The following is a 57,671-nucleotide window of genomic DNA, read 5'->3' on the forward strand; positions in this document are numbered from 1 at the left end:
CCAGCAGCAGAAGTCACACAGCAACTAACGATCAACTACTGGCGCAGGACACTAGCCCTGCGCGGCCCAGGCGTCCGGTCGGCGGAGCCGGCAGCGCGCCGGGCCGGTGGTGCGCAGGGTGATCCCGGCGGTGACCGGGACCTCGGTGTCCACGGCCTCGAACTCGTAGGCCCGCAGGATCATCGCCAGCGCGATCACCGACTCCAGCATCGAGAAGTGCTGCCCGATGCAGGCGCGCGGACCCCCGCCGAAGGGGAACCAGGCGTAGCGCGGCCGGGCCGCTTCCGCCTCCGGGGTGAATCGGTCGGGGTCGAAGCGCTCCGGGTCCGGCCAGTACCGGGGGTGGCGGTGCGTCACCCAGGGGGCGAGGATCACGTCCGCCCCCGCCGGGACGGCGTGCCCGTCGATCTCGCAGGCCGCGACCGCGCGCCGCCCGATGGCCGGGGCCGCCGGGTACAGCCGCATCGCCTCCTTGAGCACCTGCGTGAGGTACGGGAGCCGGTCGAGGTCGGCGGCTCCCGGCGTACGGTCGCCCAGGACGCGGGAGACCTCCTCGCGGGCCCGGCTCTGCGACTCGGGGTGGCGGGCCAGCAGGTGCAGGGAGAAGGCGAGCGAGGTGGCGGTCGTCTCGTGCCCGGCGAGCAGGAAGATCAGCACCTGCTCGCGCAGCTCGGTGGCGTCGAACTCCCCGTCGTCCGTGCTCGTGGCGGCGGCGAGCAGGCTCAGCAGGTCCTCGCCCTCTTCGGCCGGGCCGCGGCCGCGCCGCGCGGCGATGATCTTGTCGCAGGCGGCGTACAGCTCGTCCATCGCGGCGGCCGCCCGCCGGTTGGCCGGGGTGGGCCAGCTGCGCGGGATGTTGACGGGGGAGTAGCCCCGGCGCAGCGCGTACTGCGTGATGACCGGAAAACACCGGTCCACGACGTCGACGGTGGTGTCCACGTCCGTGCCGAACAGGATCCGGGCGACCGCGCGCAGGGCGAGGTGCATCATCTCGTCGGAGACGTCGACGACCCCGTCCGGCGCCTGTGTCCAGGCGGCGATGGTCGACCGGGTCTCGGCGGCGACCGCGTCCGCGTACCCGTCCACCCGGCGCTTGGTGAACAGCGGCTGGACCAGCCGCCGCTGGCGCAGGTAGTCCTCGTCCTGGCTGGTCAGCAGGCCGTTGCCGAAGGCGTCCCGGATCTCCTGGTAGAAGGGGTTGTCCTTGCGGAAGTTGGCCGCCTGGGCCGCCAGGACCTGCTGGACGCCCTCGGCGGAGAAGACGCAGTGGAGCTCGGCGCGCAGTCCGGGCGGCCCCGCGGTGATCCGGACGACGTCACCGTGCTCGTGCAGGGCGCGCAGATAGGTGCCGATCGAGTCCGATCTCAGGTCGAAGAGCGACCCGAGCACCGGCACCCCCGCAAGCCCGGGGACCGCCGCACCGGTGCCCGTGTCCGAATCCACTGCCATGGCCGCCCCCTTGACGCCGTACGAACTCCCGATTGTGCCGGGTCGCCGGTGCGGGGGCGGCCTGCCGTACCGGATCCGGCCGGTTCCGGCCGGTTCCGGATCACCTTCCGGCCACTAGATGTCGCGGAAGATCTCGATCTGGGCGCCGACCGAGTTGAGGCGTTCCGCCAGTTCCTCGTAGCCGCGGTTGATGACGTAGACGTTGCGCAGGACCGAGGTGCCCTCGGCCGCCATCATCGCGAGGAGGACCACCACCGCCGGGCGCAGGGCCGGCGGGCACATCATTTCCGCCGCGCGCCAGCGGGTGGGGCCCTCGACCAGGACGCGGTGGGGGTCCAGGAGCTGGAGGCGGCCGCCGAGGCGGTTGAGGTCGGTCAGGTAGATCGCCCGGTTGTCGTACACCCAGTCGTGGATCAGGGTCTGGCCCTGGGCCACCGCGGCGATGGCCGCGAAGAACGGGACGTTGTCGATGTTCAGCCCGGGGAACGGCATCGGGTGGATCTTGTCGATCGGCGCCTCGAGCTTCGACGGGCGGACCGTCAGGTCCACCAGGCGGGTGCGGCCGTTGTCGGCGCAGTACTCCGCCGAGCGGTCGTGGTCGAGGCCCATCTCCTCCAGGACCGCGAGCTCGATCTCCATGAACTCGATCGGCACCCGGCGGATGGTCAGCTCGGACTCCGTGACCACCGCGGCGGCGAGCAGGCTCATCGCCTCGACCGGGTCCTCGGAGGGGGAGTAGTCCACGTCCACGTCGATGTTCGGTACGCCGTGCACCGTCAGCGTGGTGGTGCCGATGCCCTCGAGCTTTACGCCCAGCGCCTCCAGGAAGAAGCACAGGTCCTGGACCATGTAGTTGGAGGAGGCGTTGCGGATGACGGTGACGCCGTCGTGCCGGGCGGCGGCCAGCAGCGCGTTCTCGGTGACCGTGTCCCCGCGCTCGGTCAGCACGATCGGGCGGCCGGGGGAGACCCCCGCCTCGACCTGCGCGTGGTAGATGCCCTCCGTCGCGGTGATGTCCAGGCCGAAGCGGCGCAGGGCGATCATGTGCGGCTCGATGGTGCGGGTACCGAGGTCGCAGCCGCCCGCGTACGGCAGCCGGAAGCGGTCCATCCGGTGCAGCAGGGGGCCGAGGAACATGATGATGCTGCGGGTGCGGCGGGCCGCGTCCGCGTCCATGGCGTCCATGTCGAGGCGGGCCGGCGGGACGATCTCCAGGTCCACGCCGTCGTTGATCCAGCGGGTGCGGACGCCGATGGAGTTCAGGACCTCCAGGAGGCGGTAGACCTCTTCGATGCGGGCCACGCGCCGGAGCACCGTGCGGCCCTTGTTGAGGAGGGAGGCGCACAGCAGCGCGACACACGCGTTCTTGCTCGTCTTGACGTCGATCGCACCGGACAGCCGGCGCCCGCCGACGACGCGCAGGTGCATCGGGCCGGCGTAGCCGAGGGAGACGATCTCGCTGTCGAGCGCTTCGCCGATCCGGGCGATCATCTCAAGGCTGATGTTTTGGTTGCCGCGCTCGATCCGGTTCACCGCGCTCTGGCTGGTTCCGAGCGCATCGGCGAGCTGACTCTGTGTCCAGCCCCGGTGCTGCCGGGCGTCACGGATGAGCTTGCCGATGCGTACGAGGTAGTCGTCTGCCATGGCTGCACCGTATCTCAGATATGAGATTCCGCTCGCGCGGGGTACGCCGTACGGGTGTTACCCGCCGTCAGCTCCCATGGTGGCGTCGGCGTGCGCGTGGTGTTCGACGAGGCGGCCGAGGAGCCGGGTGAGCTGCTCGCGCTCGGTGGCGGACAAAGGGGACAGAAGCTCCTCCTGGGCCGCGGTGAGGAGTTGCTCCAGCTTGCACAGTCTGCGCAGGCCGAGCGGTGTGAGGGTGATGACGTTGCGCCGGCGGTCGGCGGGGTCGGGGGTCCGCTCGACCAGCTCGCGCTCGGCGAGTTCGTTGATGACGGCGACCAGGTCGCTGCGGTGGATGCCGGTGCGGCCGCTCAGCGCGGCCTGGCTCGCGGGCCCGAACTCCTCCAGGGCGACCAGCGCCGCGTAATGCCATTTGCGGGCATCTGCCCCGTTCAGTCCCTCGGCCACCAGCCGTTGGGCGTGCGCCGAGGCCTGGCCCAGCAGTCGGCTCGGCAGCTCCCGCAGTCGCGCCGGAACGGCGGCCCGTCCCTCATCCGTGGTCATGCCGCGAGTCTATCCATTGCGTTGGTGGCACTAACGGTATAACTTCGTTCGTGGCACTAACGTTAGTGTCACGAACGATAAACGGAGAGGGGCCCGCCATGGCCACGATCGACGTACTCGACTCGACCATGTACTACGAGGAGCTCGGCGCGGGCGGCGGCGAAGGCGGCCGGGGCGCCGGCTCCGTCCCCTTCGTGTTCCTGCACGGAAACCCCACCTCCTCCCACCTCTGGCGCGGCGTACTGCCCCGCATCGAGGGTGCGGAGCAGGGCCGGGTGCGCGTCCTCGCCCCGGACCTCATCGGCATGGGCCGCTCCGGCAAGCCCGGCGGCGCGTACCGCTTCGAGGACCACGCGCGCTACCTGGACGCCTGGTTCGACGCGCTCGGTCTGGACCGGGTCGTCCTCGTCGGCCAGGACTGGGGCGGGGCGCTCGCCTTCGACTGGGCGGCCCGGCACCCGGGGCGGGTCCGCGGCGTCGCCTTCATGGAAACGATCCTGCGGCCGATGACCTGGGAGGAGTACCCCGCCGCCGCCCGCGCCCGGTTCGAGGCGATGCGTATGCCGGGGGTGGGGGAGGAGATGGTCCTGGACCGGAACCTCTTCATCGAGGACAGCATCCGCCGAACGGTCCTGAACCCGATGAGCGAAGCCGACCGGGCCGTCTATGCCGCCCCCTACCCCACCCGCGAGAGCCGGCTGCCGATGCTCCAGTGGGCCCGGTCGATGCCGCTCGGGGGCGAACCCGCCGATGTGGTCGCGCGCGTCGAGGAGTACGGCGCCTGGCTGTCGGTCAGCCCCGAAGTGCCCAAACTGCTGCTCACCTTCGACGGCTCGCCCGCGCTGATGGTCGGCCCCGAACAGGCCGCCTGGTGCGAGGAGAACATCTCGGCACTGGAGAGCGAGTACTGCGGCGCCGCCGCCCACCTGTGCCCGGAAGACCGGCCGCAGGAGATCGCCGCCGCCGTCAACTCCTGGGCGGCCCGCCACGGCCTCGCCGACTGAACCCCGGGACCGCGCCGGCCGCGCTCTGCCCCCGCGCCGCTACCGCTCCCCGGCCGACTTGTGCAGGTGCTCGGCGAGCGTCTGGAAGACGAAGAAGTTCGGGATCTCGCTCACCTTCGCGCGCGCCATGGCCCGGCGCCGCCCCTTGAGCGTGATCCTGACCCACCCGCCCGCGACGTGGACCGCCTCGACCCGGTCCCACGCGGCCGGCCTCTCACGCGCCGTCACCGCCTCCCGGCTCAGGGAGAACGCGCCGAAGGCCACCGCCCGGCCCTCGTGGACCGCAGCCAGTGCCCCGGGCAGCCGGGCCGCCGTCACGGCCTCCTGGAGCGCGGGGCCCCACCGGTCCGCGTCCGGCGCGATCCGGCCGGGCAGCAGGACCGAGCCGTCGGGACGGGTCAGCCGGTACGCGTGGGTCGTGTGGGTGTACGCCCCGTTGTAGAAGTGCCGTACGACGTTCTGGCACACCGAGAGCGCGTCCCAGCGGCACGCTTCGGCCTCGCCGTCGGGCCCCGCGACGACCAGCCCCCGCTCGAAGAAGTGCAGCCGCGTGCGCCCCCGGCCCGAGATGCGTGCGGCCAGCGAGCGCATCCCCAGCGCCGCGGCGATCGCGCCCCCGGCCATCGAGCCCCCGGCGACGGAGGTGTCGTACGACGCCGTGTGGACACCGAGGCCCGCCTGCTCCGCCGCCGCCCGGACCTGCGCCGTGCCGGCGCCCTGCCCGTCCTGCGGATCCACCGCGACCAGCTCGGCGCCGCCCCCCGACGGCGCCGGGCCGGTCGCGGCCATCCGCGCCCTGGGCCCCGTACCGGGGTACTGGGCCCAGACGTTCATCAGTCCGCTGCCGTCGATCTCGAAGGTGACCTCGACGCGCGGGGCGCCCCGACGTCCGCCGGGCGGCGGTCCGGCCAGCTCGATCGTGCCCAGCAGCTCGTTGTCCGCGGCCTCGGCCTGCTCGCCCTGGTAGACGCGGAAGGCCAGGGGCCCGCTCCCGGTGCGGGCGAAGAGCATGGAGCACTTGGCCGGAAGGGTGGTGTTGCGCTCGACGACCCGCGTCATGGCGCCGCCCGCGGTCTCCACGCCCAGCGACTTGCAGGTGGCGTCGAGCAGCAGGGCGTCCCGGCGCGCCTGCGTGAGGACCGCGGCCTGGATCGCGGCCCCGCTCACGGCGCCTTCGTCCCCGTACGCCCCCCGGACCGGCTCCAGCCCGCCGGTCAGCTCGCGTACGAGGTTCACGAAGGCGGGCATCCGGGTCGCGCCGCCGGCCAGCACGACGTGGTCGATCTCACCCAGCGCGATGCCCGCGTCCCTGACGACCTGGTAGAACACGGGCGCGCAGCGCTCCAGGAGCCCGCTCGTCAGCCGTTCGAACTCGACGCGGGTCAGCCGCTCCTCCAGGTGCAGCGGGCCGTCGGCCGAGGCGGCGATGAACGGCAGGCTGACGGTGGTCTCCGAGGCCGAGGAGAGGTCGGTCTTCGCCTGCTCGGCCGCCTCGCGCAGCCGCCGCGCCGCCGCCTCGTCCCCGTACAGGTCCACCCCGTGCAAGGCGCGGAACCGCGCGGCGAGCCGGTCGGCCACGGCCAGGTCCCAGTCGCCCCCGCCCAGGCCGCAGTCTCCGGCGCCGGCCTTGACCTCGGCGACGACCTCGCCGCCGCCGGCCCGGCCGGCCTCCATCAGGCACACGTCGAAGCTGCCGGCGCCCAGCCGGACCACGAGCACGGTCTCGTCCGCACCGGCCCTGCCCGCCCCGTACGCCAGGCCCACCGCGGCGGGCTCGCTGACGACGCGCAGCACCGTGAGGCCCGCGAGCGCCCCGGCCTCCCGGGTGGCTTGTCGCTGCGCCTCGCCGAAGTCGGCCGGAACGGTGATCACCGCCTCGGTCACCGGCTCGCCGAGGCGGGCCTCGGCGTCGCTCTTCAGCCGGCCGAGCAGGAGCGCGGCGATCCGCTGCGCGGTGTACGTCTCCCCGTCGACCCGCACGGTCCAGTCGGTGCCCAGGCGCCGCCTGACCGCGTGGACGGTGCGCCCGGGATTGGTGACGGCCTGGCGCCGGGCGGCCTCGCCGACCAGGACCTCGCCGTCGGTGGCGAAGGCGACCACGGAGGGGATGGCCAGGGAGCCCCCGCGGCCCCCGCTCCCGTCGGGGACGAACACGGCGCAGCGGTCCGTACCCAGGTCGATCCCCACCGCACGTGCCACAGCAGCCCCCTGACGCGGAACTCCGACCCCCCGGGGCTCCTCGGAGCAGGATAGGGAGCGCGGCGGTGTGCACGAAGGGGCGTACGGGTGCTCGGGGCCCGGCGTGTTCGCGCCGTGTGCGCCGGTCGCCGAGGTGCGAACGGGTCCGCGCGCGTACCCGCGGGGTCCCGCCCGGGCGCCCGTGACGGATGGCCCGACGGGTCCGCGCCTCGTCCGCGGCGCGGACATGTACTAGAGTTATCTCGACATCGAGATATCTGCCCAAGACGTACCGCAGCCGTCCCGCTGGTAAGGGTGACCTAACTTAGCCTCACCTTAGCGGATAGGCCAGAGTGCCTCGCGGCAGGATTGCGGTAAAAGCGCGAATTCATGCATGAAGGAGACTGTCGTGTCGGCGAACAGCTTCGACGCCCGCAGCACGCTGCAGGTGGGCGACGAGTCGTACGAGATCTTCAAGCTGGACAAGGTCGAGGGCTCCGCCCGCCTTCCCTACAGCCTGAAGGTGCTGCTGGAGAACCTGCTCCGTACCGAGGACGGCGCGAACATCACCGCCGACCACATCCGGTCGCTCGGCAACTGGGACTCGCAGGCCCAGCCCAGCGAGGAGATCCAGTTCACGCCGGCTCGCGTGATCATGCAGGACTTCACCGGCGTGCCCTGCGTCGTGGACCTCGCCACCATGCGTGAGGCCGTGAAGGCGCTCGGCGGCGACCCGGCGAAGATCAACCCGCTCTCGCCCGCCGAGATGGTGATCGACCACTCGGTCATCGCCGACAAGTTCGGCACGAAGGACGCCTTCGCGCAGAACGTCGAGCTGGAGTACGGCCGCAACAAGGAGCGCTACCAGTTCCTGCGCTGGGGCCAGACCGCCTTCGACGACTTCAAGGTCGTCCCGCCGGGCACCGGCATCGTCCACCAGGTCAACATCGAGCACCTGGCCCGCACGGTCATGGTCCGTAATGGCCAGGCGTACCCCGACACCCTCGTCGGCACCGACTCGCACACCACCATGGTCAACGGCCTGGGCGTGCTGGGCTGGGGCGTCGGCGGCATCGAGGCCGAGGCCGCGATGCTCGGCCAGCCGGTCTCCATGCTGATCCCGCGCGTCGTGGGCTTCAAGCTGACCGGCGAGCTGCCGGCCGGCACCACCGCCACCGACCTCGTGCTGACGATCACCGAGATGCTCCGCAAGCACGGCGTCGTCGGCAAGTTCGTCGAGTTCTACGGTGAGGGCGTCGCCGCCACCTCCCTCGCGAACCGCGCCACCATCGGCAACATGTCGCCGGAGTTCGGCTCCACCGCCGCGATCTTCCCGATCGACGACGAGACCCTGAAGTACCTGCGCCTGACCGGCCGCGACGCCCAGCAGGTCGCGCTCGTCGAGGCGTACGCCAAGGCCCAGGGCCTGTGGCTGGACCCGGCCGCCGAGCCGGACTTCTCCGAGAAGCTGGAGCTCGACCTCTCCACGGTCGTCCCCTCCATCGCCGGCCCGAAGCGTCCGCAGGACCGCATCGTCCTCGCGAACGCCGCGCAGCAGTTCGCCCAGGACGTGCGCAACTACGTCGACGACGCCGACGAGGCGGGCAAGGAGTCCTTCCCGGCCTCCGACGCCCCGGCGAACCACCCGAACGGTGGCCCGTCGAAGCCCACCCTGGTCACCCTGGCCGACGGCTCCTCCTTCGAGATCGACCACGGCGCCGTCACCGTCGCCGCGATCACCTCGTGCACCAACACCTCGAACCCCTACGTCATGGTGGCCGCGGCCCTCGTGGCCAAGAAGGCGGTCGAGAAGGGTCTGACCCGCAAGCCCTGGGTCAAGACCACCCTGGCCCCGGGCTCGAAGGTCGTCACCGACTACTTCGACAAGGCCGGCCTCACCCCGTACCTCGACAAGATGGGCTTCAACCTCGTCGGGTACGGCTGCACCACCTGCATCGGCAACTCCGGTCCGCTGGACGAGGAGATCTCGAAGGCGATCAACGAGCACGACCTCGCGGTCACCTCGGTTCTCTCCGGCAACCGCAACTTCGAGGGCCGGATCAACCCCGACGTCAAGATGAACTACCTGGCCTCCCCGCCGCTGGTCGTCGCGTACGCCATCGCGGGGTCCATGAAGGTGGACATCACCACGGACGCCATCGGTACCGACACCGACGGCAAGCCGGTCTTCCTCAAGGACATCTGGCCCTCCGAGGCCGAGGTCAACGACGTCGTGGCGAACGCCATCGGCGAGGACATGTTCAACAAGTCCTACCAGGACGTCTTCGCGGGCGATGCCCAGTGGCAGGCGCTGTCGATCCCGACCGGCAACACGTTCGAGTGGGACCCGCAGTCCACCTACGTCCGCAAGCCCCCTTACTTCGAGGGCATGACGATGGAGACCACCCCGGTCTCCGACATCGCCGGCGCGCGCGTGCTGGCGAAGCTGGGCGACTCGGTCACCACCGACCACATCTCCCCGGCCGGTGCGATCAAGGCCGACACCCCGGCCGGCAAGTACCTCACGGAGCACGGCGTCGAGCGCCGCGACTTCAACTCGTACGGTTCCCGCCGCGGCAACCACGAGGTCATGATCCGCGGTACGTTCGCCAACATCCGCCTGCGCAACCAGATCGCGCCGGGCACCGAGGGCGGCTTCACCCGCGACTTCACCGCCGACGGCGCGCCGGTCGCGTTCATTTACGACGCCTCGCAGAACTACCAGGCCGCCGGCATCCCGCTGGTCATCCTGGCGGGCAAGGAGTACGGCTCGGGCTCGTCCCGCGACTGGGCGGCCAAGGGCACCGCGCTGCTCGGCGTCAAGGCCGTCATCGCCGAGTCCTACGAGCGCATCCACCGCTCCAACCTGATCGGCATGGGCGTCCTGCCCCTGCAGTTCCCCGAGGGCGCCACGGCGGCCTCCCTGGGCCTCACCGGCGAGGAGACCTTCGCCTTCACCGGTGTGGAGGAGCTGAACAACGGCACCACCCCGCGCACCGTCAAGGTCACCACCGACACCGGTGTGGAGTTCGACGCGGTCGTCCGCATCGACACGCCGGGTGAGGCGGACTACTACCGCAACGGCGGCATCATGCAGTACGTGCTCCGCAACCTCATCCGCGGCTAAGGGCGCGCCAAGCGGAGTCCGTCTCCGCTTCTCGGCACCATAGGGCCGTATCCCCGTCAAGGGGATACGGCCCTTCCGCTTTTCTCGATGGCGGTGCCAGGTGACGGACAGGTCTCAACTCGGAAAAGCTGGCGGTCATCCTTGTGCGCGATCTTGCTCAGGTAAGCGGAAGTGGACTATACCTGTGCCCGTCCAGGTCGCCTCGGTATGAGCGGCCCCGGACCGGGAGGACGGCGGGGAGCTGCGGCGTTGTCCGCGTGCACGGCAACTGCCGTGTTTTCCCGTCTCCTTCACACTTCTGACGAAGGCGAGGACATGAGCATGGCATCAACCGGTGAGGGCCTCGGCCGCCGTGATCTGATCAAGCGCTCCGCGGCACTCGGACTGATCACCGTGCCGACGATGAGCTTCCTGTCCGCCTGTGCCTCCGGGGGCGAGGAGTCCTCCACGAAGGGCCCCGACAAGGGGGTCGTGACCAAGGAGAACCCCTTCGGCGTCGCGAAGGGCGGCAAGCTGGACGTCGTCGTCTTCAAGGGCGGCTTCGGCGACGACTACGCGAAGGCCTGGGAGGCCGCCTTCGACAAGAAGTGGGGCACCACCAGCGCGCACCTGGGCACCCAGGAGATCACCGCGAAGCTCCAGCCCCGCTTCAACGGCGGCAACCCGCCGGACGTCGTCGACGACGCCGGCGCCCAGCAGATCAAGCTCGACGTGCTCGTCAAGGGCGGTCAGCTCGCCGACCTCGCCGCGGTGCTCGACGCCCCCTCGCTCGACGATCCGGCCAAGAAGGTGCGCGACACCCTCATCGCCGGGACCGTGGAACAGGGCACCCAGGGCGGCAAGTTCGTCGCCCTGAACTACGTCTACACCGTCTTCGGTTTCTGGTACTCCGGCAAGCTGTTCAAGGACAAGGGCTGGACGGCGCCGAAGACCTGGGACGAGTTCCTCGCGGTCTGCACCAAGGCCAAGGAAGCGGGCATCGGCGGCCTCGCCCACCAGGGCAAGTACCCGTACTACATCAACGTCGTCATCATGGACCTGATCGCCAAGAAGGGCGGTCTGGACGCGATGAAGGCGATCGACAACCTGGAGCCCAACGCCTTCGCGGACAACCCGGCGGCCCTCGCAGCCGTCGAGGCGGTCTACGAGGTGGTCGAGAAGGGCCTGCTGATGCCGGGCACCAACGGCCTCACCCACACGGAGTCCCAGACCGCCTGGAACCAGTACAAGGCCGTCTTCATCCCCTCCGGCTCCTGGCTGGAGAACGAGCAGCTGAAGCAGACCCCGGAGGACTTCGACATGAAGTTCCTGCCGGTCCCCCTGCTCGCGGACAGCAAGCTCCCCTTCGAGGCCATCCGGGCCGGCGCCGGCGAGCCGTTCATCGTCCCGGAGAAGGCCGCCAACAAGGCCGGAGGCATGGAGTTCCTCCGTTCGATGCTGTCCCGCGAATGGTCGACGATCTTCGCCCAGCAGGCCAACTCGCTCACCGTCGTCAAGGACGGGGTGGACCCCAAGGTCAAGCTGCGGCCGGGCACGCAGTCGGCGGTGGAGTCGCTCAAGAGCGCCGGTGACAACACCTTCAACTACCTGTACACCGAGTGGTACAGCGAGATGGGCACGGAGATCGAGAACGCGTCCAATGAGCTGATGGCGCAGCGGATCCAGCCAAAGGAATGGATCAAGCGGGCCCAGGCTGCGGTAGACAAGGCGGCCAAGGACCCGAACGCGAAGAACAACCACCGCAGCTGACGCCGCGTCCACCGGTCACCCGGCAATACCAGGGACGGACACCATGAGCCACGTAGCCCAGGGGAGAGGGAAGGGCGGCTTCATCGCCGGCTTCCTCATCGCGCCACTCGCATTGTATTTGACCTTCGTCATCTGGCCGTACGTTCAGACGTTCGGCTATTCCTTCACCAACTGGACAGGCCAGTCGCCGACCTTCGATTTCGTCGGCCTGGACAACTATTCGGCGTTGCTGAAGGACGAGGTCTTCCGCGGCGCACTGTGGCACAACCTGCTGCTCCTGGTGTTCGGCCCGGTGATCACCATCCTGCTGGCCCTCTTCTTCGCCTTCATGGTGAACGCGGGAGGGCGCAGCGGGGCCGGCGGAGTGCAGGGAGTCGCGGGCTCGCGCGTCTACAAGATCGTCTACTTCTTCCCGCAGGTCCTCTCCCTCGCGATCCTCGCCGTGCTCTTCGGCGCGGTCTACCGCAGCGACGAGGGCGGTCTGCTCAACGGCTTCCTCATCAAGCTCGGCCTGGTCGACGCGCAGCACCCCGTCGAATGGCTCAACGAGCCCAAGTTCGTCGTATGGTGCCTGCTGTTCGTGGTCGTCTGGTCCGGCGTCGGCTTCTACCTCGTCCTCTTCTCCGCGGCCATGCAGTCCGTCCCCAAGGACATCTACGAGGCCGCACTACTCGACGGCGCCGGACGCGCCCAGACCTTCTTCAAGGTCACCCTGCCGCTGCTGTGGGATTCTGTGCAGACCGCCGCGGTCTATCTGGGCATCGCCGCGATGGACATGTTCGTGCTGGTGTCGACCATGACGTCGGGCCAGTTCGGCGGCGGTCCCGACCACCACAGCGAGGTCATGGCCACGGTGCTGATGCGCAACTTCCTGTACTTCGGCAAGAGCGGTTACGCCTGTGCCATGGGCGTGGTCATGCTCGTCCTGACCATGATCCTCTCCGTCATCACGCTGCGCGCCACCCGCCGCGAGCGCATCGAGTTCTGAGCGGGAGACCATCATGACCACAGTGATCAAGGCTCCGGGCGAAAAGTCCGCGGAGCGGTCCGGCGGAGCCGGACGGGCGAAGGAGCGGGAGAGCCGCCGCTCCGAGGGCATGGTCCTCAACGTCTTCTCGCACGGGTTCCTCGCCCTCTGGGCGATACTGATCGTGCTGCCCCTGATCTGGCTCGTCCTCGGATCCTTCAAGACCGACGCGCAGATCGGCGGCTCGGCCCTGAGCTGGCCCTCCAACTGGCACTTCGACGCCTTTTCGCGGGCCTGGACCAAGGGCATCGGCGGCTACTTCGCCCACACGCTGATCGTGCTGGTGTTCTCGGTGCCGCTGACCATGCTGCTCGGCTCGATGGCCGCGTACGTACTGGCCCGCTACCCCTTCAAGGGCAACCGGCCCGTCTACTACTTCTTCGTCAGCGGGGCCATGTTCCCCGTCTTCCTGGCGCTCGTGCCGCTGTTCTTCATGGTCAAGCGCTTCGACATGCTGAACACCTACCAGGGCCTGATCCTGGTGTACGTCGCCTACTCGATGCCCTTCACCGTCTTCTTCATGCACTCCTTCTTCAGGACGCTGCCCACGGCGATCCACGAGGCGGCGGTCATCGACGGGGCCTCCGACACCCGGATCTTCTTCCAGGTGATGCTGCCGATGGCCAAGCCCGGCCTGATCAGCGTCGGGATATTCAATGTCCTGGGCCAGTGGAACCAGTACATCCTGCCCGCCGTGCTCATGCAGCCGCAGACGAGCTCGGACCCCGAGCGCTACATGCTCACCCAGGGCCTCATCCAGCTCCAGCAGCAGATGGGGTACGAGACGGACCTGCCGGTGCTGTTCGCCGGCGCCACCATCGCGATCATCCCGATGCTCGCCGTCTACCTGTCCTTCCAGCGCCAGATCCAGGCCGGCCTGACCTCCGCCACCCTCAAGTAGGGTCGGGCACGACCGACCAGCTGACCGCCGATACCGAGGGGTCGAGCGAGAGGTTGCTGACCGCTTCCTCCAGCGCCCGGCCCCCCTCTCCCTCGGCGGTCAGCAGCGCCGACACCGTCACCAGGCCGTCCTTCGGGCCGTCCTGGCTGCGGATCGAGCGCAGCTGGTAGCCCGGCCGGCCCAGCGCGTCGACCACCCGGTGGCGGATGTGAGCCTCCTCCGCCTCCAGGCACACCGCCTCGAAGTGGACGTCGGTGGCCACCTCGGCCCCGCCGCGCGGCTCGCGGTCCATGCGCCGACCCAGCGGGCGCAGCAGGAGGTTGGCCCCCACCACCCCCACCGTCCCGAAGGCGGCCAGGACGAACAGGCCCACGCCGGCCAGGCAGCCCACCGCCGCCGAACACCACAGGGTGGCCGCCGTGTTCAGGCCCCGCACGCTCAGCCCGTCACGCATGATCACCCCGGCTCCGAGGAAACCGATCCCGGAGACGATCTGCGCCGCGACCCGCGAGCCGTCGTAGTTCACCTCCGAGACCGTGCTCAGGAACCCGTACTGCGAGAGCAGCACGAACAGCGCGGCGCCACCCGCCACCAGGGCGTTCGTACGCAGCCCCGCCATCCGGGCGCGCCACTGCCGTTCCAGGCCGATCGCCGCCCCGAACCCGAGCGCGGCGGCCAGGTGCCCGGCCATCTCCCATTCCGTGAGAAGCGTCATCGGCCTTTCTCCTTCCTCCGCAGGGTTCTCACAGCCAGGTGTTGAACGTGCGGATGTACCAGGTCTTCACGAGCTGGGTGAGCGTGCAGTACGCGAGGAGCACGCCGATCAGCCACGGGAAGTAGCTCGCCGGCAGGGCCACGAAGCCCAGCGAGGAAGCCAGCGGCGAGAAGGGCAGGTAGAGCCCGGTCAGCACCGCGAGGATCGTCATCACCATCACCGGCCAGGAGGCCCGCGACTGGATGAAGGGGATCTTGCGGGTGCGGATCATGTGGACGACCAGGGTCTGCGAGAGCAGGCCCTCGACGAACCAGCCGGACTGGAAGAGCGCTTGGCCGGCCTCGTTGTCGGCGGCGAAGACGTTCCACATGATCAGGAACATCGCGATGTCGAAGAGGGAACTGACGGGGCCGATGGTCACCATGAAGCGCAGGATGCCCTTGGCGTCCCAGTTCCGCGGCTTGCGCAGGTACTCCTCGTCCATCCGGTCCCACGGCGTCGCCAGCTGGGCGATGTCGTAGACCAGGTTCTGCACCAGCAGCATGATCGCGAGCATCGGCTGGAAGGGGAGGAACGCGCTCGCCACCAGCACCGAGAAGACGTTGCCGAAGTTCGACGACGCCGTCATCTTGATGTACTTGATCGTGTTGCCGAAGGTGGTCCGGCCCTGGATGACGCCCTGCTCCAGGACGGTCAGGTCCTTCTCCAGCAGGATGATGTCGGCGGACTCCTTGGCGATGTCGACGGCGGTGTCGACCGAGATGCCGACATCGGCGTCCCGCAGCGCCGCCGCGTCGTTGATGCCGTCCCCGAGGAAGCCGACGGTGTGCCCGTCCGCCTGCAGGGCCCGTACGATGCGGGCCTTCTGGACCGGGTTGACCTTGGCGAAGACCGTCGTACGGGCGGCCAGCGCGCGCAGCGCCGCGTCCTCGAGGGCGTCGGTCTCCGAGCCCGAGACCACGTGGCCCACGTCGATGCCGACGTCCGCGCACACCCGGGCGGCGACGAGCTCGTTGTCGCCGGTCACCACCTTCACCGCGATGCCCTTGTCGGCCAGGCCCCGCAGGGCCGCGGCGGCGTCGGCCTTCGGCGGGTCGAGGAAGGCGAGGAAGCCGATCAGGGTCAGCTGCTCCTCGTCGGCGACCGTGTAGGTGTCGCGCGCGCTGCGGACGGTGCGGGTGGCGACGGCCAGGACGCGCAGGCCCTGGCGGTTGTTGTCCTCGGCGATGCGGGTGACGTGCCAGCGCAGCTGCTCGGTCAGTTCGACCTTCTTGCCGCGGTCCGTCATGTGCGTGCAGAGGGCCAGGACCTCTTCCACGGCGCCCTTGGTGATCATGACGTGCTCGGGGCGGCCGAGTTCGCCCACCATGCTGTTGCGGTTGAGGACCACGGACATCCGGCGCCGGGCGAAGTCGAAGGGGATCTCGTCGACCATCGAGAACCGTGCGTCGACGACAACCTCCTCGGCCTCGCCCACGCGGTCGATGACCGCCTGGTCCATCAGGTTCTTCAGGCCGGTCTGGAAGCGCGAGTTGAGGTAGCCGTACTCCAGGACCTCGTTGTCCTCGTTGCCGTGCACGTCCAGGTAGCGGTCCAGGACGATCCGGTCCTCGGTGAGGGTGCCGGTCTTGTCGGTGCACAGCACATCCATGGCGCCCAGGTTCTGGATCGCGTTGAGCCGCTTGACGACGACCTTGCGCTTGGACATGGCCACGGCGCCGCGCGCCAGGTTGGCGGAGACGACCATCGGCAGCATCTCGGGGGTCAGGCCGACCGCGACGGCGATGCCGAAGAGGAGGGCCTCGTCCCAGTCGCCCTTGGTGAAGCCGTTGACCATGAAGACGACCGGGACCATCACCAGCATGAAGCGGATCAGCAGGAAGCTGACCTTGCGCACGCCGGTGTCGAAGTTGGTCTGCGGGCGCTCGCCGACCAGCGAACCGGCCATCGAGCCGAAGTAGGTGTCGGAGCCGGTGGCGACGACGACTCCGGTGGCGGTGCCGGAGGTGACCGAGGTGCCCATGAGGCAGATGTTGTCGGCCTCGACGGGGTCCGTGGTCTCGCACTGGCCGAGGTCGTCCGCCCGGGTGTCGGCCTTGGCGACGGGCAGGGACTCGCCGGACAGCGCGGCCTGGCCGACCATCAGGTCCTTGGAGGTGATGAGCCGCAGGTCGGCCGGGATCAGGTCGCCGGCGGCCAGCTTGACCAGGTCGCCCGGGACCACCTGGTCCATGGGCACTTCGAAGGCGGTCGGGCCCGAGCCGCTGCCGGCCCGGCGAAGCACCGCGCAGGTGGTGGTGACGAGCTTCTTCAGCGCCTCGGCGGCCCGGCCCGAGCGGTACTCCTGCCAAAAGCGCAGCAGTCCGCTGATCGCCACCATCACGGAGAGGATGATGACGCCCTCGTCCGCGGGGTCCTGCCAGAACATGATCGCGGCCAGGAAGACCAGGACGGCGATGAAGGGGTTGCAGTACGCCTTCGCGAGCTGGACGAACCAGAGGGGGGCGCGCTGCCGGGCGACGGCGTTGGGGCCGTGCCGCTCCAGGCGCAGGGCGGCCTCGGCGTGGGTGAGGCCGTTGCGGGAGGTGTCCACGTCCTGAAGGACCTGGACGCCCGGGCGGGCGCTGATCGAGACGAGGCGCTCGCCGACGAGCCGGGTACAGGTCTCCAGCTCGGCGGCCTTGCGCTCGCGGCGGTTGCGGCCCGGCGGTGCGAGCTTCGTCGGGGTACGTGGGGTGAGCATGGTCATGACGGCTGCCTCCCTCCACGGCATCCGGGCAGCACGAAGCCGCGCGGTCACGTGGAGTGGTCACGGGTCGGCGCACGGGGGCCCGCGAGGGCCGCGGCGCGCACGCCGATGGGCATGGATGACGCACGGCCCGGCGCGGGGGTCGGGGCGTGCGGAAGGGATCGCGAAGATGAATGCAGGAAGCGGCGCGGCGGCGGGGAGCCGCGGCCGGGCGCACACTCGAAGAAAGGGTCAGCCGGTCAGAAAGGGTCTGAGCTGGTCAGCCGACGAGAGCGCTGCAAGGACTTCGATCGGGACTCATCCCGAACACCTCCTTGCGTAGCGCGGTCATTGCGGGGCGCCCGGTCCGGCCGGAAGGCCGCAGAGGATCGGCGCCTCAGCGACCGTAGCACGATCTTCCGAGACCCTCCCTCCTCCTTTTGACCGGTTGTGGCCGATTCGTGCAGCGTCAGCCTCTTGACGTCGCGATGAGCAAAGGCTCGACTTAAGGTTCACAAGTTGGAGAGACGCCGGGGTCTCGGAGCACGCAGCCGCGACGGCCCGGCCGGGGGGCGACGGCTGGCCGTCGCTTATGGGCAGGAGTGGATGAGTCGTGCAGACTCCCGGATCGCAGTCCTCGCTGCATCGCGCGAACCTCGAACGGGTCGTACGCGCGGTGCGGCTGGCGGGTTCGCTGACCCAGGCGGAGATCGCCCGTACCACCGGACTGTCGGCGGCCACGGTCTCCAACATCGTCCGGGAGCTCAAGGAGGGCGGGACCGTCGAGGTCACGGACACCTCGGCCGGCGGCCGGCGGGCGCGCAGCGTCTCGCTCAGCGGTGACGCCGGCATCGTCATCGGCGTCGACTTCGGCCACACCCACCTGCGGGTGGCCGTCGGCAACCTCGCCCACCAGGTCCTCGCCGAGGAATCCGAACCGCTGGACGTGGACGCCTCCTGGGCGGAGGGCTTCGACCGGGCCGAAGCCCTGGTCGGGCGCCTGATCGCGGGCATCGGGGTGGGCCTGGAGAAGGTCATCGGTGTCGGGCTCGGTGTGCCGGGCCCGATCGACGTGGAGTCCGGAACCCTCGGTTCCACCGCGATCCTGCCGGGCTGGGCCGGGATCAACCCCCGCCAGGAACTCTCCCAGCGCCTGGGCGTGCCCGTGTACGTGGACAACGACGCGAACCTCGGGGCCCTCGGTGAACTCGTATGGGGGAGCGGGCGGGGAGTAAAGGACCTCGCCTACATCAAGGTCGCCAGCGGTGTCGGCGCGGGGCTCGTGATCAACGGCCAGATCTACCGGGGACCCGGCGGAACGGCCGGCGAGATCGGGCACATCACGCTGGACGAGTCCGGCCCCGTCTGCCGCTGCGGCAACCGCGGCTGCCTGGAGACCTTCGCCGCCGCCCGGTACGTGCTGCCGCTCCTGCAGGGCAGCCACGGACCGGAGTTGACCATGGAGCGGGTGGTCGAGCTGGCCCGCCAGGGGGACCCCGGCTGCCGCCGCGTCATCACGGACGTGGGCCGTCACATCGGCAGCGGAGTGGCCAGTCTGTGCAACCTCCTGAACCCGAGCCGGGTGGTGCTCGGGGGCTCGCTGGCCGACGCCGGTGAACTGGTACTGGCTCCCATCCGTGAATCCGTGGGGAGGTACGCGATTCCCAGCGCGGCGCGGCAATTGTCGGTGCTCACGGGGTCGCTGGGCGGGCGGGCCGAGGTGCTGGGCGCGCTGGCCCTCGTACTCAGCGAGATGGGTGATTCGACCCTTTTGACGGAAAATAGTAGTGGAGTGCGTGCCCCAGCAGTCTTGTCTTCAGTTAGATAACGGATGGCACCGTTGTCATCTCGTTAAGGATTCACTCCTTGACGCCAAGATTGCGGCCGGGGTTGACTCACATCCACCTCGGCCGCAGTGTTGCGGCCTCGTCAGGGAGGTTCAAGTAATGAACACGCGTATGCGCAGAGCCGCCGTAGCCGTAGCCGCCGGCGCCATGGCCGTTTCCCTTGCTGCCTGTGGCAGCGCGAAGGAGGCCGGAGACAAGACCAAGGAATCCGGCGCCGCCAAGGGTGACGCGATCAAGGTCGGTCTGCTCCTGCCGGAGAACCAGACCGCGCGCTACGAGAAGTTCGACAAGCCGCTCATCGAGAAGAAGATCGCCGAACTTACGGGCGGCAAGGCCGAGGTGGTCTACGCCAACGCCAAGCAGGACGCGACCACGCAGAACTCGCAGGTCGACACGATGATCACCAACAAGGTGGACGTCCTGATCGTCGACGCCGTGGACGCCAAGGCCATCGCCGGCTCGGTCAAGAAGGCGAAGGAGGCCGGCATTCCGGTCGTCGCCTACGACCGTCTGGCCGAGGGCCCGATCGACGCCTACACCTCCTTCGACAACGAAGAGGTCGGCAAGGTCCAGGGCAAGGCGCTCCTGGAGGCCCTGGGCGACAAGGCCAAGGACGGCCAGATCGTCATGATGAACGGCTCCGTCACCGACCCGAACGCCAAGCTGTTCAAGCAGGGCGCGCACTCCGTCCTCGACGGCAAGGTGAACATCGGCAAGGAGTACGACACCGTCGAGTGGAAGCCCGAGAACGCCAACACGAACATGGCGGGCGCGATCTCGGCGCTCGGCAAGGACAAGATCATCGGCGTCTACTCGGCCAACGACGGCATGGCCGGCGGCATCATCACCGCCCTCAAGGCCGGCGGTCTGAACCCCCTGCCCCCGGTCACCGGCCAGGACGCGGAACTCGCCGGTGTGCAGCGCATCGTGGCGGGCGAGCAGTTCATGAGCGTCTACAAGCCGTACGCCCCCGAGGCCGAGGCCGCCGCGAAGATGGCCGTCGCCCTCGCCAAGGGTGAGAAGCCCGCGGGCACCTCCACGGTCGACAGCGGCACCGCCAAGGCCGTCCCGTCCGTGCTGATCCCGGTCGTCTCGCTCACCAAGAACAACATCAAGGACACCGTCGTCAAGGACGGCGTCTACACGGTCGACGAGATCTGCACCGACAAGTACGCGGCCGCCTGCACCACCCTCGGCCTGAAGTAAGGCCCCCGTCGCCCTCCGGGAGGGCGACCCCCGCGCCTGTCCGGCGCCCCGCCCCCAACTCCCGCCACCGGCGGAGCGCCGGACAGAAACGTTTCCCTTCTTCATTCCTTGTCTGTCTGTTGTCTGTCCCCCCATTCACCCCGCTCCTGCTCTTTTGCACGACATCCCCGCCGGTCAGGCGGCGAAGGAGATGGTTCATGTGTCCGCTGCGCCCGTGCTGGCGTTGCGAGGGGTCTCGAAGCGGTTCGGCGCCGTTCAGGCCCTCACCGACGTAGAACTCGAGATCCACTCCGGCGAGGTGGTCGCCCTCGTCGGCGACAACGGCGCCGGTAAGTCCACGCTGGTCAAGACGATTGCCGGCGTGCACCCCATCGATGACGGAGTCATCGAGTGGGAGGGCCGTCCGGTCACGATCGGCAAGCCCCACGACGCCCAGAACCTGGGCATCGCGACGGTCTACCAGGACCTCGCGCTGTGCGACAACATCGATGTCGTCGGCAACCTCTTCCTGGGCCGCGAGCTCAAGCGCCGCGGTGTCCTGGACGAGGTGGAGATGGAGCGCCGCGCCCGCGAGCTCCTGACCACCCTGTCCATCCGGATCCCCAGTGTCCGCATCCCGATCGCCTCGCTCTCCGGCGGTCAGCGCCAGACCGTGGCGATCGCCCGCTCCATGCTGGGCGAGCCCCAGCTCGTCATCCTCGACGAGCCCACCGCCGCCCTCGGCGTCGAGCAGACCGCACAGGTCCTCGACCTCGTGGAGCGGCTGCGCGAGCGCGGCCACGCCGTCATCCTCATCAGCCACAACATGGCCGATGTGAAGGCCGTCGCCGACAAGGTGGCGGTGCTGCGGCTGGGCCGCAACAACGGCGTCTTCAACGTCGCCGACACCTCGCAGGAAGAGATCATTTCCGCCATCACCGGTGCCACGGACAATGCCGTGACCCGCCGGGCGGCCCGCACCGGGGAGGCCCGCAAGTGAGCACCCAGAATCCCCCCGCCGGTCCGCTGGGCAAGGGCCCGGCCGGCCAGGCGGAGCACATCGACCCGATCAATCCGGCCGCCGCGCCGGATGCCATCCCGGCCGTCGACCCCCGGCTGCTCGTCCGGGAGCAGGGCCTCAGCGGGTACTTGAACGAGTTCGGCCGCAAGCTCAAGGCAGGCGACCTGGGCTCCGTCCCGGTGGTCCTCGGCCTGATCATCATCTGGACCATCTTCCAGACGCTGAACTCGAACTTCCTCGCCCCGGAGAACCTCACCAACATCGCGATCACGATGGTCGCCACCGGCATGATGGCCGTCGGCATCATCTTCGTGCTGCTGCTCGGCGAGATCGACCTCTCGGTCGGTTCGGTCAGCGGCGTCTCGGGTGCGATCGTGGCGGTCCTCGCCGTCACCCACGGCGTCAACGAATGGCTGGCGATCCTCGCGGCCGTCGCGGGCGGCGCCCTGATCGGCTCCATCCACGGCTTCTTCTTCGCCAGGATCGGCGCTCCGGCCTTCGCCGTCACCCTTTCGGGCCTGCTCTTCTGGTCCGGCGCCATGCTGCAGATCCTCGGCAGCAACGGCACGATCAACCTCGACTCCGACGGTGTGGTGGGCAAGCTCACCACGTACTACTTCTCGGACGTGGCCGTGGGCTACGGGCTGGCCGCGGTCGCGGTGGCCGGGTACTTCCTCGCCTCCTTCACCGACTCGCGGCGCCGCGAAGCGGCCGGGGTCCCCTCCCGGCCCCTCGCGGAGATCCTGCTGCGCACCGGCCTGCTCGCCGTGTTCACCTTCGGTCCCGCCGTGGTGTTCAACCAGTACAAGGGCCTGCCGCTCGCGGTGGTGCTGTTCGTGCTGGCCCTGGTCGGCACGGACTTCGTGCTGCGCCGCACCTCGTTCGGGCGAAACGTTTTCGCACTCGGCGGCAGCGTCGAGGCCTCCCGCCGTGCGGGCATCAACGTCAACCGGGTCCGCATCTCGGTCTTCGCCATCGCCGGCACCTTCGCCGCCATCGGCGGACTCTTCTGGGCCTCCAAGATCGCGGCGGCCAACCAGAGCGCCGGCGCCGGCGACCTGCTGATGAACGTGATCGCGGCGGCCGTGATCGGCGGCACCAGCCTCTTCGGCGGCCGCGGCCGGACCTGGAACGCGCTCCTCGGCGTCATGGTCATCACCTCCATCCAGTACGGTCTGGCCCTGGAGGGAATCGCGACGCCGATCCAGTACATGATCACCGGTGCGGTGCTGCTGGCCACCGTGGTGATCGACTCGGTCACTCGCAAGACCCAGAAGTCGGCCGGACGCGCCTGATCGCGCGCCCGCAGGCAGCAGCCGCCGGCCGAGCCGGCGGTAAGAACCGTCACAGTGCCCGGTGCCACTTCGCGTGGCGCCGGGCACCTGTGCGTATATATGTGCGTACGAGTGTGCGGGCATACGCCCGTTTGGGATGTGTGGCCGCGCGCCGGTGTGTACAGGTATGACAAAGGTGTGACCCGACCGGGACCGCCCGATGATGCCCGCCGCGAGCGGAACATTAGACTCGACAGACCAGCAAGCAACTGCAAGGAGGCACGGGTGCTGCTGACCCGCATCAAGGGACCGCGCGATCTGGACCGGCTCAGCCAGGAGGAGCTCAACCAGCTCGCCGCCGAGATCAGGTCCTTCCTCGTCGACGCCGTCTCCAAGACCGGCGGGCACCTCGGCCCCAACCTCGGTGTGGTCGAACTGACGATCGCCTTGCACCGGGTCTTCGACTCGCCCAAGGACAAGGTCCTCTTCGACACCGGCCACCAGGCCTACGTCCACAAGCTGCTCACCGGCCGTCAGGACTTCGGGAACCTGCGCTCCAAGGGCGGCCTGTCGGGCTACCCGTCGCGCGCCGAGTCCGACCACGACGTGATCGAGAACTCGCACGCCTCCACCGTGCTGGGCTGGGCCGACGGCATCGCCAAGGCCAACGAGGTGCTCGGCCGGGAGGACCATCACGTCGCCGCCGTCATCGGTGACGGCGCGCTGACCGGAGGCATGGCCTGGGAGGCGCTGAACAACATCGCCGCCGCCAAGGACCGCCCGCTGGTGATCGTCGTCAACGACAACGAGCGCTCGTACGGCCCCACCATCGGCGGCCTCGCGAACCACCTGGCCACCCTGCGCACCACGGACGGCTACGAGCGCTTCCTGGCCCGCGGCAAGGACCTCCTGGAGCGCACGCCGGTCGTCGGCAAGCCCCTCTACGAGACCCTGCACGGCGCCAAGAAGGGCCTCAAGGACTTCATCGCCCCGCAGGGCATGTTCGAGGACCTGGGCCTGAAGTACATCGGCCCCATCGACGGCCACGACATCGAGGCCCTGGAGTCCGCCCTCACGCGCGCCAAGCGCTTCAGCGGCCCGGTCATCGTGCACTGCCTCACCCAGAAGGGCCGGGGCTACGAGCCGGCCGTCCAGGACGAGGCGGACCGCTTCCACGCGGTCGGCGTGATCCACCCGGACACCGGCCTGCCGGTCTCCACGGACGCCGCCAGCTGGACCTCCGTCTTCGCCGACGAGATGGTCAAGCTCGGCAAGGAGCGCAAGGACATCGTCGCGATCACCGCGGCCATGCTCCAGCCGGTCGGCCTGAAGAAGTTCGCGGACGCCTACCCGGACCGGATCTTCGACGTCGGCATCGCCGAGCAGCACGGCGCCACCTCGGCGGCGGGCCTGGCCACGGGCGGCGCGCATCCCGTCTTCGCGGTGTACGCGACCTTCCTCAACCGTGCCTTCGACCAGGTCCTGATGGACGTGGCCCTGCACAAGTGCGGTGTCACCTTCGTCCTGGACCGGGCCGGTGTCACCGGCACCGACGGCGCCTCGCACAACGGCATGTGGGACATGTCCATCCTCCAGGTCGTCCCCGGCCTGCGGCTGGCCGCCCCGCGCGACGCCGAGCAGCTGCGCGCCCAGCTCAACGAGGCCGTCCTGGTGAAGGACGCGCCGACCGTCGTGCGCTTCTCCAAGGGTGTCGTCGGCCCGGCCGTCCCGGCCGTCGGCAAGATCGGCGGCATGGACGTGCTGCGCACCCCGGCCGACGAGGTCACCCGTCCGGACGTACTGATCGTCTCGGTCGGCGCACTCGCCCCGATGTGCCTGGAGATCGCCGACCTGCTCGACAAGCAGGGCATCTCCGCGACCGTCGTCGACCCCCGCTGGGTCAAGCCGGTGGACGAGGCCCTGGCCCCGCTCGCCGACCGCCACCGCGTGGTCGTCACCGTCGAGGACAACAGCCGCGCCGGCGGCGTGGGTTCCGCCGTCGCGCAGGCCCTGCGGGACGCGGGTGTCGACGTACCGCTGCGTGACTTCGGCATTCCGCAGCGCTTCCTCGACCACGCCACCCGCAAGGAGGTCATGGCCGAGATCGGGCTGACGGCGCCGGACATCGCCCGGCAGGTCACCGGCCTGGTCGCAAAGCTGGACGGGCGTTACGAGAGCGAGCCGGCCGCCGCCGTCGACTAGTGCTGTGACCGGACATGGGGCCGGCGCGCGCGGTTGCACCTCACGGGCCGGGAGATCACCCTTGAAGGGTGGGCCTCCCGGCCCGTTCGCGTGCGTACGCCCTTCCGGAGGTGCGTCGGTGAGTACGGATCTGAACAGTCCCTTCCGCACGAAGTCGGTGGAGCAGTCCATCCGCGACACGGAGGAGCCCGAACACGCCCTCCGCAAGTCGCTGTCCGCCTGGGACCTGACCGTCTTCGGCGTCGGTGTCATCATCGGCACCGGAATCTTCGTCCTCACCGGCAAGGTCGCCAAGGAGAACGCCGGCCCCGCCACCGCCCTGGCCTTCGTGGCCGCGGGCGTGGTGTGCGCGCTCGCCGCCCTCTGCTACGCGGAGTTCGCGTCGACCGTGCCCGTCGCCGGATCGGCGTACACCTTCTCGTATGCCTCGATCGGTGAGCTGCCGGCCTGGATCATCGGCTGGGACCTCGTACTGGAATTCGCCCTCGGCACCGCGGTGGTGGCGGTCGGCTGGTCGGGCTACGTCCGCTCGCTGATGGACAACGGGGGCGTCCACCTGCCCGCCGCGCTCCAGGGGCCGGACGTACCGGGCGGCACCTTCGACCTGCTGGCCTTCGTCCTGGTCCTGGTGCTCACCGCGATCCTGGTGGTCGGGGTGAAGCTGTCCGCGCGGATCACCGCGGTCGTCGTGGCGATCAAGGTCACGGTGGTGCTCATCGTGATCATCGCCGGATCCTTCTTCATCAAGGGCAGCAACTACAAGCCCTTCGTCCCCGAGGCCGTGCCTCAGAAGGGCGGTTCGGGGCTGGACGCACCACTCGTCCAGCTGATCTTCGGCTACCAGCCCACCAACTTCGGCGTCATGGGCATCTTCACGGCCGCCTCCGTCGTCTTCTTCGCCTTCATCGGCTTCGACGTCGTGGCCACCGCCGCCGAGGAGACCAAGCTGCCGCAGAGGGACATGCCGCGCGGCATCATCGGCTCGCTGGTGATCTGCACCGTGCTGTACGTGGCGGTCTCGCTGGTGGTGACCGGCATGCAGCACTACACCGAGCTGTCCACGAGCGCCCCGCTGGCCGACGCCTTCAAATCCGTCGGCCATCCGGTGTACGCCGGCATCATCAGCTTCGGCGCCGCGGTGGGCCTGACCACGGTCTGCATGATCCTGCTGCTGGGCCAGACCCGCGTGTTCTTCGCGATGAGCCGCGACGGCCTGCTGCCGCGCTTCTTCTCGCGGACCCACCCGAAGTTCCGCACCCCGTACCGGCCGACGATCCTGCTGGGCGGGATCATCGCGATCGTCGCCGGGTTCACCAGCATCAACGAACTCGCGACGCTGGTGAACATCGGCACGCTCTTCGCCTTCGTGGTCGTGGCGCTCGGCGTGATCGTCCTGCGCCGCTCCCGCCCCGACCTGCACCGGTCCTTCCGGACCCCGTGGGTGCCGGTGGTCCCCATCGTGTCGATCGCCGCCTCGGTCTGGCTGATGCTCAACCTGCCGGCCGAGACCTGGCTGCGCTTCGGGATCTGGATGGTGATCGGCTTCTTCGTCTACTTCCTGTACGGGCGCCACAACAGCCGCCTGGGCCGCTCCGGGCGGGACGCGGAGTACTAGGCAGGCGCTGTCGAAGGACCTCCCCATCGGCCAGGACTTCCCCGTCAGCCCTTGGCGGGGGAGTCCTTCGCGGCGTCGGGGACCTTGCGGTCGTTGCGCAGGGCCTCCCACAGCTGGCCGGCCTGCGGCTCCGCGATGACGACGCGGTTGCGGTCGATCTTGTCGTAGGCGACCGGCAGCATGATGGTCTCCATGGTGTCCGGGTCCACGCCCTTCATGCTCTGGGCGAAGTCGGACAGGCCCTTGAGGGAGCCGAGTTCGGAGTCGGTCGTGAGCGACTTGGTGCCCGCGTCGGCGAGCTTGTAGAGGCGTGCCGGGCTGCCGAAGGCGTCCTGCTTCTTGATCTCGCTGAGCATGGCCATCATGAACTTCTGCTGCAGGCCTATGCGTCCGAGGTCGCTGCCGTCCCCGTAGCCGTAGCGGGTACGGACGAACTTGAGCGAGTCGGTGCCGTCCAGCCGGTGCGTGCCCGCGTCCAGCTTGAGGCCGCCCTTCGCGCCGCTCATCGGCTTCTCGAGGGTGATGGTGACCCCGCCGAGGGCGTCGACCAGGCCCTTGAAGCCGGCGAAGTCCACCTCGACGAAGTGGTCCACGCGGATGCCGGACATCTGCTCGACGGTCTTGACGACGCAGGCCGGGCCGGCGAGCGAGTAGACCGAGTTGAACATCTGCCGGTTGGCGGAGCTCATGGTCTTGCCGTCGCGGTCCTTGCACTCGGGCCGGGTGATCAGGGTGTCGCGCGGGATGCTCACCGCGGTGGCCTTGGCCCGGCCCTCGGGTATGTGCACGAGCATCGCGGTGTCCGAGCGGGCGCCGCTGACGTCGCCGTGGTCGAGGTCGCCGTTGGCCCCGGCGCGGGAGTCGGATCCGAGGACGAGGATGTTCTGGGCGTCGGCGACGACCTTCGCGGGCCGGTTGTCGCCGATGGCCTTGTCCAGGTCGACGCTGTCGATGTTGCCGTTGAGGTGTTCGTACGCCCACCAGCCGGTGCCCGCTGCGCCGAGGATCAGCACGGCCAGCACCAGGAGGGTGATCCTGAGCACGCGCCGCCGCTTGCGCGGGGCGGCCCGGCGGGTCCGCCCTCCGCCCGAGGCCGTGGCGGTCTGCGTCTGCGTCATCGAGTCGAATCCTTTACTGGACATGTGTTTGACCGAGAACTATAGGGGCGGCGGCTTGGGGCGCATACCATGCGGGCCCTCGAAGAGCGCTCTCCCGAGACCTCGTGTTCACTCAAATGTTCGCTTGACATAAGGTGTCTGCGGGCATCGTGAGGCACCGACAGCAGGAGTACGAAGTGGTGCGGGGTTCGGAGAGAGGCGAGCGCGTCGCGACGCGGGGCCGCCGCAAGGCGGTGGCCGAAAACCGGCCGTCGCCCGACGAGCGGACCCACGGCCAGACACCGCCCGCCGGCCGCGTCCTGCACGTACTGGCCCACCCCGGCGACGCGCTCGGCGCGACCGCCGCGGAGCTGTTCCGTGCCCTGCGCGAACCGGGCCGCCCCGTGGTCGTGGTCTGCCTCGCGCGCAGCGGGCAGACCGACCGGGACCGGCTGCTCCAGGTCATCGGACGCGGCGGCACGTGGCGGCGTACGGCCGAGTCCCTCCCGGACGGCGAGGTGCTCGACGTCTTCGCCCTCTCCGACGCCCCGCACGTCGAAGTCTGCTTCGCCGACCCCGCCGAGCCCCCGGCCGGCGGCGCCCCGGCCGAACTGGTGGACCGGGTGGTCGACCTCCTGGAGCTGTTCGAGCCCGGGACCGTCTGCACCCTGGACCCCGACCCCGACCACACGGGCTGGAGCGCCGCCACCGGCGCCACCCGCCCCGACCACCCCGAGCACACGGCCGTCGCCGAGGCCGTCCTGGTCGCCGTGCACCGCGCCGCGGCGGGCGGCCTGCCGGTGGCGGTCGAATGCTTCCGCTCCCCGGCCCCCTGCGAGGCGCCCTCGGGCCCGGCGCCGGCCGTCGTGCGCTACCCCGGGCGCCCCGTCGCGCTGACCCGCGCCGCCGACGGACAGCTCACCGCGTACGCGGTCCTCGGCGGGCGGCTGGCGCGCTGGACGGAGCGGAGCGCCGGCGCCGCCGAATGGGGCGAGCGCGAACTGCTCGACAGCCCCGAACTGCTGCCGGTGCTGGCGGTGGCTCAGACCCGGCACGGCTGGGTCCACCTGGTCTCCCTGCGGCGCACCCCGCGCCCCGGCGGCGGGGCCATCGTCGAGGTCATGCACGCCGTGCAGTACCAGAGCGGCCGACCGCTGGGGGAGTGGCGCTCGCTCGGCAACCCGAACGGGAACAATCACGACAAGGGACGCGAAGTCGGCGTGCCCGCCGTCATCGTGGACGCCGAGGGCTGCCTCCACGTCTACGCCCGCAACTTCGGCCGGGGCGTCAGCTGCCGCACCCAGCGCGCCGACGGCTCCTGGACCTCCTGGCAGGACATCAAGGGCTCCGAGGTGCAGGACGGCCTGGCCGCCGTCCTCGACGACGCGGGAGCGCCCGAGCTCTACGCGCCCTCCGGCGGCGGGGTGTTGCGCTGGCGGCGCAACGAAGAGGGGGCGATGCGCGAGGTCGCCGACGACCGGCTGCCGCTCTTCGTGGCCCCCGGTACGGCGATCTCCGCGCTGCTGACCGGACCGGGCCGGGTCACCGTCTACGGATGTGACGTTCGCGACCGGATGCTCTACGCCTACCGCACCGACCGCGCGTCGACCCCGATCGGCACGGCCGGCGGGGAAGGGGTGGGCGCCCTGCGGATGGCCATCGACGGCTACGACTGCACGGTGCTCCTGCAGCGCTCGGCCGAAGGAGCCGTCGCCGTGGGCGCGTACCCGACCGAACAGGAGAACGCGGGCCTGTGGTGGGAGCGGACGGGCGGCAGCGGCATCCGGGAGCCCGCGGCCGCCGTGGACGCCCTGGGCCGGCTGGTCATCGCCTCGCTCGACGGTGACGGCCGGCTCGCCGTGGTCCGGCAGGACGTATCGGTCTCCGGACTGATGCTCGGCGGATGGGTGACCGTCTGAAAGGGAGGGGGAGTTTTGTCGGGAAGGAACCCGATTCCGCGGCGGGGGCCACGCGGGGGGACCGAGATCCCGCGAGTGTGATCCAAGAGGTTCCCGATCATGTCGACAAATCGTTTACTCTTTCCATATCTTGCGGCGGTTGAATCGGGGCTCTGCAGCGCGAGTGACCGGATTCAAGCACTGCAGGGAGGTTGAGCGTGGCCATCATGCCTGACTACGTGATGCAGGCGGGGACGGGGACTGGCCAGGTGCCGGACATGGCTGTCCATCAGCCGCTTCCTCGTCCGCGACTGCGCGTCGGGGACGCGGGTGACGAGGCCTACATCCATCCGCGCGCCACACCGCTCGCCGCCCGGGAATGGAACCGCGCCGCGGTCGCCAACCTCCTCCAGCACCTCGGCATCGCCTCGTTCGCCGTACGCGGCAAGTCCGACCACGGCACCACGGTGGCCGTCCTCGAGGACGACCGGATGCGCTTCCTGGAGGGCCTGGCCCGCTACCTGAGCCACTACCCCGGCCACGTGACCCTGCTGCGCGAGCCGCAGGCGCGCGCCCCGCGCCCGGTGCCCAGCGGCGACCCGGGGGCCTGGCGCGATGTGCACTCGGCCGTCGGCGTGCAGGCCAGCTGGTACCAGACCGACCCCGAAGGCCATCTCCTGCTCGGTCACGAGTACGGCTGCGCCGTCGAGTTCTGGCGGCGCGAGGGGGACCGGCTGGTCGCCCCCCGGCCCAACCGGATCGCCTTCTCGGTGGCCGCCGCCGGCCCCAACGTCTGGGGCCGGGCGCGCCTGTTCAGCCGTTTCGTATCCGACACCACGCCCCAGGAGTCCGCCCCGCCGCTGGCCACCCGGCCGGAATTCCTGGTGCGCTCGGTCGAGGACATCGAATTCCCCGTGGACGCCGTCTATACGTGGGTGGACGGCAACGACCCGGTTTGGGCGGCGCGTAAAGCGTCGGCAAAGGGTGAGGTTTACCACGCGGAATCCGCGAGCGACGCCCGATTCATCAGCCGGGACGAACTGCGCTATTCGATCCGCTCGCTCCACCTCTTCGCGCCGTGGATCCGCAACGTCTATGTGGTGACCGACGACCAGGTCCCCGCGTGGATGCGCACCGACCTGCCCGGATTCCAGGTCGTGAGCCACCGGGAGATCTTCCGGAACCCGGCCGACCTCCCCACCTTCAACTCGCACTCCATCGAGAGCCAGCTGCACCACATCCCCGGCCTGGCCGAGCACTTCCTCTACTTCAACGACGACATGTTCATCGGCCGGCCCGTGACCCCGCACGCCTTCTTCACCCCGGGCGGCACGGCCAAGTACTTCCCCTCCCGCAACCGCATCCCCCAGGGGCCCGTCGCCCCGACCGACACCCCGGTCGACGCGGCCTGCAAGAACAACCGGGCGCTGCTGCTGGAGCGGTTCGGCCGCGTCATCACCCAGCCGATGGAGCACATCCCCTACGCGCTGCGCCGCAGCGCCATGGAGGAGGCCGAGGCGGACTTCCCGCAGGCCTGGCAGCGCACCGCCGCCAGCCGGTTCCGGGCCATGACCGACCTCTCCCCGACCTCCTCCTTCGCCCTGTACTACGCGGCCCTGACCGGACGCGCCCAGCCGGGATCGATGCGCTTCACCTATCTCCAACTGGCCGTGCCCGACCTCGCTGACCGGCTCCAGCGGCTCTTGGACGCGCGAAGCCAGTACTCCTTCTGTCTCAACGACGCCTTCTCCACCCCAGAGGACATGGAGGCGCAGACTGAAGTCCTCGACGGCTTCCTCAACGCCTACTTCCCGACCCCCAGCCCCTGCGAACACTGAGTGAGGAGCGAACGACATGGCTGAACCCGAAGCGATGAGCTCCGCCGCCCACGTGTACGCGAAGCTGGTCCCCCAGCCACTGCGCGCCGCCGCCGGCAAGATGTCGCCGCAGGTGCGCCGCAAGGTCAAGAAGCAGCTGAACCGCACCCTCGCCTCCCGCGAGTCGCGCCTGCACCGGCGCGCCCTCAAGCGGGTCCGCGAGAGCGACTTCAGCAACGTCCCGGAGGGCCGGGCCGAGGCCATGGACGGCCGGGTCGGCCACGTCCACTCCGGCCTGACCACCGACTTCGCCCGCCACACCGACCTGATGCTCGTCACCACCGCCTTCGACGTGGCCGAGATCCCCTGGTTTGCGGTGCCCGCCCTCGACGACCGGCGGATCTCCCTCGCCGTCCCGCAGGACCGCAAGACGGACGTACGCCGCGTGCTGCGCGCCCTGCTCGAGGAACAGACGGGCTACGTCGTCTCCGTGTCCCCGGCCGACGAGTCCACCGCCGCCGTGCCCGGCAGCCACGTCAAGGCGTGGAAGCACTACGCCAAGGCCCGCATCATCCGGCTGACCTGGCTGCGCACCGACCCGAGCCGGTCGCTGTGGGTCGGCGAGAAGCAGGGCGTGGAAATCGAGTTCTGGAGCCACAACACGGCCCTGGACACCCCGCGCCTGGTCGGACCGCGCCCCAACCGCGTCCAGCGCGTCGTACCCGTCGAGGCCGGCCCGATGGTCAGCGTCGGCCACGACCGGCTCTCCGGGTACGCCGACATCGACGCCGACTCCGAACGCACCCTCACCCGCGAGGGCTTCGACGTCCCGCGCATCGAGGAGATCACCTACCCGGTCGACGCGGTCGTGCTGTGGCAGCACGCCGAGCCCTGGGCCGAGGAACTGCTGCGCGCCACGCTCCGCTCGATCCACCAGTACGCCCCCTGGGTCGACGTGGTCCACGTCGTCGCGGCCGGGCCCGTCCCCGGCTGGATCCAGGCCGGCGAGCGGCTCCAGCTGATCGGCGCCGGCGGCGGTTTCGACGCCGCGCTCCAGCAACTGCCCGCGGCCGCGGCCCGGTTCCTGCTGTTCCGGCCGGGCGCGCTGCTGGCCCGCCCGGTCCGCGCCTTCGACTACTTCACCCCGCTCGGCGGGACCCGGCCCCGCCGGGGCGGCTGGTCCGCCCAGGAGGCAGCGGCGCCCTGGGCCGCCGCGGCGTACGCGCACACCGGCCGGACCGTCGCCCACGGCTACGCGCACGGCCCCCAGCCCTACACCGTCGAGGTGCTCGGCGGGATCCGCGCGGGCCGCAGCGGCGCCCTGCACCCGCAGGACGGCCAGTACGCCTCCGAGCTGCCCGGCACCCACCCCGTCGACGGCGTCGTCCACCACACCGCGCACGCCGGCGGCCTCGCCGAACCATCCGGCGAGGGCACGCTCACCGTGCACGCCTCGATGCCCCGCCTCACACGCCTGCTGGAGCGGCTGCTCGTACGCCGCGACACGCAGCAGCTCCAGCTGATGGGTCTCGGCAGCCCCGAGGCCCTCGCCGGCGGCGGCACCGGCACCCTCCTGGAATTCCTGCGCCGCTATTACCCGGTGCCCAGCCCCTTCGAGCTCCCGGAGCTCCCCGAGGCCGCCGAGCCCGAAGAGGGCCAGGACACAGGTGGCGGTCCGTGGCAGTGATGAACCCCGAGGCGTCGTCGCTGGTCGCGGTCTACCGCACCATGCTGCCCACCTCGCTGCGGCGCAGCCTTGCCCGGCGCATCCCCATCCGGCTGCGCGGCCTCGTCAAGCGCATCCTGCGCCGGCTCCAGATGGGCGTGGGCCTCAGCCAGTCGCTGCGCGCCCTGCGGGCCCGCCGGCGCTGGCCGCACCTGTTCCGCCAGGGCGAACGGCTCGCCGCACTCATGGACCGCGGCGCGCAGATCGCCCTGGTCCGGCCGACCGCCTCCCCGCTCGGCCTGCGCGAGGCCAACCTCGAACTCGTCGTCACCGCCCTGGAATGGGCCGGCGTCGACTACTTCGCCGTCCGCGGGTCCAGCGACTTCCGCGCCTGCTTCGGGGTCCGGGCCGAGGACCGCGAGCGGGTCCTCGCCGCCCTGGACGAGAGCGGCCTGCAGGCCCCCGTCTACCTCTCCCGCGGCGACGCCCCCAAGCCGGCCCTGCGCGCCGCCCTGACCGGCTCCCGGCGGGCCCGCCGGATCGGCGCCGACGCCGACGTCCTGCGCGTGGGCATGGTGTGGCGGGACCCGGGCGGCTCGCTGCCGCTCGGCCTGGAGTACGGCAGCGACATCGAGTTCTGGCGAGGCGAGCGGGGGGTGCTGACCGCACCCCGGCCCAACCTGGTCACCGACGAGGTCGCGGCCGACTCCCCGCGCGTGATGGTCCCGGTCTCCCGGCTCACCGGCTTCGCCTCCCGGCACACCCGGCGCACCCGCCAGGTGCGCACCCTGGCGCCCTACGCCGCCGCCCTGCCCGAGGACGTGCGCTTCCCCGTCGACGTCGTCTACACCTGGGTCGACGGCAACGACCCGGCCTGGCAGCGCCGCCGCCGCGAGTACGGCCACGGCGGCTACCACGAGGAGTCCGCGAACGCGGCCCGCTACATCAGCCGCGACGAACTGCGCTACTCGCTGCGCTCGCTGGAGCAGAACGCGCCCTGGGTGCGCCGCATCTTCCTGGTCACCGACCGGCAGCGGCCCGCCTGGCTCGATCCGGACCACCCGCGGATCACCGTCGTGGACCACACGCAGATCTTCGACGACCCGCGCGCGCTGCCGACCTTCAACTCGCACGCCATCGAGAGCCGGCTGCACCACATCGACGGGCTCTCCGAGCACTTCCTGTACTTCAACGACGACATGTTCCTGGGCCGCCCCGTCACCCCCCAGGACTTCTTCCTCTCGAACGGCATGACCCGGGTCTTCTTCTCCCCGTCCCAGGTCCCGCAGCTCGAAGTCACCGCCCAGGACCGCCCGGTGGACGCGGCCGGCAAGAACAACCGGCGGATCATCGCCGAGCGGTTCGGCCCGACCATCGTGCAGAAGATGCGCCACGCCCCGTACCCGCTGCGCCGCTCCACCCTCTTCGAGATAGAGCAGGAGTTCGCCGGCCACCACCAGGCCACGGGCCTGAGCCGGTTCCGCAGCGTGACGGACATCTCGATCCCGTCCTCGCTCTACCACTACTACGCGTACTTCACCGGCCAGGCGGTGCCCTCGGAGATCGAGTTCGCGTACCTGGACCTGGACAAGCCGGAGATCGAGCGGCGCATGGGCATCCTCCTCGCCCGCCGGGACCGCCAGGCCTTCTGCATCAACGACACGGTCTCCGACGGCCGCGACGTGGACCGCCAGTCCCGGATGCTCCGCGACTTCCTCGACGCCTACTTCCCCATACCCAGTCCCTTCGAGCGGAAGGAGTACCACGCCCGATGAAAATCTCCTTCCTGATCAACAACATCTACGGGATCGGCGGCACGAACCGCACCGTCATCAACCTCGCCGAGGCGCTGTCCGCCGACCACGAGGTGGAGATCGTCTCGGTCTTCCAGCGCGCCACCGCCACCAAGTTCGAGATCTCGCCCCAGGTCACCGTGCGCGCCCTGGTCGATCTGCGCCCCGGCAAGGCCGGCGCGGACCGCGGCCACCCCGATTTGGAGGAACCCGGCTCCGTCGTACCGCGCCAGGAGGAGTTCTACGCGCAGTACAGCAAGCTCTCCGACCAGCGGATCATCGACCACCTGTCCAAGACCACCGCGGACGTGGTCATCGGCACCCGGCCCAGCCTCAACCTGTTCGTCGCGCAGTACGCGCACGACGACGCGCTGCGGGTGGCCCAGGAGCACATGACCCACCTCGCCATCCCGCCGGCCGTCCGCGCCGAGATGGCCCGCGTGTACCCGCGCCTCGACGCCGTCACCACCGTCACCGACGCGGACGCCCGCTCCTTCCTGGAGCACACCCCGGTGCCGCCCTCGCTGCCCGTCGTGGCCATCCCCAACAGCGTCCCGCAGCCGGTGGTCAGGCCCTCCGAGGGCGACCGCAACGTGATCGTCACCGCCGGCCGCATGCACCACGTCAAGCGCTACGACCTGCTGCTCACGGCCTTCTCCCAGCTCGCCGGGGACTTCCCCGACTGGCAGCTGCGCATCTACGGCGACGGCGGCGAGGCCGCGAAGCTCCGTACGATGGTGCACGAACTGGGCCTGGCCGGACAGGTGCTGCTGATGGGCGGCTTCTCCCCGATCGAGTCCGAGTGGGCCAAGGGCTCCATCGCGGTGGTCACCTCCAGCGCCGAGTCCTTCGGCATGACCCTGGTGGAAGCCATGCGCTGCGGACTGCCGGTGGTCTCCACCGACTGCCCCGTCGGCCCCCGCGAGATCATCACCCACGGCGAGGACGGCCTGCTCGTCACCAACGGCGACGCCGACGCCGTCGCGGCCGGCCTGCGCACGGTCATGGCCGACGGCGAACTGCGCCGCCGGATGGCCGCGGCTGCCCTGCGCAACTCCGCCCGGTACGACCCCGCGGTGATCGCCGCCCGGTACGCGGAGCTCTTCGACGACGCCGCCCGCAGGCGGGCCGCCACCGACAGCCGCTACCGCCGGCCCACGGCGAAGCTGCTCGGCCGCGAATCCGGCGCCGGCGCCCCGCCCGCCACCATGCAGACCGCGGTCTGCCAGGCGACCGCGGTGGACGCGGCCTGGCTGCGGCTGTCCCTGGACGGGCCCGAAGAGGGCCGCGTCCGCTGGAACTTCGTGCTGCGCCACCTGTCCTCGGGCGGCACCCAGCTCCCCGACATGCCCCTGCGCACCCAGCGGGCGTCCCCCGACACCGGCGGCACCCGCTACACGGCCAATGTCACCCCCGAGGCCCTGACGGGTCTCGGCGACGGCCGCTGGCAGGTCATGATGGAGTCCGGCAAGGGCGAGTACGTCCACGTCAAGGCGGGGATCCGCGACACCCGGGCACTGATCGGCGTACGGACCCGGCTGCTGGCCGACCCGAGCCCCGGCCCCGTGCAGTGGAACCTGCCCTACGCGCAGCCCAACGGGAAGCTGATGCTGCGCACCGTGGTCCGGACCGCGCACGCCGAGGTCTCCACCGTCCAGATCGCCGACAACCGGGTCATGCTGTCCGCGGTGCTCCTCGGCAAGCTCGACCTGGTGCCCGGCGCCCTGCTGATCCTGACCCGGCGCGGCCACTACGCCTGCGAACTGTCCGTTCCCGCCCACGTCTACGGCGGACGCTTCTTCCAGGCGGCCATCCCCGTGGACGAGGCCGTCGAAGAGCGCCTGGAGCGCTGGGAGGACTGGGACTGGTGGATCCAGCCCGACCCCTTCGAGCGGCGGCGGGTCCGGGTCTGCCACCTCTTCGAGGACTTCCCCGACGTCAAGAACTCCTGCGCCTATCCCGCCGTGCCCGTCGCCACGGACGAGGACCCCCGGTTCGTCATCGCGAGCCCGGTGAAGCCGGTGCACGTCCGACCGTACTGCTCCGTGTCCGGGGCCATGGCCATGAACGTGGTGGACCGTTGATCCGTACCAACCGCTCGATCCTGCACGTCGTCGCCCACCAGGACGACGACCTGTACTTCATGAACCCGGACCTGGTGCGCTCGCTCCAGGACGGCGACCGGACCACCACGGTCGTACTGACCGCCGGTGAGGACGACGGCATCAACGCCGACGTCAACGACCCCGCCCGGCACACGGTGCCCGCGGACCCCGCCGGCTACAGCACCGCCCGCGGCTGCGGCCTGCGCTCGGCCTACGCGCGGATGGCCACCGGGGACCGGTCCAGCCCCTGGCAGCGCGAGGTCACCGAGCTCGTGCACGGTTTCGCGGTGGAGTGCTTCACGCTCGTCGCGAGGCCCGCGGTGCGGATGTACTTCTTCCAGCTGCACGCGGCCCTGACCTCGCCGCAGGGCATGCGCACCGGGCTGTACGAACTGTGGGCGGGCCTCACGCGCACCCACCCCACCCTGCCCGTGTGGGGGTCGGCGCTGGCCCGCGTCCAGCACGTGAGCAGGGAGGCGGTCATCGGCGCGCTGGCCGCGCTGCTCGCCGAGACGAAGGCGACCACGGTCCGCATGCTGGACCCCGACCCCGAACACGACGGCGGCAAGCGGGACTTCGTGGTCTCCGACCACCTGGACCACACCGCCGCCGCCCAGTTCACCGTCGCGGCCCTGGAGCAGTCCCGCGGCACGGCGAAGCGCGGCCCGGTCGTCGAGCCCTACCGGGCGTACGCCAACCGGTTCTGGGGACAGAACCTGGACGCGATGGAACTGGCCGAGAAGGCCGACTACCTGTCGGTGTACATGGGCCTGGGCTCCACCCACTGCCCCCAGGGCACCTGCCACCAGTGCGGCGACCGGCAGCTGGGCACCGACCCGTACCGCAGCACCCACATGCGCAGCAGCGCCTACCGCTACTCGCCGGGCACCGACTGGCTGCGGCTGGGTCCGGGCGGCCGGCTCAACGCGTACGGGGTCTTCGCGGGCCGGCTCGGCTTCTTCACGGAGACGGGGCCCGCCACCGGGGTGTGGCAGGGCCCGTTCATGCTCGGGGACGAGTGGATCTCCCCGTCCCTCGCCCTGGCCGGCGAGCCGGGCGGGCCGGCCCACGTGATCGGGCTGCGCCGCCGCACGGCCGATGGCGGCGCCGTGACCGTGGACCTGGTGCACTCGGTGCAGAGCGCGGACGGCGGCGGGTTCAGCAACTGGCATTCGCTGGAGAACCCGGACTGGACGCACGAGGACCTGCGGCGCCAGCGCGAACTCGGCGTCCCCGCGGCCGCCGTCGACGGGGCGGGGCGCCTGTACGTCTTCGCCCGCGACTTCGCCCAGGGCATCTCGGTGAGGCGGCAGAACGACTACGGCGGCTGGGAACCCTGGGAGAGCCTCGGCGGCCGCTTCCTCCAGGACGCGGGCACCGCCATCACCACGGAGCTCGGCACGGTCGAGCTGTACGTGCCCGGCAAGGAATCCGTCTCGCGCTGGCACCAGAAGGCGGTGGGCGGCCCCTTCTTCTCGGACAACACCCTCACCACCGGTACGGTCGCCACGGGCGGCATCAGCGCGGTCAACTCCGGCGGCGGCCGCGTCTGCCTCTACTACCGGCAGGCGGCGACGCAGCAGGTCATGGCGTACCGCCAGCACGAGAACGGGCGCTGGCCCGGATCCGGAGCCCCGCTCGGGGGCTCCGGCGGCACCGGTCCCGTCGCGGCCGTGTGGGCCGCGCAGCGCGGCGCCCGCGAGGCGTACCTGGCCCACCGCAGCGCGCGCGGCCGGCTCTGCGTCTCGCTGCCCGACCGGGAGCAGGATGCGGCGGGCCCCCGCTGGCGGGAGAGCGGGGGGATGTTCGCGCAGGCCCCCTCGCTGGCGTACGACGCCGCCGGCGCGCTGGTCGCCGCGGTCATCGGGACCGACGGCCGGCTGCGGGTCCAGCGCCAGCTCCACCCGGAGACCGGCAGCCCGCTCGGCCCGGCCGTGACCGTATGAAGCGCCGGTACCAGCTCGCGCTGGCCTTGGCACTGGTCCCGCTGGCGACCGCGGGGCTGCTCGTACAGCAGTACTCGGCGGGGGAGGAGGAGCCCTCGGGGGAGCTGCTGCGGGTGATGGAGTGGAACATCTGCGGCGCGGCCCAGAACTGTCAGAACCGGGGCGCCACGGGCGACGGGACCTCGGTGGTGCGGCTGGCCGAGCAGGTGGAGGCCCGCCATCCCGACCTGCTGGGCGTCAACGAGATCTGCCGCTCGCAGTTCGAGGCGCTGCAGCGGCTGGTCTCCATCCGCGGCTGGCGGATGGAGGGCTCGTACGCGCAGATGCACGACAACGTGCGCTCCTGCGGCTCCGACGGCTCGTACGGGCTGGCGATCTTCTCCCGCGAGCCGCTGACGGCCCCGCCGAAGTACCGGGCCTTCGCCAGCACCTCGGAGGAGTACGTGGCCCAGGGCCGCGCCGAGCAGGTCCGCCGCGGCATGCTGTGCGCGCCGACGACGGTCAAGTACCGGCGGGTCATGCTGTGCGGCGCGCACGCCGGGACCGAGCCGGAGCAACTGGCGGAGATGCAGGGATGGTTCGCCGACCCCGCACTGTTCCCGGCGGACCTGCCGGTGGTGTTCGCGGGTGACCTGAACCAGCAGCCCAACGAGGCGTCCCTGGCCGGGCTCTACTCGCACACGCGCGGGGAGAAGGACACCTACGAGCCGCGGGGCCGGTTCATCGAGGCGGACGAGGGCGACCGGTCCTGGTTCCGCCAGGGCGCGGCGGGCGGGGTGCGCTGCGACGCGCCGGGCGTGACCCGGTGCCGCAACGGGGCGCCGACCGCCGACGACGGGCGGAAGATCGACTACATCTTCGCCACCGAGGCCCACTTCACCGGTCCGGAGGGCCGGACCGAGGACTTCCCGGAGTCCGACCACGTGCTCTACGAGGGGACCTTCCGCTTCCGGGAGTGACCACGGGGCCCCGGCGGCGGGTACGAGCAGACCCGCCGCCGCCGCAACGCCGACGACGAAGCGGGCTGTACGGGAGGCGATCCCGTACAGCCCGCTTCACATGTGCTCCGTGCGACCCGTTACGCCGGGACGCTCGCCAGGCCCGGGGCCAGGAACTTCTTGCCGTTCACACGCTCGGAGACACCCTCGCGGTCCAGGTACGGCGTCACGCCGCCCAGGTGGAAGGGCCAGCCAGCGCCGGTGATGAGGCAGAGGTCGATGTCCTGGGCCTCGGCCACGACACCCTCCTCCAGCATCAGGCCGATCTCCTGTGCCACCGCGTCCAGGACGCGGGCGCGGACCTGCTCCTCGGTCAGGACGACATCGCCCTGCACCAGGAGCGCGGCGACCTCGGGGTCCAGCTCCGGCTTGCCGGAATCGTAGACGTAGAAGCCGCGCTTGCCGGCCTTGACCACGGCCGCCAGGTTCGGGGAGACGGTGAAGCGCTCCGGGAAGGCGCGGTTCAGGGTCTCGGACACGTGCAGACCGATCGCCGGGCCGACGAGCTCCAGCAGCACCAGCGGGGACATCGGCAGGCCGAGCGGCTCGATGGCCTTCTCGGCGGTGACCACCGGGGTGCCCTCGTCGATGACGTTCTGGATCTCGCCCATGAAGCGGGTCAGGATGCGGTTCACGACGAACGCCGGGGCGTCCTTGGTGAGGACCGCGGTCTTCTTCAGCTTCCGCGCGACACCGAAGGCCGTGGCCAGCGAGGCGTCGTCGGTCTGCTCACCGCGGACGATCTCCAGCAGCGGGAGGATCGCGACCGGGTTGAAGAAGTGGAAGCCGACCACGCGCTCCGGGTGCTCGAGCTTCGAGGCCATCTCGGAGACCGACAGCGAGGAGGTGTTGGTGGCGAGGATCGCGTGCGCCGGGGCGACCGCCTCGACCTCCGCGAACACCTTCTGCTTGACGGACATCTCCTCGAACACGGCCTCGATGATGAAGTCCGCGTCCGCGAAGCCCTCGGCCTTGTCCAGGACACCGGTCACCAGGGCGGTCAGGCGGTTGGCCTTGTCCTGGTTGATGCGGCCCTTGCCGAGCAGCTTCTGGATCTCGGCGTGGACGTAGCCCACACCCTTGTCCACGCGCTCCTGGTCGATGTCGGTGAGGACCACCGGCACCTCCAGGCGGCGCAGGAAGAGCAGCGCCAGCTGCGAGGCCATCAGGCCCGCGCCGACGACGCCGACCTTGGTGACCGGGCGCGCCAGGTTCTTGTCCGGGGCGCCGGCCGGGCGCTTGGCGCGCTTCTGGACCAGGTTGAAGGCGTAGATGCCGGAGCGCAGTTCGCCGCCCATGATGAGGTCCGCGAGCGCGGTGTCCTCGGCGTCGAAGCCCTTCTGCAGGTCGCCGTCCTTGGACGCCTCGATGATGTCGAGCGCGCGGTAGGCGGCCGGGGCGGCGCCGTGCACCTTGGAGTCCGCGATGAAGCGGCCGCGGGCGACCGCCGCGTCCCAGCCCTCGCCGCGGTCGATCTCCGGGCGGGCGACCTCGGTGGTGCCGTTCAGCACGTTCGCGGTCCACAGGAGCGACTGCTCCAGGAAGTCCGCGCCCTCGAACAGCGCGTCCGCGATGCCCAGTTCGAAGACCTGCTTGCCGCGCAGTTGCTTGTTCTGGTTCAGCGAGTTCTCGATGATCACCGAGACCGCGCGGTCCGCACCGATCAGGTTCGGCAGGATGGTGCAGCCGCCCCAGCCGGGAACCAGGCCGAGGAAGACCTCGGGCAGCGAGAAGGCCGGGATGGCCTTGGAGACGGTGCGGTAGGTGCAGTGCAGACCGACCTCGACACCGCCGCCCATCGCCGCGCCGTTGTAGTACGCGAAGGTCGGGACCGCGAGGGCCGACAGCCGCTTGAAGACGTCGTGGCCGCCCTTGCCGATGGCGAGCGCGTCGTCGTGCTTCTTCAGAAGCTCGACGCCCTTGAGGTCGGCGCCGACCGCGAAGATGAACGGCTTGCCGGTGATGCCCGCGCCGACGATGGAGCCCGCGATGGCCTCCTGCTCGACCTGGTCGATCGCCGCGTTCAGGTTGGCGAGGGACTGCGGGCCGAAGGTGGTCGGCTTGGTGTGGTCCAGGCCGTTGTCCAGCGTGACGAGCGCGAAGCGCCCGGCGCCGAAGGGCAGGTCCAGGTGGCGGACGTGCGCCTGCGTGACGACCTCGTCCGGGAACAGCTCGGCCGCGCCCTTCAGGAGCTCAGCGGTGGTGCTCACTTGGAGTCTCCCTCGGTGTTGAAGTGCGGGTTCTCCCAGATGACCGTGGCGCCCATGCCGAAGCCGACGCACATGGTGGTCAGGCCGTAGCGGACGTGCGGCTGCTCCTCGAACTGGCGGGCCAGCTGCGTCATCAGGCGCACGCCCGAGGAGGCCAGCGGGTGGCCGAAGGCGATCGCGCCGCCGTACTGGTTCACGCGGGCGTCGTCATCGGCGATGCCGTAGTGCTCCAGGAACGCGAGGACCTGGACCGCGAAGGCCTCGTTGACCTCGAACAGGCCTATGTCCTCGATGGACAGGCCGGCCTGGGCGAGGGCCTTCTCGGTGGCCGGGATCGGGCCGTAGCCCATGACCTCCGGCTCGACACCCGCGAAGGAGTACGAGACGAGGCGCATCTTGACCGGGAGGTTGTTCTCCCGGGCGAAGTCCTCGGACGCGATGATCGCGGCGGTGGCACCGTCGTTGAGACCGGCGGCGTTGCCCGCGGTGACCCGGCCGTGGGTACGGAACGGGGTCTTGAGGCCGGCCAGGTTCTCCAGGGTGGTGCCCGGGCGCATCGGCTCGTCGGAGGTGACCAGGCCCCAGCCCGTCTCGCCCGCCGCCTCGTTGGTGTTGCGCACCGAGATCGGCACCAGGTCCTGCTGGATCTTGCCGTCGGCGTACGCCTTGGCGGCCTTCTCCTGCGAGCGCACGGCGTACTCGTCGGCGCGGAGCTTGGTGATCGTCGGGTACCGGTCGTGCAGGTTCTCGGCGGTCATGCCCATGAACAGGGCGGACTCGTCGACCAGCTTCTCGGAGACGAAGCGCGGGTTCGGGTCGACGCCCTCGCCCATGGGGTGGCGGCCCATGTGCTCGACACCGCCGGCGAGGGCGACGTCGTACGCACCGAAGGCCACGCCGCCCGCGACGGCGGTCACGGCGGTGAGCGCGCCGGCGCACATGCGGTCGATGGAGTAGCCCGGGACGGACTGCGGGAGGCCCGCGAGGATGCCGGCCGTGCGGCCCAGCGTGAGGCCCTGGTCGCCGATCTGCGTGGTCGCGGCGATGGCGACCTCGTCGATCTTCGCGGGGTCCAGGTCCGGGTTGCGGCGCAGCAGCTCCCGGATCGCCTTCACGACGAGATCGTCGGCGCGGGTCCCGTTGTAGATGCCCTTCGGGCCCGCCTTGCCGAACGGGGTGCGGACGCCGTCGACGAAGACGACGTCCCTGACGGTACGAGGCACGTTGGCTCTCCTCCAGGTGCGGGTGTGCACTGCTGCGCGGGGGCACGCTCGGCGGATTCCGCTGAGCGCGCGCTCACCTGCCCCATGCTACTTGCGGGTAACCAATGTGGACACCCCCTCCGGCCGGAGCGGCGAAGGTCACACTCTGCCCCCGGGCGCCTGAGCCCGGCCGGAGGCGGACGCGAGAAGAGCCCCCGGCCGGGGCCGGGGGCTCTTGGGGGGCACTGCGCGTGGTGCGGGGACGTCAGTCGGTGGCCGCCAGGGCCGTGACCAGGGCGTCCGTCACCTGCTCGATCTGCCAGGGGCGGGCGCCGTAAGCCGTCAGGGTCTGCGCCACCGCCTCGGCCTCCAGCCGCTGCGGCGGCTCCCAGCACAGCCGGCGGACCGTGTCCGGGGTGATCAGGTTCTCCTGCGGCAGGTTCAGCCCCTCCGCCAGCGCGGAGACGGCGGCCCGTGCCGCCGACAGCCGGGCCGCGGCCGCGGGGTCCTTGTCGGCCCAGGAGCGCGGCGGCGGCGGACCGGCAGGGCTCGCCCCCGGCTGCGGCAGCTCGTTCTCGGGCAGGGCCCTCGCCCGGTCGACGGCAGCCATCCACTGGTCCAGCTGGCGCCGGCCCATCCGCTGCCCGTAGCCGGGCAGGGCGGACAGGGCGTGCACGTTGAGCGGGAGGGCGAGCGCGGCCTCGACGATCGCGGCGTCGCCGAGCACCTTGCCGGGCGACACGTCACGGCGCTGCGCGATGCGGTCCCGCGACTCCCACAGCTCCCGTACGACGGCCATCTGCCGGCGCCGGCGCACCTTGTGCATGCCGGAGGTGCGGCGCCACGGGTCCTTGCGCGGCGGGGCGGGCGGTGCGGCGGCAATGGCGTCGAACTCCTGCCGGGCCCAGTCGAGCTTGCCCTGGCGGTCCAGCTCCTTCTCCAGCGCGTCGCGCAGGTCCACCAGCAGCTCCACGTCGAGCGCGGCGTAGCGCAGCCACGGCTCGGGGAGCGGCCGGGTGGACCAGTCGACGGCGGAGTGGCCCTTCTCCAGCGCGTAGCCGAGCACGCTCTCGACCATCGCGCCGAGTCCGACCCGCGGGAAGCCCGCCAGCCGGCCGGCCAGCTCGGTGTCGAACAGGGAGGTGGGCACCATGCCTATTTCGCGCAGGCAGGGCAGGTCCTGGGTCGCGGCGTGCAGGATCCACTCCGTACCGGACAGGGCCTCGCCCAGCGCGCTCAGGTCGGGGCAGCCCACCGGGTCGATGAGCGCGGAGCCCGCGCCCTCGCGGCGCAGCTGCACCAGGTAGGCGCGCTGCCCGTAGCGGTATCCGGAGGCGCGCTCGGCATCGACGGCGACGGGCCCGGTGCCCGCGGCGAAGGCCGCGACCACCCGGGCGAGCGCGTCCGCGTCGGCGACCACCGGAGGGATCCCCTCGCGGGGCTCCAGCAAGGGAATCGGCAGCCCATCGGACGGAATATCGACGTCGTCCGGGGGGCCGCCCCCGGTGGTGGTGCGCAGGTCTGCTGCGGTCTCTTGGGCGTCGGTCACCGCTCAAGGGTATCCGTGGATACGACGCGCCCGTCGCCGGAACGTTCCGGCGACGGGCGCGAAGGGGAAGGGCGGACGTTTCCCCCGGGTTCCCCGGGAGTTCGCCCGGGAGTCCGCGGGTGAAATCAGTGGATGATCCCGGTCCGCAGTGCGACGGCGACCATCCCGGCCCGGTCGCCGGTGCCCAGCTTGCGGGCGATCCGGGCGAGGTGGGACTTGACGGTCAGGGCGGACAGGCCCATCGATACGCCGATGGCCTTGTTGGACTGGCCCTCCGCGACGAGGCGCAGGACCTCGACCTCGCGGCCGGAGAGCTCTCGGTAACCGCCCGGGTGGCTCGGGGCACCCGGGGGGCGGCGGTGCATACGGGCGGCGGCAGCGCCGATGGGGGCGGCGCCGGGCCGGGAGGGGAGCCCGATGTTGGTCCGCGTACCGGTGACGACGTAGCCCTTCACTCCGCCCGCGAGGGCGTTGCGCACGGCGCCGATGTCGTCGGCGGCGGACAGGGCCAGGCCGTTCGGCCAGCCGGCGGCCCGGGTCTCGGAGAGCAGGGTGAGACCGGAACCGTCGGGCAGGTGTACGTCGGCCACGCAGATGTCGCGCGGGCTGCTGACGCGGGGGCGGGCCTCCGCGATGGACGACGCCTCGATCACGTCACGTACTCCGAGGGCCCACAGATGGCGGGTCACGGTGGAACGGACGCGCGGGTCGGCCACGACGACCATGGCCGTCGGCTTGTTCGGGCGGTAGGCGACCAGGCTTGCGGGCTGCTCGAGAAGAACGGACACCTAGGCCTCCTGGGGGAGTGGCGGGACGGCCGGCTCGGGGAAGGAAGCCGGTGCGAACCGTGCGGATGGTCACTGACTCCTTCGGCACGTCACCCGCCCGGCTTTAGGGAATGATCACGATTTGGTGAGTAACAATTCGGGCAATTCGGACGCACGATCGATCATCGGTTGATCAGAAGCCCACAATGAATGCCCCGTTTTGGCACTCCGTTACGGGTTTGATCGGTCGATCCTCGCCAACCGGGCCGCCCCGGGAGCCCGGACGGCCGCCTCACGCGGCGGCCGACCGGCTTCACACCTACGGGTGGTGCGGACCCCGCCGTTGTGGCAGGGACACCACACCCGTGACCGTCTCCGTCGGCCCCACCGGCGGCAGCCCCGCGATCTGGCACAGCAGCTCGCACCAGGCCGACAAGTGCGCCGAGGTGTCCGGCACGCCGCCCACCCCCTCGCGGGGCGTCCACGAGGCCCTGATCTCGATCTGGGTGGCCGGCCGCCGCTCCGAGAGCCCGCCGAAGTAGTGCGAGCTCGCCATGGTCACGGTCCCGCTCGCCTCCCCGTACGTCAGCCCGCGCGCGTCCAGCGCCCCCGTCAGCCAGGACCAGCACACCTCCGGGAGGAGCGGGTCCGCGGCCATCTCCGGCTCCAGTTCCGCCCGTACGAGCGTCACCAGCCGGAAGGTCCCCTGCCAGGCGTCGTGCCCGGCCGGGTCGTGGAGCAGGATGAGCCGGCCGTCGGCCAGGTCCTCCTCGCCGTCGACGACCGCCGCCTCCAGCGCGTAGGCGTGCGGGGCCAGCCTCTGCGGCGGTTTCGTGGGGTCGATCTCGATCCCCGGCCGTAGCCGGGCCTTCTTCAAGCCGTCGACCGCCCGCCGGAACGGGAGCGGGACGGAGCTCTCCTTCGCGCTGTCCACACCGTCAGCGCCATCTGAAAATCGTCCCTGAGCCGCAGCCATGCGGGGAAGACTAGGCGCAGCGGACGCCCGTACGACGCAGGGACACCCGCGCCGGGCCGGGCACTTCTTCATACGTGCGAAGATTTGAGTCGTGAGCGCCAACGACCTTCCCCTCGCGCACGGCTCCGCCTGTGCTGGGGAGACCCCATTCCAGGGCCAGCCGAGTCAGACGTACGATTCCGCCTTCCTGAAGGCGTGCCGGCGGGAGCCGGTGCCGCACACCCCGGTGTGGTTCATGCGGCAGGCCGGGCGCTCTCTCCCCGAATACCGCAAGCTGCGCGAGGGCACGCAGATGCTGGAATCCTGCATGCGCCCCGACCTGGTCACGGAGATCACCCTCCAGCCGGTGCGCCGCCACAACGTGGACGCGGCGATCTTCTTCTCCGACATCGTGGTCCCGCTGAAGGCCATCGGCGTCGACCTGGACATCAAGCCGGGCATCGGCCCGGTCGTCGCCCAGCCGATCCGCCGCCGCGAGGACCTCGCACAGCTGCGCGACCTCACCCCGGAGGACGTCGGTTACGTCACCGAGGCGATCGGCATGCTCACGGGTGAACTGGGCTCCACGCCGTTGATCGGATTCGCGGGTGCACCTTTCACCCTCGCGAGCTACCTCGTCGAGGGCGGCCCCTCCAAGAACCACGAGCACACCAAGGCCCTCATGTACGGGGACCCGGAGCTGTGGGCCGACCTCCTGGACCGTCTCGCCGAGATCACCTCGGCCTTCCTCAAGGTCCAGATCGAGGCCGGCGTCTCGGCCGTCCAGCTCTTCGACTCCTGGGTCGGCGCCCTGGCTCCGGCCGACTACCGCCGCTCGGTGATGCCGGCGTCGGCGAAGGTCTTCGAGTCGGTCGCCTCGTACGGGGTCCCGCGCATCCACTTCGGTGTGGGCACGGGCGAGCTGCTCGGTCTGATGGGCGAGGCCGGGGCGGACGTCATGGGCGTCGACTGGCGCATCCCGATGGACGAGGCCGTCCGCCGGGTCGGCCCGGGCAAGGCGCTCCAGGGCAACCTGGACCCGGCGGTCCTCTTCTCCACCACGCAGGCCGTGGAGGCCAAGACCGACGAGGTCCTCTCCGCCGCGTCCGGCCTGGAGGGCCACATCTTCAACCTGGGCCACGGCGTCCTGCCCACGACGGACCCGGACGCGCTGACCCGCCTGGTGGACCACGTCCACACCAAGACGGCCCGCTGAGCCGAGCCTCGACGACGTCGGTTCCGTGCCGTGCATGACATGGCACGGGCCGACGTTTCGCATAGATCGCCCGGCTGGCGGGCCGGCCCACGTCCGGCTGCTCCGGGAGGCCGTCCGGGCTACCGGCGGGAGCCCACGCCGGCCGGGCGGTCCCTGCTCCGGGACGCGTACCTCGCCGTACCCGCCCACCCGCGGGTCTACGTCCTGGGTGACATGGACCGCCAGGACCGGCCGCTGCGGATCCTGGTGACCGACCTCGGACAGGCAGGAGGGCCCCCGCGGCGGGAACTGGGACGGGCCGCCTGGGATGCACCGCACCGGACCCCGCGACCCGGCAGACCTTTCCGGCACAGCACTAGACCCCCGCCGCGCGGACCGCCGAGACCGCCTTGCGGGCCGCCACCAGGATCGGGTCCCAGACCGGGGAGAACGGTGGGGCGTAGCCCAAGTCCAGGGAGACGAGCTGGTCCACCGTCATGCCCGCCGTCAGGGCGACCGCCGCGATGTCCACGCGCTTCGCGGAACCCGCACCGCCGACGATCTGGACGCCGAGGAGCCGGCCCGTGCGGCGTTCCGCCAGCATCTTCACCGTCATCTCCGCCGCGCCCGGGTAGTAGCCCGCCGTGTTCGTCGAGCGGATCGTCGCCGTCACGAAGCGCAGGCCCGCCTCCAGCGCGTCCCGCTCGCGCAGCCCCGTACGGGCGATCTCCAGGTCGCAGACCTTGCTGACCGCCGTGCCGACCACCCCGGGGAAGGTGGCGTAGCCGCCGCCCACGCCCGCGCCGATGACCTGCCCGTGCTTGTTGGCGTGGGTGCCCAGCGGGATGTGGCGGGTACGGCCCGCCATCAGGTCCAGGACCTCCACGCAGTCGCCGCCCGCCCAGATGTTCTCGTGCCCCCGCACCCGCATCGACAGGTCCGTGAGGATGCCGCCCGACTCACCGAGCGGCAGGCCCGCGGCGCGGGCGAGCGCGGTGCGGGGTTCCACGCCGATGCCGAGGACGACCACGTCCGCCGGGTACTCCCCGCCCGCCGCCGTGGCCACCGCGACGGCCCGGCCCTCCTCGTCGGTGAGGATCTTCGTCACCTCGGCGCGGGACACCGTACGGATCCCCATGCCGTTCATCGCGGTGTGCACCAGGCCGCCCATGTCCGGGTCCAGCGTGGCCATCGGCTGCCGGCCGCGGTGCAACACGGTCACCTCGTAGCCCCGCCCGACCAGGGCCTCCGCCATCTCCACGCCGATGTAGCCCGCACCGACCACGACCGCCCGGCGGCCCCGCGTCCGCTCCAAAGTGCCCATCAGGCGCTGGCCGTCGTCCAGCGTCTGGATGCCGTGGACCCCGTGCGCGCCGATGCCCGGGAGCCGCGGGCGGACCGGGCGGGCGCCGGTCGCCAGGACGAGCTTGTCGTAGCCCGTCCAGGAGTCGGCGCCGGTGTCCAGATCGCGGGCCCGGACCCGGGACCCGGCGAGGTCCAGCTCCAGCACCTCCGTACGCGTGCGCAGGTCGATGTCCCGCGCCCGGTGCTCCTCGGGGGTGCGGGCGATCAGTTCGTCCCGCTCCGCGACCACGCCGCCGATCCAGTACGGGATCCCGCACGCGGAGTACGAGGTGAAGTGCCCCCGCTCGAAGGCCACGATCTCCAGCTCCGCCGGGCCCTTGAGCCGCCGGGCCTGTGACGCGGCGGACATTCCCGCCGCGTCACCGCCGACCACCACCAGTCGTTCCGTCGCCATCGCCCGCACCGTCCTCCGTCGTCGTCGCCGTCGCGACCACGCTACGGGCGAATGCGTGTTCAGTTCCGGACGTCCGCCGAGTCCGCGGGGTCCGCCGACTCCGCCTCGCGCGGCGCCGGGACCCGCTTCGCCGTCAGGCCCGCCTTCGGCTTCGCCGGGCGCCACTTGCGAAACAGCCGCCGGCCCAGCACCACGGCCCCGGCGGTCAGCGCGAACGGCAGCAGCGCGCCGAACGCCACCGTCAGGTAGCGCACGATCTGTGTGAAGACGTTCCACCCGGCCTTCAGGGCGCCCAGGAAGGTCGGCTCCTTGTCCTTCTTCTCCTCGGCCCGCTCCACCGGCTTGGCCGGCTCCGAGAAGGTCAGCGTGATCGTGCCCAGCGAGGTCTGGTCCTTCAGCGCCGTCTGCTGGGCCAGCAGCGACTCCAGGTCCGACTGGCGCTTGGCGAGCTCGCTCTCCAGCGTGACGACGTCGCCCAACCCCGAGGCCTTCTCCATCATGTCCCGCACCCGCGCCACGCTCGCCTGCTGCGACTTGACCCGGCTGTCGGTGTCCGCGACCTTCTGGGTCACGTCCTGCGCCTCGACCTTCCGGTCGAGCAGCTTCCCGCTGCCCTCCATCGCGCCGAGCACCGCGTCGAAGCGGTCGCCCGGCACGCGCAGGGTCACGGTCGACGTCATCAGGCCGTCGGCGTCGCGTTTGGTGGTCTCGTTGCCGACGTAGCCGCCCGCGTTCTCGGCCGCCGTCCGGGCCGCCGCCGTCGCCTTCTGCGCGTCCGCCGTCTCGACGCCCAGCGTCGCCGTACGGATGATCTGTGCCCGGGCGGGGGCGGGCTGCTGCGGGCCCTTGTCCGGCGCCGCGGGCGCCGCCGCCGCGCCCCTCGCCGCCTCGCCGTCGGGGCGGGGCGCCGCCACGTCCGCCGCCTTGCCCGCCGAGGCGTCGCCGCCGGCGCTGCAACCGGTGAGCGCGAGCGCCCCGGCCAGCGAGAGGGCGGCCAGGGCCGCCGCGGAACGACGTCTGTACTGGGTGTGCATCGCTGAATACCCCCCGAGAATGCGGCTGATGTCGCCGATGGGACGTACAGGGTCCCGCCGCGGGTTTCGCCCGCGCGGTCCCGAGGTGGTCCCGAAGCGGTCACGGTCCGGCCTCGGTGACCGGTCCGAGATCGGTCTGCGACGATGTGTGCATGCACGAAGCGGACACGCGTACGGATCAGCCGGCCGGCCACGGCCCGGGCCACGGGCCCGGCCACGTCGTCGTCATCGGCGGCGGCATCGCGGGTCTCGCCGCGGCGCACCGGCTGCTCGCCGACGGCGCCCGCGTCACGCTCCTGGAGGCGGGCCCGCGCCTCGGCGGCAAGCTGCTCGCCGGCGAACTCGCCGGCGCCCCCGTCGACCTCGGCGCCGAATCCGTGCTCGCCCGCCGCCCCGAAGCCCTCGAACTCGCCCGCTCGGTCGGCCTCGGCGAGGCCCTGCAGCCGCCCGCCACCGCCACCGCCCACCTGTGGACCCGCGGCGCGCTGCGGCCCATGCCGCGCGGCCACCTCATGGGCGTCCCCGGGGACCTGGGGCCGCTCGCCGCCTCCGGCGTGCTCTCCGCCGAGGGCCTGGCCCGGATCGAGGCCGAACGCGCCCTGCCGCCCGCCGAGATCGGCGAGGACGTCGCCGTCGGCGAGTACGTCGCCGCCCGCCTCGGCCACGAGGTCGTCGACCGGCTCGTGGAACCCCTGCTCGGCGGGGTCTATGCCGGCAACGCCTACCGCATCTCCATGCGGGCCGCCGTGCCCCGGCTCTTCGAGGCCGCCCGTACGCACACCTCACTGGGCGACGGCGTACGGGAACTGCAGCACCAGGCGGCGCTCCAGCCCCAGCAGGCCGGCCCCGTCTTCGCGGGCATCGACGGCGGCATCGGCCGGCTCCCGATCGCCGTGGCCGAGGCCTGCCGGGCGGCCGGGGCCCGGATCCTCCCCGGCACCCCCGTGCGGGAGTTGACCCGTAGCGCCGAAGGCACCTGGCGGGTGGTCGCCGACGCGGAGGTCATCGAGGCCGACGCCGTGGTCCTGGCCACCCCGGCGGGACCCGCCGCCCGGCTGCTGGCGGCCCTCGCGCCCGCGGCGGCCGCCGAGCTGCGCGGGGTCGAGTACGCGTCCATGGCGCTGATCACCATGGCCTTCCGGCGCTCCGACCTGCCGGCCGGCATCACCGCGGGCGGCGCGAGCGGCTTCCTCGTACCGCCCGTGGACGGCCGGACCATCAAGGCGTCGACCTTCTCCAGCAACAAGTGGGCCTGGGCCGGGGCCGATCCCGAGCTCTTCCTGCTGCGCACCTCGGTGGGCCGGCACGGCGACGAGGCCGTGCTCGGGCGCGAGGACGCGGAGCTGGTCGAGATCTCGCTCGGCGACCTCGGCGAGGCCGTGGGCCTGGCGGCCCGGCCGGTCGCGTCCACCGTCACCCGCTGGGACGGCGGACTGCCCCAGTACCCGGTCGGTCACCTCGACCGCGTGGCCAGGATCCGCGCCGCCGTAGCGGCCCTCCCCGGCCTCGCGGTGTGCGGCGCGCTGTACGACGGGGTCGGAATCCCGGCGTGCATCGCGAGCGCCGTCCAGGCCGCGGACGTGGTGATGGCCACGGTGGCCACCCCTGGCACAGACCACTGATCGGCACACGGGACAATAGGCACATGACTGCACCAGAGAAGATTCCCAACGCGGGGAAGAAGGCGAAGGACCTCAACGAGGTCATCCGCTACACCCTGTGGTCCGTCTTCAAGCTGAAGGACGTCCTCCCGGAGGACCGCGCCGGTTTCGCCGACGAGGTCCAGGAGCTGTTCGACCAGCTGGCCGCCAAGGACATCACCGTCCGCGGCACCTATGACGTCTCCGGCCTGCGCGCCGACGCGGACGTCATGATCTGGTGGCACGCGGAAACCGCGGATGAGCTGCAGAGCGCGTACAACCTCTTCCGCCGCACCAAGCTGGGCCGCGCGCTGGAGCCGGTGTGGTCGAACATGGCCCTGCACCGCCCCGCCGAGTTCAACAAGTCGCACATCCCGGCCTTCCTGGCCGACGAGAACGCCCGCGACTACGTCAGCGTCTACCCCTTCGTGCGCAGCTACGACTGGTACCTGCTGCCCGACGAGGACCGCCGCCGCATGCTCGCCGACCACGGCAAGATGGCCCGCGGCTACCCGGACGTGCGCGCCAACACCGTCGCCTCCTTCTCGCTGGGCGACTACGAGTGGCTGCTGGCCTTCGAGGCCGACGAGCTCTACCGCATCGTCGACCTCATGCGTCACCTGCGCGCCTCCGAGGCCCGTATGCACGTCCGTGAAGAGGTGCCCTTCTACACCGGACGCCGCAAGTCCGTCGCCGATCTGGTGGCCGGACTCGCCTGAGACCTCCCCTGGGGGGAAGGGCCGGAGGACGACCACACCGTCAGGTGAGCTCCTCCGGTGGATCGGGAGGCCCTGCCCCCGAAACGACGCAGCCGGAGATCCCGCCCGGAAGTTCAGACGACTGGCGGCAGCAGTGCCCTGCGGGCGCTCGCTGCCCGGTCGTCCAGCGACACCGGTGCGGGCTCCGGATGCGGCGCGCACGTGACACGCCGTCCCCGGGTGTCACCCGTGAGGAGATACCGCTCCACGTGACGGTCCACGCAGTCATTGCGTCCGCCGACCACTCCGTGGGTGCCCGCCCCCTCCTCCGTCACCAGCGCGGCCCCGGCGCCGAGCCGCCGTTGCAGCTCCAGGGCGCCCGGGTACGGGGTCGCCCCGTCCCGCTCCGCCGCGACGACGAGCGTCCGGGGGAGTGCGGCCGGCTGCCCGCGCACTTCCACCGGCCGCTGCCGCTCGCTGACCGGCCAGTACGCGCACGGCAGGTTGAGGAAGGCGTTGGCCCAGGTCTCGAACGGGGCCGCACGCGCCAGCTCGGTGTTGTCGCGGTCCCAGGTCTCCCAATCCGTGGGCCAGGGGGCGTCGTTGCACAGCACCGCCGTGTACACGGCCGTCGTGTTCTCGCCCTCGGCCGCCGAGCCCGGGTCCGGCGCGGCCTGCCGGACGAGCGGGCCCGGATCGCCGCGCAGGAAGGCGGCCAGGGCCGCGGCCCGGTCGGGCCAGACCTCGTCGTAGTAGGCGGTCCGCAGGTACGCGGAGTGCAGTTGGCCGGTCCCCACGACCCCGCCCGCCGGAGTACGGGCCACCGCGGCCCGGACGCGCTCGTAGCTCGCCTGCACGGCCTGCGCGGTGGTCCCGAGGCCGTACGCGTCGTGGTGGCGGGCCGTCCAGCCGAGGAAGTCCGCCCAGCGGCGCTCGAAGCCGCGCGCCTGGTCGAGGTTGTTGCGGTACCAGACGCGGCCCGGGTCGGGGTTGACCGCCGAGTCGAAGACCATCCGGCGGACGTGGCCCGGGTAGAGCGTGGCGTAGACCGCACCGAGGTAGGTGCCGTACGAGGCGCCCATGAAGCTCAGCCGCGCGTCGCCGAGCGCGGCGCGCAGCACGTGCAGATCGCGGGCGTTGTTCAGGGTCGTGTAGTACGCGAGGTCCGCGCCGGTCCGCCGCGCGCAGCCGCGGGCGTAGTCCTGCGCGGCGGCGACGCGTTCGCGCTTGTACCGCGGGGAGGGGTCGGCCGGGATCTGCGTCGGGGCCGCGGCGTACTCGGCGGGGTCCTGGCAGGAGAGCGGGCCCGAGCGGCCGACCCCGCGCGGGGCGTAGCCGACGAGGTCGTAGGCGGCGGCGACGCGTTTCCACTCGGGGAGGTCCGCCACGAGGGGGAAGAACGTGCCGGAGGCGCCGGGGCCGCCGGGGTTGTAGACGAGGGAGCCCTGGCGGGCGCTCTCGCGGTCGCCCGCGGCGGGGCCGCCGCCGGTCGCCGTGGCGCGGCTGACGGTGAGCGAGAGCTGCGGCCCGTCGGGGCGGGCGTAGTCGAGCGGGACCCGCAGGGTGGCGCAGCGGACGGGGTCGGGGAGTTCCTCGACGGCGGGGCAGGGGCGGAAATCGAGGCCCGCGACGGCAGCCGCCCGGGCGGCCTGCTCCGCACCCGCCGCGGCCAGGGCGCTGTCCAGGGCCGGATCCGTGGCCGCCCGGGCCGGGGCGGGGGAGCACAGGGTGAGGCAGAGAGCCGCCGCGGCGGCTGCGCGGCGTGCGAGCTTCGTCCGCATGACCGCCCTTCCATCTCATCGTTTCGTCCGATGAAAGGCTTGAGTCGGGCGCCTGTAAAGGATCGCTGGCGGGTGTCGCCCTCGATCCCCCCGGTTGCTACGGGACCGCTCCCCGCTTGTCGTACTCAAGAGCCGCCCGCAGCCCGGGATCCGTGACCGCCCCGAGCCCGCGCACGGCCACCGCGGTGAGCGAGCCCGTGCGGCCGCGCTCGCGGTCGAGCGAGACCAGGAGCCGCTGCCCGTCGGGGGAGGCCCAGGGCGAGTTCTGGTGGCCCTCGAAGCGCGCGATGGCCAGACATCCCAGGGCGAGGATCAGCGGCAGCGCGAACCAGCTCAGCACCATCCCGGCCGAGGTCCCGTCCGGGGGGACGCAGAGCGCGGCCGCCGCCATGGCGAGGATCAGCAGGGTGGCCCGGCGGACCGACCGGACCGCGTCGTGCACCCCCCGCCCGGGCCCGGCGTCCAGTGCGAGGCCCGCTTCGCCGAGCCGCTTCGCGAGGGCCCGTACGGCCGCGTCCTCGGCCACGGCCGTACGTATGGACGCCACCGGGGACTGCCCGTCGGGCCCGAACGCGACGAGCGCGGACCGCTCGTGCGGATCGCGTCCGACCGGGTCGAGCACGGTGGCCCAGCCGGTGTGGGCGAGCAGCAGCCGGTGCTGGCGCTGCATGGAGAGCAGCGTCAGCTCGGCCACCCGCCGCGGGCCGCCGGCGAGGTAGGCGGCCTCGTACAGGTTCAGCTCGTCGTGGTGGTGCGTGATGGCGTCGGCGGATACGGGCTCCGCGACTTCGGTGGCCGCTCTCAGGAGGCGGGTGCACGAGATCAGCACGCCTGCCCAGGCCAAGAGGAGGAACAGGACCCAGAACATGATCGTTTTTTATCGGACAGCGACCGTTCGGGTACGGAGTGCTGCCGATGTGTGAGCACCTCGTGACAGGTCCGTGATGGTCTGTCAGGAGCTGCTGCTACAGCTGGAACTGGACGAACCACCGCAACTGGAGCTGCTCGAACAACTCGAACCGCTGCTCGCGCAGCTGCTCGAAGAGGACCCGCAACTGCTCCCGGAGGAACCGCAGCTGCTGCCCGAGGATGCGCAACCGCTGCCGGAGGAACCGCAGCCGCCACCGGAAGAGCCGCAGCCGGAACCGGAGTCCGCGCCCGATCCGCCGCCGTCACCGCCCGCGCACCAGACGACCGGGATCACCTCGGCGGCCGCCGTCTGGGAGCTGTCCCAGCCGGTGGCGCGGGGCGTGGGCCGGGAGCCGGGCCGGTACCGGTACTGGGCGGCGGCCAGCCGGGTGCCGCGGGCCGCGGGCACGAGCTGCTCGCGCAGATACGGGTCGCGCAGGCCGCGCAGCCCGAACAGCGCGATCTGGACGTGCGAGGTACGGTCGCCCAGGTACTGGGCACGGATCTCGCGCAGCGCGGCCTGCCCCGCCGGGGTGACCCGCTGCTTGGCCCGTGCGGCCCCCGCGGCCCCCATGACCACCCCGCCCAGCAGAACGGGGAACACCATGACGATGAACGGGACCTGCGGGCCGGAGTCCAGGACGAGGGCGATGAAGGTGAGCGGCAGCGACAGCGGTACGAGCACCCCGCAGACCACCGCCTGGGCCACCCCCCACCGGCGCCACTTGCGCCCGGAGCCGGGCAGGGAGATCAGCCCGCGCGCGGCCAGCGCGTCCCCGGTCTCCTGGACGGCCGGGTCGAGCATGGCGGCGTACCGCACCTGGTAGAGCCACCCCGAGGGGGCGTCCCGGTACGCCTGGAGCACCGCCCGCTCGGCGGGGTCGGCGGCCCGCGCCCCGGGGCGTACCTGGACGATCCCGGGACCGCCGCCGGCCACCATCCGGGTGTCCCCGAGCAGCGAGACCAGGGCGGTGTCCACGACGTTGCCGGGGCCGCCCGACAGGAACGCGGCCTCGGACAGGTCGTGCAGCCGCGGGGCGGGCCCGCCGGAGGCCGGCCGGGAACCGCGCAACCCGCGGAAGAGGAGGACGGTGGAGACGATGACGCCGGTCCAGACGGCGAGGGCGAGGAGGATCACGCGGCTCTCCCCACGAGCGCCCGGGCCCAGCGCACGGCGCGGCGCGGCGGCCGCGCCCCGGCCCGGTCCCGCCACCAGGCGGTGAGCCGGCGGCGGGCGGCCGGATCGGTGGGCAGGTCCCGGATCAGCAGGTGCTCGGCGAAGTTCAGCGCGTCGCGGCGGTACCCGGCGGTCATCGGCCGGCGGCGGGCATACCCGAGGAAGGCCTCGCGGTACGCCTCCTCGCCGCCCAGGATCCCGGGCAGCTCGGGAGCCAGCCGGGCCACGACCCCGGCCCGCTTGGCGGCGAGCGCGCGCGACTGCACCCGTACGCGCTGCCGGTCGAAGCCCTCGGGCACGGGCGTCCCGGCCACCAGGGCCGACAGCAGCGCCCCCTGTTGCAGCCCTACGCGAACCCGCGCGGGCCCGCTGTCGACGCCGCCGCCGCGCTTCCCGGCACCGTCGGCCGGACCGGACCCGGCCGGGCCGGACCCACTCGCACCGGACCCGCTCGCACCGGCCCTGGCGGCGCCCGTCCCGGGGGCACCGGTGTCGGCCACGGCCCGGATCCGGGCCAGTTCGGCCGCGAGTTCCGCCTCCGGCGGGAAGTCGTCGTCCCGCTCCAGCAGGACCCCCGGCGGGTCCACCCGTCGGCGCAGCTGCGCCAGGACGTCCAGCACCACCGGCGGGACCGGGTGCGCGTGGGTGTCGTGCCAGACTCCGCCGCGCTCCATCCCGCCCGCCACGTGCACGTACGCGAGCGCCTCCAGCGGGATCGCGTCCAGTACGGCCGCCGGGTCCTCGCCCCGGTTGACGCGGTTGGTGTGCAGGTTCGCCACGTCGATCAGCAGCCGCACCCCCGTCCGCTCCACCAACTCGGTCAGGAACTGGCCCTCCGTCAGCTCCTCGCCGGGCCAGGGGATCAACGCGGCGATGTTCTCCAGGGCCAGCGGCACGGGCAGCGAGTCCTGGGCGATCCGCACGTTCTCGCAGAGCACGTCCAGCGCGTCCCGGGTCCGCGGCACCGGCAGCAGGTGCCCGGCCTCCAGCTCGGGCGAGGAGGTCCGCACGAAGGCGATGTGCTCGGTCACCAGCGGCGCCCCCAGCGCCACCGCCCGCTCGCCGAGCGCGGCCAGCCTGCCCGCGTCCGGCCGGTCGGCGCCGCCGAGCCCCAGCGAGACGCCGTGCGGCACCACGCCGACCCCGCGCTCGCGCAGCCTCAGCAGCGAAGCCGGCAGGTGTCCCGGGCAGATGTTCTCGGCCACCACCTCGACCCAGTCCAGACCCGGCAGCCGTTCCACCGCTTCCGCGATCTCCGGCCGCCAG

39 protein-coding genes (1 of these 39 running past the window's edge) are annotated in these 57,671 nt (G+C 71.3%); 21 read left to right on the forward strand and 18 right to left on the reverse strand.

Translation table 11 applies throughout. The annotated features are described in order from the left end of the window. Positions 1-51 precede the first annotated feature (51 nt). The 3 genes from ACFWBF_RS11980 to ACFWBF_RS11990 form a co-directional block, all read right to left on the reverse strand. Positions 52-1,449 (reverse strand): cytochrome P450, encoded by a 1,398-nt coding sequence (locus ACFWBF_RS11980; RefSeq protein ID WP_385599095.1) that lies wholly within the window; start codon positions 1,447-1,449, stop codon positions 52-54. A 114-nt stretch (positions 1,450-1,563) separates the two neighbouring features. Beyond that, complete coding sequence (locus ACFWBF_RS11985; RefSeq protein ID WP_385599098.1) at positions 1,564-3,093, reverse strand: helix-turn-helix domain-containing protein; 1,530 nt, start codon at positions 3,091-3,093, stop codon at positions 1,564-1,566. A 57-nt stretch (positions 3,094-3,150) separates the two neighbouring features. Continuing rightward, positions 3,151-3,636, reverse strand: coding sequence for a MarR family winged helix-turn-helix transcriptional regulator (locus ACFWBF_RS11990; protein WP_385599100.1), 486 nt, complete (start codon positions 3,634-3,636; stop codon positions 3,151-3,153). A gap of 98 nt (positions 3,637-3,734) precedes the next feature. Here ACFWBF_RS11990 and ACFWBF_RS11995 point away from each other — a divergent pair, with 98 nt between their 5' ends. Then, on the forward strand, positions 3,735-4,640 hold the full coding sequence (locus tag ACFWBF_RS11995; protein ID WP_385599102.1) for a haloalkane dehalogenase: 906 nt from the start codon (positions 3,735-3,737) through the stop codon (positions 4,638-4,640). A 39-nt stretch (positions 4,641-4,679) separates the two neighbouring features. On the opposite strand, the gene ACFWBF_RS12000 is transcribed toward ACFWBF_RS11995, so the two are convergent. After that, the gene (locus ACFWBF_RS12000) at positions 4,680-6,839 is read right to left on the reverse strand and encodes a DUF6585 family protein (protein ID WP_385599105.1); all 2,160 of its coding nucleotides are present in this window, start codon (positions 6,837-6,839) and stop codon (positions 4,680-4,682) included. Positions 6,840-7,227: 388 nt separating this feature from the next. Between ACFWBF_RS12000 and acnA the strand changes: the two genes are divergently transcribed. The 4 genes from acnA (at position 7,228) to ACFWBF_RS12020 (ending at position 13,622) form a co-directional block, all read left to right on the forward strand. After that, a complete protein-coding gene (acnA, locus tag ACFWBF_RS12005; protein ID WP_385599107.1) occupies positions 7,228-9,945 on the forward strand; it encodes an aconitate hydratase AcnA in 2,718 nt (905 codons plus the stop codon). Positions 9,946-10,260: 315 nt separating this feature from the next. Continuing rightward, a complete protein-coding gene (ngcE, locus tag ACFWBF_RS12010) occupies positions 10,261-11,694 on the forward strand; it encodes an N-acetylglucosamine/diacetylchitobiose ABC transporter substrate-binding protein (RefSeq protein WP_385599110.1) in 1,434 nt (477 codons plus the stop codon). Positions 11,695-11,737: 43 nt separating this feature from the next. Then, positions 11,738-12,682, forward strand: coding sequence for a carbohydrate ABC transporter permease (locus tag ACFWBF_RS12015; protein WP_385599113.1), 945 nt, complete (start codon positions 11,738-11,740; stop codon positions 12,680-12,682). 13 nt (positions 12,683-12,695) lie between these two features. Further along, on the forward strand, positions 12,696-13,622 hold the full coding sequence (locus ACFWBF_RS12020; RefSeq protein WP_385599115.1) for a carbohydrate ABC transporter permease: 927 nt from the start codon (positions 12,696-12,698) through the stop codon (positions 13,620-13,622). On the opposite strand, the gene ACFWBF_RS12025 is transcribed toward ACFWBF_RS12020, so the two are convergent. Both ACFWBF_RS12025 and mgtA read right to left on the reverse strand, forming a co-directional pair. Beyond that, positions 13,615-14,337: an MgtC/SapB family protein gene (locus tag ACFWBF_RS12025; RefSeq protein ID WP_385599118.1), complete on the reverse strand. Its 723-nt coding sequence runs from the start codon at positions 14,335-14,337 to the stop codon at positions 13,615-13,617. The genes ACFWBF_RS12020 and ACFWBF_RS12025 overlap by 8 nt on opposite strands. A gap of 28 nt (positions 14,338-14,365) precedes the next feature. Continuing rightward, positions 14,366-17,086, reverse strand: a complete 2,721-nt coding sequence (mgtA, locus tag ACFWBF_RS12030; protein WP_385599122.1) for a magnesium-translocating P-type ATPase — start codon at positions 17,084-17,086, stop codon at positions 14,366-14,368. 592 nt (positions 17,087-17,678) lie between these two features. Between mgtA and ACFWBF_RS12035 the strand changes: the two genes are divergently transcribed. The 6 genes from ACFWBF_RS12035 (at position 17,679) to ACFWBF_RS12060 (ending at position 26,209) form a co-directional block, all read left to right on the forward strand. Further along, positions 17,679-18,893, forward strand: a complete 1,215-nt coding sequence (locus ACFWBF_RS12035; RefSeq protein ID WP_385599125.1) for an ROK family protein — start codon at positions 17,679-17,681, stop codon at positions 18,891-18,893. Between the two features lie 118 nt (positions 18,894-19,011). Continuing rightward, positions 19,012-20,118, forward strand: a complete 1,107-nt coding sequence (locus ACFWBF_RS12040) for a sugar ABC transporter substrate-binding protein (RefSeq protein WP_385599128.1) — start codon at positions 19,012-19,014, stop codon at positions 20,116-20,118. Between the two features lie 190 nt (positions 20,119-20,308). Next, positions 20,309-21,097, forward strand: a complete 789-nt coding sequence (locus ACFWBF_RS12045) for an ATP-binding cassette domain-containing protein (RefSeq protein WP_385599130.1) — start codon at positions 20,309-20,311, stop codon at positions 21,095-21,097. A 26-nt stretch (positions 21,098-21,123) separates the two neighbouring features. Next, positions 21,124-22,413: a sugar ABC transporter permease gene (locus tag ACFWBF_RS12050; protein WP_385599316.1), complete on the forward strand. Its 1,290-nt coding sequence runs from the start codon at positions 21,124-21,126 to the stop codon at positions 22,411-22,413. A 264-nt stretch (positions 22,414-22,677) separates the two neighbouring features. Further along, positions 22,678-24,594, forward strand: a complete 1,917-nt coding sequence (gene dxs, locus ACFWBF_RS12055; RefSeq protein WP_385599133.1) for a 1-deoxy-D-xylulose-5-phosphate synthase — start codon at positions 22,678-22,680, stop codon at positions 24,592-24,594. Positions 24,595-24,712: 118 nt separating this feature from the next. Beyond that, the gene (locus ACFWBF_RS12060; RefSeq protein WP_385599136.1) at positions 24,713-26,209 is read left to right on the forward strand and encodes an amino acid permease; all 1,497 of its coding nucleotides are present in this window, start codon (positions 24,713-24,715) and stop codon (positions 26,207-26,209) included. 44 nt (positions 26,210-26,253) lie between these two features. Here the strand turns inward: ACFWBF_RS12060 and ACFWBF_RS12065 are convergent, their stop codons facing one another. After that, on the reverse strand, positions 26,254-27,327 hold the full coding sequence (locus ACFWBF_RS12065; RefSeq protein WP_385599139.1) for an LCP family protein: 1,074 nt from the start codon (positions 27,325-27,327) through the stop codon (positions 26,254-26,256). A gap of 149 nt (positions 27,328-27,476) precedes the next feature. Between ACFWBF_RS12065 and ACFWBF_RS12070 the strand changes: the two genes are divergently transcribed. From ACFWBF_RS12070 to ACFWBF_RS12100, 7 genes are all read left to right on the forward strand, one after another. Next, positions 27,477-29,225, forward strand: coding sequence for a PIG-L family deacetylase (locus ACFWBF_RS12070; protein ID WP_385599142.1), 1,749 nt, complete (start codon positions 27,477-27,479; stop codon positions 29,223-29,225). A gap of 257 nt (positions 29,226-29,482) precedes the next feature. After that, positions 29,483-31,042, forward strand: coding sequence for a stealth family protein (locus ACFWBF_RS12075; RefSeq protein ID WP_385599145.1), 1,560 nt, complete (start codon positions 29,483-29,485; stop codon positions 31,040-31,042). Positions 31,043-31,058: 16 nt separating this feature from the next. Further along, a complete protein-coding gene (locus ACFWBF_RS12080) occupies positions 31,059-32,708 on the forward strand; it encodes a sugar phosphotransferase (protein ID WP_385599148.1) in 1,650 nt (549 codons plus the stop codon). Further along, positions 32,699-34,462, forward strand: a complete 1,764-nt coding sequence (locus ACFWBF_RS12085) for a stealth conserved region 3 domain-containing protein (protein WP_385599151.1) — start codon at positions 32,699-32,701, stop codon at positions 34,460-34,462. The genes ACFWBF_RS12080 and ACFWBF_RS12085 overlap by 10 nt, the downstream gene beginning before the upstream one ends. Further along, positions 34,459-36,564 carry a glycosyltransferase family 4 protein gene (locus ACFWBF_RS12090; RefSeq protein ID WP_385599155.1) on the forward strand — a complete coding sequence of 702 codons (2,106 nt, stop codon included), beginning with the start codon at positions 34,459-34,461 and terminating at the stop codon, positions 36,562-36,564. Before ACFWBF_RS12085 ends, ACFWBF_RS12090 begins: the two co-directional genes overlap by 4 nt. Continuing rightward, positions 36,561-38,531 (forward strand): PIG-L family deacetylase, encoded by a 1,971-nt coding sequence (locus tag ACFWBF_RS12095; RefSeq protein WP_385599158.1) that lies wholly within the window; start codon positions 36,561-36,563, stop codon positions 38,529-38,531. Before ACFWBF_RS12090 ends, ACFWBF_RS12095 begins: the two co-directional genes overlap by 4 nt. Then, on the forward strand, positions 38,528-39,490 hold the full coding sequence (locus ACFWBF_RS12100) for an endonuclease/exonuclease/phosphatase family protein (protein WP_385599160.1): 963 nt from the start codon (positions 38,528-38,530) through the stop codon (positions 39,488-39,490). The genes ACFWBF_RS12095 and ACFWBF_RS12100 overlap by 4 nt, the downstream gene beginning before the upstream one ends. A 119-nt stretch (positions 39,491-39,609) precedes the next feature. Here the strand turns inward: ACFWBF_RS12100 and ACFWBF_RS12105 are convergent, their stop codons facing one another. From ACFWBF_RS12105 to ACFWBF_RS12125, 5 genes are all read right to left on the reverse strand, one after another. Beyond that, on the reverse strand, positions 39,610-41,739 hold the full coding sequence (locus tag ACFWBF_RS12105) for a 3-hydroxyacyl-CoA dehydrogenase NAD-binding domain-containing protein (protein WP_385599163.1): 2,130 nt from the start codon (positions 41,737-41,739) through the stop codon (positions 39,610-39,612). Further along, positions 41,736-42,962, reverse strand: a complete 1,227-nt coding sequence (locus tag ACFWBF_RS12110) for a thiolase family protein (protein WP_385599166.1) — start codon at positions 42,960-42,962, stop codon at positions 41,736-41,738. The genes ACFWBF_RS12105 and ACFWBF_RS12110 overlap by 4 nt, the downstream gene beginning before the upstream one ends. Positions 42,963-43,206: 244 nt before the next feature. Then, complete coding sequence (locus tag ACFWBF_RS12115) at positions 43,207-44,490, reverse strand: HRDC domain-containing protein (RefSeq protein ID WP_385599169.1); 1,284 nt, start codon at positions 44,488-44,490, stop codon at positions 43,207-43,209. Between the two features lie 125 nt (positions 44,491-44,615). Then, a complete protein-coding gene (locus ACFWBF_RS12120; protein ID WP_073909534.1) occupies positions 44,616-45,278 on the reverse strand; it encodes a response regulator transcription factor in 663 nt (220 codons plus the stop codon). Positions 45,279-45,576: 298 nt separating this feature from the next. Then, on the reverse strand, positions 45,577-46,233 hold the full coding sequence (locus ACFWBF_RS12125) for a DUF3000 domain-containing protein (protein WP_385222767.1): 657 nt from the start codon (positions 46,231-46,233) through the stop codon (positions 45,577-45,579). 91 nt (positions 46,234-46,324) lie between these two features. On the opposite strand from ACFWBF_RS12125, the gene hemE reads away from it, so the two are divergent. Further along, complete coding sequence (gene hemE, locus ACFWBF_RS12130; RefSeq protein ID WP_385599172.1) at positions 46,325-47,428, forward strand: uroporphyrinogen decarboxylase; 1,104 nt, start codon at positions 46,325-46,327, stop codon at positions 47,426-47,428. A 355-nt stretch (positions 47,429-47,783) separates the two neighbouring features. Here hemE and ACFWBF_RS12135 read toward each other — a convergent pair whose 3' ends face one another. Further along, positions 47,784-49,166, reverse strand: a complete 1,383-nt coding sequence (locus ACFWBF_RS12135) for an FAD-dependent oxidoreductase (RefSeq protein ID WP_385599175.1) — start codon at positions 49,164-49,166, stop codon at positions 47,784-47,786. A 59-nt stretch (positions 49,167-49,225) separates the two neighbouring features. Next, complete coding sequence (locus ACFWBF_RS12140; protein ID WP_385599178.1) at positions 49,226-50,200, reverse strand: DUF4349 domain-containing protein; 975 nt, start codon at positions 50,198-50,200, stop codon at positions 49,226-49,228. 152 nt (positions 50,201-50,352) lie between these two features. On the opposite strand from ACFWBF_RS12140, the gene hemG reads away from it, so the two are divergent. Beyond that, positions 50,353-51,822: a protoporphyrinogen oxidase gene (gene hemG / locus ACFWBF_RS12145; protein WP_385599181.1), complete on the forward strand. Its 1,470-nt coding sequence runs from the start codon at positions 50,353-50,355 to the stop codon at positions 51,820-51,822. Positions 51,823-51,845: 23 nt separating this feature from the next. After that, positions 51,846-52,559 carry a hydrogen peroxide-dependent heme synthase gene (gene hemQ, locus ACFWBF_RS12150; protein WP_385599184.1) on the forward strand — a complete coding sequence of 238 codons (714 nt, stop codon included), beginning with the start codon at positions 51,846-51,848 and terminating at the stop codon, positions 52,557-52,559. Between the two features lie 113 nt (positions 52,560-52,672). On the opposite strand, the gene ACFWBF_RS12155 is transcribed toward hemQ, so the two are convergent. From ACFWBF_RS12155 to ACFWBF_RS12170, 4 genes are all read right to left on the reverse strand, one after another. Then, the gene (locus ACFWBF_RS12155; RefSeq protein WP_385599187.1) at positions 52,673-54,319 is read right to left on the reverse strand and encodes an alpha/beta hydrolase; all 1,647 of its coding nucleotides are present in this window, start codon (positions 54,317-54,319) and stop codon (positions 52,673-52,675) included. A 97-nt stretch (positions 54,320-54,416) separates the two neighbouring features. Further along, positions 54,417-55,187, reverse strand: a complete 771-nt coding sequence (locus tag ACFWBF_RS12160) for a TIGR04222 domain-containing membrane protein (protein ID WP_385599190.1) — start codon at positions 55,185-55,187, stop codon at positions 54,417-54,419. A gap of 84 nt (positions 55,188-55,271) precedes the next feature. Then, entirely contained in the window at positions 55,272-56,366 is a 1,095-nt protein-coding gene (locus ACFWBF_RS12165; protein WP_385599193.1) for a TIGR04222 domain-containing membrane protein, read from the reverse strand. Continuing rightward, positions 56,363-57,671: the 3' portion of a DUF692 domain-containing protein gene (locus ACFWBF_RS12170; protein WP_385599196.1), read on the reverse strand. The gene runs 35 nt beyond the window's last position; 1,309 of the gene's 1,344 nt are visible here — the last part of the coding sequence; the start codon falls outside the window, past its right edge; its stop codon occupies positions 56,363-56,365. Before ACFWBF_RS12170 ends, ACFWBF_RS12165 begins: the two co-directional genes overlap by 4 nt.

The sequence above is a fragment of the Streptomyces sp. NPDC060028 genome (assembly GCF_042736725.1).
Classification (GTDB): Bacteria; Actinomycetota; Actinomycetes; order Streptomycetales; family Streptomycetaceae; genus Streptomyces.

What these genes read in the sequence shown, in the direction of transcription:
- ACFWBF_RS11980 (WP_385599095.1), bottom strand. Translation starts at nt 1,449, where the DNA reads ATGGCAGTGGATTCGGACACGGGCACCGGTGCGGCGGTCCCCGGGCTT.
- ACFWBF_RS11985 (WP_385599098.1), bottom strand. Translation starts at nt 3,093, where the DNA reads ATGGCAGACGACTACCTCGTACGCATCGGCAAGCTCATCCGTGACGCC.
- ACFWBF_RS11990 (WP_385599100.1), bottom strand. Translation starts at nt 3,636, where the DNA reads ATGACCACGGATGAGGGACGGGCCGCCGTTCCGGCGCGACTGCGGGAG.
- ACFWBF_RS11995 (WP_385599102.1), top strand. Translation starts at nt 3,735, where the DNA reads ATGGCCACGATCGACGTACTCGACTCGACCATGTACTACGAGGAGCTC.
- ngcE (WP_385599110.1), top strand. Translation starts at nt 10,261, where the DNA reads ATGAGCATGGCATCAACCGGTGAGGGCCTCGGCCGCCGTGATCTGATC.
- ACFWBF_RS12015 (WP_385599113.1), top strand. Translation starts at nt 11,738, where the DNA reads ATGAGCCACGTAGCCCAGGGGAGAGGGAAGGGCGGCTTCATCGCCGGC.
- ACFWBF_RS12020 (WP_385599115.1), top strand. Translation starts at nt 12,696, where the DNA reads ATGACCACAGTGATCAAGGCTCCGGGCGAAAAGTCCGCGGAGCGGTCC.
- ACFWBF_RS12025 (WP_385599118.1), bottom strand. Translation starts at nt 14,337, where the DNA reads ATGACGCTTCTCACGGAATGGGAGATGGCCGGGCACCTGGCCGCCGCG.
- mgtA (WP_385599122.1), bottom strand. Translation starts at nt 17,086, where the DNA reads ATGACCATGCTCACCCCACGTACCCCGACGAAGCTCGCACCGCCGGGC.
- ACFWBF_RS12040 (WP_385599128.1), top strand. Translation starts at nt 19,012, where the DNA reads ATGAACACGCGTATGCGCAGAGCCGCCGTAGCCGTAGCCGCCGGCGCC.
- ACFWBF_RS12045 (WP_385599130.1), top strand. Translation starts at nt 20,309, where the DNA reads ATGGTTCATGTGTCCGCTGCGCCCGTGCTGGCGTTGCGAGGGGTCTCG.
- ACFWBF_RS12065 (WP_385599139.1), bottom strand. Translation starts at nt 27,327, where the DNA reads ATGACGCAGACGCAGACCGCCACGGCCTCGGGCGGAGGGCGGACCCGC.
- ACFWBF_RS12075 (WP_385599145.1), top strand. Translation starts at nt 29,483, where the DNA reads ATGGCTGTCCATCAGCCGCTTCCTCGTCCGCGACTGCGCGTCGGGGAC.
- ACFWBF_RS12080 (WP_385599148.1), top strand. Translation starts at nt 31,059, where the DNA reads ATGGCTGAACCCGAAGCGATGAGCTCCGCCGCCCACGTGTACGCGAAG.
- ACFWBF_RS12090 (WP_385599155.1), top strand. Translation starts at nt 34,459, where the DNA reads ATGAAAATCTCCTTCCTGATCAACAACATCTACGGGATCGGCGGCACG.
- ACFWBF_RS12100 (WP_385599160.1), top strand. Translation starts at nt 38,528, where the DNA reads ATGAAGCGCCGGTACCAGCTCGCGCTGGCCTTGGCACTGGTCCCGCTG.
- ACFWBF_RS12125 (WP_385222767.1), bottom strand. Translation starts at nt 46,233, where the DNA reads ATGGCTGCGGCTCAGGGACGATTTTCAGATGGCGCTGACGGTGTGGAC.
- ACFWBF_RS12135 (WP_385599175.1), bottom strand. Translation starts at nt 49,166, where the DNA reads ATGGCGACGGAACGACTGGTGGTGGTCGGCGGTGACGCGGCGGGAATG.
- ACFWBF_RS12140 (WP_385599178.1), bottom strand. Translation starts at nt 50,200, where the DNA reads ATGCACACCCAGTACAGACGTCGTTCCGCGGCGGCCCTGGCCGCCCTC.
- hemG (WP_385599181.1), top strand. Translation starts at nt 50,353, where the DNA reads ATGCACGAAGCGGACACGCGTACGGATCAGCCGGCCGGCCACGGCCCG.
- hemQ (WP_385599184.1), top strand. Translation starts at nt 51,846, where the DNA reads ATGACTGCACCAGAGAAGATTCCCAACGCGGGGAAGAAGGCGAAGGAC.
- ACFWBF_RS12155 (WP_385599187.1), bottom strand. Translation starts at nt 54,319, where the DNA reads ATGCGGACGAAGCTCGCACGCCGCGCAGCCGCCGCGGCGGCTCTCTGC.
- ACFWBF_RS12160 (WP_385599190.1), bottom strand. Translation starts at nt 55,187, where the DNA reads ATGTTCTGGGTCCTGTTCCTCCTCTTGGCCTGGGCAGGCGTGCTGATC.